The sequence below is a fragment of the Citrobacter sp. Cpo069 genome (assembly GCF_030332785.1).
Taxonomy (GTDB): Bacteria; Pseudomonadota; Gammaproteobacteria; order Enterobacterales; family Enterobacteriaceae; genus Citrobacter; species Citrobacter portucalensis.
Window position 1 is genome coordinate 115,344 of sequence record NZ_JAOWHD010000037.1, and the last position, 57,671, is coordinate 173,014.

The following is a 57,671-nucleotide window of genomic DNA, read 5'->3' on the forward strand; positions in this document are numbered from 1 at the left end:
GACACAGGATCGCTCCCGGCGTGCCATCACGTTGCGGCAGCACCTGCGGCGCATGGCCGGCGCTGGCAACGACCGTGGTGTTGAGAAACGCCAGAATATCGCGGGATTCATTGAGCGTGGCGACGGAATCGTGGTTGCCTGCCAGCACGACCAGATGACAGCCAGTTTGCTGCAAATTGACGACAAAACGGTTATACAGCTCACGGGCGTAGCTTGGCGGTGAGCCGGTATCGAAAATATCGCCCGCCACAATAATGGCATCCACCTGCTGGGATTGTGCCGTTTCCAGCAGCCAGTCGAGAAAGGCCTGATGTTCAGCGGCGCGGCTCTTGCTGTAGAAATTTTGGCCCAGATGCCAGTCAGACGTGTGAAGGATGCGCATAAGAGTTCCATGACGATAAAACAGTGGCGGGGATTATAACCTTTCAAGGACGGTAATATCTTGTCTCCGGGCTGTCATAATTCGTCTGGCTGCGTTAAACCTGGACTATCTTTTCATAAATCTGTCATAAAACTGACGCATAATGGCACCGTATTGATGGCAAACGATTTAATTATAAACAGGGCAAATCATGGCGAGACGTATTCTGGTCGTAGAAGATGAAGCTCCAATTCGTGAAATGGTCTGCTTCGTGCTCGAGCAAAACGGTTTTCAACCCGTAGAAGCCGAAGACTATGACAGTGCTGTGAACCAACTCAATGAACCCTGGCCGGATCTCGTCCTGCTTGACTGGATGCTTCCCGGCGGCTCGGGTCTACAGTTTATTAAGCATCTCAAGCGCGAAGCCATGACGCGGGACATCCCCGTGATGATGCTGACGGCGAGGGGAGAAGAGGAAGATCGCGTCCGGGGTCTGGAAACCGGTGCGGATGACTATATTACCAAGCCGTTTTCTCCCAAGGAGCTGGTGGCGCGTATTAAAGCTGTGCTGCGTCGAATTTCCCCCATGGCGGTGGAAGAGGTTATTGAGATGCAGGGGCTGAGTCTTGATCCCACTTCGCATCGCGTGATGACCGGCGAAGAACCGCTGGATATGGGGCCGACCGAATTCAAACTGTTGCACTTCTTTATGACTCACCCCGAACGCGTATACAGTCGTGAACAACTCCTCAATCATGTCTGGGGAACCAATGTCTACGTAGAAGACCGGACAGTGGATGTGCATATCCGCCGCTTACGTAAAGCGCTGGAGCACAGCGGACACGATCGTATGGTGCAGACAGTTCGCGGGACGGGATATCGTTTTTCGACCCGCTTTTGACTGACAAGAATCAGGGCCTGATGGATTAGGCCGTTTATGGAGTAAGACGTTTGCTAGAACGATTGTCATGGAAAAGGTTGGTACTGGAGCTGATCCTGTGCTGCATACCGGCATTTATCCTTAGCGCTTTTTTCGGTTACCTGCCCTGGTTTTTACTGGCGTCGGTAACGGGCCTGCTTATCTGGCATTTCTGGAATTTATTACGTTTGTCCTGGTGGTTATGGGTAGACAGAAGTATGACGCCGCCGCCGGGGCGAGGCAGTTGGGAGCCGTTGTTATATGGGCTGCATCAAATGCAGCTTCGCAACAAAAAGCGCCGTCGAGAACTGGGTAACCTGATTAAACGTTTTCGCAGCGGGGCGGAATCCCTACCCGACGCGGTGGTGTTGACCACCGAAGAAGGCGGTATCTTCTGGTGTAACGGACTGGCTCAGCAGGTTCTGGGACTGCGCTGGCCGGACGATAGCGGGCAAAATATTCTTAACCTGCTGCGTTACCCGGAATTTACACAATATCTGAAAACGCGCGATTTTAGCCGGCCAATCAATCTGGTGCTCAATACCGGACGGCATCTGGAAATTCGCGTGATGCCCTATACCGATAAGCAATTGTTGATGGTGGCGCGCGACGTTACCCAGATGCACCAACTGGAAGGTTCACGGCGTAACTTTTTCGCCAACGCCAGCCATGAGCTGCGCACACCGCTGACGGTGCTGCAAGGTTACCTGGAAATGATGCAGGAGCATCCGCTGGAAGGGACAACGCGCGAAAAAGCGCTGCATACCATGCGCGAACAAACGTACCGTATGGAAGGCCTGGTGAAGCAGCTGCTGACGCTGTCAAAAATTGAAGCTGCGCCGACGTTGCAGCTGAATGAGAAAGTCGACGTGCCCATGATGCTGCGCGTGATCGAGCACGAAGCGCAAACCCTGAGCCAGCATAAACATACGTTTACCTTTGATGTCGATAACAGCCTGAACGTGCGAGGCAACGAGGAGCAGTTGCGTAGCGCTATCTCGAATCTCGTGTACAACGCGGTGAACCACACACCAGCGGGAACGCACATTACCGTACGCTGGCAGCATGTGGCGTCGGGGGCGGAGTTTTGCGTGGAAGACAACGGTCCGGGCATTGCCCCCGAGCATATACCACGTTTGACCGAGCGTTTTTATCGTGTGGATAAGGCGAGATCGCGACAAACGGGCGGTAGCGGGCTGGGTCTGGCTATTGTGAAACATGCGCTGCATCATCACGACAGCCGTTTGAACATCGAAAGCGAACCAGGCAAAGGGACGCGATTTAGTTTCATGATCCCGGAACGTTTCATTGCCAAAAGTAACGGCTAAGACGTATTCGTAAGATAATCTTTCCAAAAGCCAGCGCAAGCTGGTTTTTTTTATGTGGTCAATAGATGCCTCCTGAATTTCACGACGTTTGATTGTTTTTTGTTCGAACTATTACCCATACCTTTTTCCATGAAATGGTGTTTTGTGCTAACCCTATTTTTCATATCGCTATATTGTTCTGGTTTTTGGATCCCACCTTGCTTTAAAACGTTATAAGCGTTTAAATTGCGCTCCAGGTGCTGTCATACCGACTGCATTTACGCGGTAAATCGAAAAACTATTCTTCGCCGCGCCAGGTCGGGAGTGTTTCCCGCTGGAATTGAGCAAAAATGCCGCTGTATTGTCCCCCAGGGAAAGGCAAAAATTTACTATTTTCAACACCACATCCACAGGCAGTAAGACTTTATGACCCATCAGTTAAAATCGCGCGATATTATCGCTTTGGGATTTATGACATTTGCACTGTTCGTTGGTGCAGGTAACATCATCTTCCCCCCAATGGTTGGTTTGCAGGCAGGTGAACACGTCTGGACTGCGGCTTTTGGCTTTTTGATTACGGCCGTTGGCCTGCCGGTACTTACCGTTGTCGCGCTGGCGAAAGTCGGCGGTGGTGTGGACCGACTGAGCACGCCTATCGGTAAAGTTGCCGGTCTGCTGCTGGCGACCGTTTGCTATCTGGCCGTTGGGCCGTTATTTGCTACCCCGCGTACCGCGACGGTCTCTTTCGAAGTCGGGATTGCACCGCTGACTGGTGACTCTGCGCTGCCGCTGTTTATCTATAGCGTTATCTATTTCGCGATTGTCATTCTGGTTTCGCTTTATCCGGGCAAACTGCTGGATACGGTGGGCAATTTCCTGGCACCGCTGAAAATTCTGGCACTGGTGGTCCTGTCTGTCGCTGCAATCATCTGGCCAGCTGGCCCGATCAGTAATGCGATGGAAGCCTATCAAACTGCGGCGTTTTCTAATGGCTTCGTGAACGGGTATCTGACCATGGATACGCTGGGCGCGATGGTGTTTGGTATTGTTATCGTTAACGCCGCTCGCTCGCGTGGTGTTACTGAAGCGCGTCTGCTGACCCGTTACACCGTTTGGGCGGGTTTAATGGCGGGTGTGGGCTTAACGCTGCTGTATCTCGCGCTGTTCCGTCTGGGTTCAGATAGCGCGATTCTGGTCGATCAGTCTGCTAACGGCGCGGCGATTCTGCATGCGTATGTTCAGCACACCTTTGGCGGTGCAGGAAGCTTCCTGCTGGCGGCGCTGATTTTCATCGCCTGTCTGGTCACCGCGGTTGGCCTGACCTGTGCGTGCGCAGAGTTCTTTGCCCAGTACGTTCCACTGTCTTATCGTACGCTGGTATTTATCCTCGGCGGCTTCTCGATGGTGGTTTCCAACCTGGGTCTGAGCCATCTGATTCAGATCTCTATTCCGGTGCTGACGGCTATCTATCCGCCATGTATCGCACTGGTTGTATTAAGCTTTACCCGCTCATGGTGGCATAATTCTTCCCGCGTCATTGCACCTGCGATGTTTATCAGCCTGATTTTTGGTATCCTTGATGGCATTAAAGCTTCTGCAATTGGCGACGTGTTACCGGCCTGGACCCAGCGTTTACCGCTGGCGGAGCAGGGGCTGGCGTGGTTGATGCCAACAGTCGTGATGGTGGTCCTGGCAGTTATCTGGGATCGCGCCGCGGGTCGACAAGTGACCTCCAGCGCACACTAATATCACTGACAATAAGTTTTAACCACGGGGCTATTAACATGGCCCCGTGGTTTTTTTATTGTGTTAACAGGTTAGGAATCGATGGAAAGTAATAACAAGCTAAAGCGTGGGCTGAGCACCCGGCACATCCGCTTTATGGCATTAGGTTCAGCAATTGGTACCGGGCTGTTTTACGGCTCGGCCGACGCTATCAAAATGGCGGGGCCAAGCGTATTGCTGGCCTATATTATCGGCGGTGTCGCGGCGTACATTATTATGCGTGCGCTGGGCGAAATGTCTGTTCATAACCCGGCAGCCAGCTCCTTCTCGCGCTACGCGCAGGAAAACCTCGGACCGCTGGCAGGCTACATTACCGGCTGGACCTACTGTTTTGAAATCCTGATTGTCGCCATTGCCGACGTGACAGCCTTCGGCATATACATGGGCGTCTGGTTCCCGGCGGTACCGCACTGGATTTGGGTACTCAGCGTGGTGCTGATTATCTGCGCCATCAACCTGATGAGCGTGAAGGTGTTTGGTGAGCTGGAGTTCTGGTTCTCGTTCTTCAAAGTCGCCACCATTATCATCATGATTGTCGCCGGTTTCGGTATCATCATTTGGGGGATTGGCAACGGCGGGCAACCAACCGGTATCCATAACTTATGGAGCAACGGTGGCTTCTTCAGCAACGGCTGGCTCGGCATGGTGATGTCGCTGCAAATGGTGATGTTTGCCTATGGCGGGATTGAGATTATCGGGATTACCGCAGGCGAAGCCAAAGACCCGGAAAAATCTATTCCGCGCGCCATCAACTCCGTACCAATGCGTATCCTGGTATTTTATGTGGGGACGCTGTTCGTCATTATGTCTATCTACCCGTGGAACCAGGTGGGTACCGACGGTAGCCCGTTCGTTATGACGTTCCAGCATATGGGCATTACTTTTGCTGCCGGGATCCTCAACTTTGTGGTTCTGACTGCGTCGCTGTCGGCTATTAACTCTGACGTCTTCGGAGTGGGGCGTATGCTACACGGCATGGCGGAGCAGGGCAGTGCCCCGAAAATGTTCGCCAAGACGTCGCGTCGTGGCGTGCCGTGGGTAACGGTAATGGTGATGACTATCGCGCTGCTGTTTGCGGTGTATCTTAACTACATCATGCCGGAAAACGTCTTCCTGGTGATCGCCTCTTTGGCGACCTTCGCCACGGTATGGGTGTGGATTATGATCCTGTTGTCGCAGATTGCTTTCCGTCGTCGTCTGCCGCCGGATGAGGTCAAAGCGCTGAAATTTAAAGTTCCGGGTGGGGTAACGACGACCGTTGTTGGCCTGATTTTCCTGGTCTTTATCATCGCGCTCATCGGCTATCATCCGGATACCCGCATTTCGCTGTACGTCGGCTTTGCGTGGATTGTCCTGCTGCTGGTCGGATGGGGATTCAAGCGCCGTCGCGAGCGCCAACTGGCTGAAGCACAGTAATATTTTTGCCGGGTAGCTTTGCGTTACCCGGCAATTTTCTCCTCCCCCGAACTCCTCCCCCAATAAACGTTAAGATGATGAGTGATCCTGCACTTCGCTATGGCAAGGTGACGTCATTATCATCAAAGGGGATACGTGATGTTGAACGCCTGGCACCTTCCGGTTGCCCCATTTGTTAAGCAAAACAAAGATCAACTGACGATTACATTATGGTTGGCGGGGGAAAATCCACCCCTGCGGGTGACGCTACGCGCAGAAAACGATAACGAAGAGATTTCGCTGGCTATGCACAAGCAGCGCAGCCAGCCGCAGCCGGGTGTGACCGCGTGGCGAGCGGCGATCGATCTCTCCAGCGGGCAGCCTCGTCGACGCTATAGCTTTAAATTACTTTGGCTCGATCGTCAGCTGTGGTTCACCCCACAGGGATTCAGCCGTTTTCCGCCTGCGCGTCTGGAGCAGTTTGCGGTTGATGTGCCGGATAACGGTCCGCAGTGGGTTGCCGATCAGATTTTCTATCAAATTTTCCCGGACCGTTTTGCCCGCAGCCAGTCGCGTGAAGCGGGCCAGGATAACGTCTATTACCACCACGCCGCCGGACACGACATCGTGCGGCGCGAATGGGACGAACCGCTTACGGCTCAGGCCGGTGGCTCCACGTTTTATGGCGGCGATTTGGACGGCATCAGCGAAAAACTACCGTACCTGAAAACGTTAGGGGTCACGGCGCTGTACCTGAATCCTGTATTTACCGCCCCGAGCGTGCATAAATACGATACCGAAGATTACCGTCATGTTGATCCGCAATTTGGCGGCGACAGGGCGCTACTGCGTCTGCGGCACAACACCCAACGGCAGGGCATGCGTCTGATTCTCGACGGCGTCTTTAACCATAGCGGCGATTCGCACGCCTGGTTTGACCGACATAATCGGGGGACAGACGGGGCGTGCCATAATCCAGAATCCCCCTGGCGCGACTGGTATCATTTCTCAGCCGACGGCGTTGCGCTCGACTGGCTGGGATATTCCAGCTTACCTAAGCTGGACTTTTCCTCGGAAAGCCTGGTGAATGAAATTTATCGTGGTGAAGACAGTATCGTCCGCCACTGGCTGAAAGCGCCGTGGAGTATGGACGGCTGGCGTCTTGATGTGGTGCACATGCTGGGAGAGGCCGGAGGCGCACGTAACAACCTACAACATGTGGCCGGAATTACGCAGGCGGCCAAAGAAACCCAGCCAGAGGCGTATGTGGTGGGTGAGCATTTTGGCGATGCGCGCCAGTGGTTGCAGGCTGATGCAGAAGATGCCGCCATGAACTATCGCGGCTTTACTTTCCCCATCTGGGGATTCCTCGCCAATACCGATATCTCATACGATCCGCAATCCATTGATGCCCAGACCTGTATGGCGTGGATGGATAACTACCGCGCGGGGTTGTCGCATCAGCAACAGCTGCGGATGTTTAATCAGCTCGACAGCCACGATACCGCCCGCTTTAAATCTCTGCTCGGTAAAGACGTCGCACGGTTACCGCTAGCGGTGGTGTGGCTGTTTACCTGGCCTGGCGTGCCCTGTATTTACTACGGTGACGAAGTGGGGCTGGACGGGAACAACGATCCGTTTTGTCGCAAACCGTTCCCGTGGCAGCCTGAAAAACAGGACGCTACTCTGCTGGCGTTGTATCAGCGGCTGGCAAAACTACGCCACCAGAATCAGGCGCTGCGCCACGGTGGTTGCCAGGTGATTTACGCCGAGGATAACGTGGTGGTGTTTGTTCGCGTGCTAAACCGACAGCGCGTACTGGTGGCGATTAACCGTGGCCACGCTTGTGAAGTGGTCCTGCCAGCCTCGCCATTACTGAGCGTGAGTCAATGGCAGCACAAAGAGGGCAACGGCATGCTTGCCGACGATATCCTGACGTTGCCGGCGATTTCCGCCTCGGTATGGATAGGTCATTGATATAAGCGCGCAATCTCCGGGCTTGCCAGCAGCGTTTCCCGCCACCAGCGCTGTGCCAGCCCATCGCGGTTATTGCGCCATGCCATATATGCCACGTCTTTTTGGCGAAATGAGATAACCGTTTTTTCCACCAGCTCGCCCGTGGTAAGCCACGGGCTGGCAATATGGCGGGGGAGAAATCCGCAGCCCATACCGGCTCGTAGTAGCATCACCTTACTGTGGAAGTCATCGACGCGGATTTGCGCCTGTTCCTCCATCAGATTGGTTTGTAACGGATGGCAGAAGCGGGCGCTGTCGCTGATAACAATCGCCCGATGCAGGCATAACTGTTCGTTGGTCAGGCCGTCTGCTGCTGCGGCCAGCGGATGCTCAGGCGCAACGACAAACACATTGTCCAACGTGCCGAGCATTTTATAGGACCAGGCTGCAGACGTTGGCGGTTCATTAATTGCCCCCAGAATAATATCGGCTCCATTATGGGCAGCTCCTCCCAGGAGCCCGCCAGCGTATGGTGGGTAAAACTGAGGCGAGTTTGCTTATTCAGCGCATGAAATTCATCAATAATGGGCAACAGCGCGGAGAAAGGGAAGGAGTCGTCCAGCGCAATTGCCAGCTCTTTTTCCCAGCCTGAACTCAGCTGTACCGCCTGCTTTTCGAGATCTTTTGCCGCATTCAGCAGCAAACGCCCTTTTTCCAGCATCATCTGTCCGGTATCGGTAAATTTTGCCCGGTGCCCGGAACGGTCAAGCAGCTCGATATTCAAATCGCTTTCCAGCTTCTGAATCATATAGCTGAGTGCGGCAGGGGTTTTAAACAGCGACTCGGCTGCTGCGGCAAATGAACCCTGTTTGTCGAGAGCGTCGAGAATAAGCAAAACATCCAGATTAATGCGCATAAGCAGAAAATATCCTGAAAATTAAACCCTTCTGTTGTACCGAATGAAGAAAAACAATGCCAGTGAATAAATTAGATGAGTCATGCGCATTTTTTTGATGTTGTTTAGGATATATCGCAACACAAAATTAATAGTTTCACAGGATGGTAAGTTTTCTTTAATAACTCGTTAGAAATTTCCCGCTATACTCAACAAGCTTTCTGATTCAGGATCCTGCTGCTGACGGCAGATACAGACCGTTGCCTTTTAACTTATTGATTAAGAAGGTGTGCTATGTCTATTCGGGAACTGATTGACCCTCAAAATTCTACGCTTATTTTTATTGATCATCAGCCGCAAATGTCATTCGGTGTGGCAAATATTGATCGCCAGACTTTAAAAAATAATACCGTTGCATTAGCGAAAGCCGGGAAAATATTCAATGTTCCGGTGATTTATACTTCTGTAGAAACCAAAAGTTTTAGCGGATATATCTGGCCGGAATTGTTAGCGGTTCATCCTGATGTCAAACCCATTGAACGCACCTCAATGAACTCCTGGGAAGATGCGGCGTTTGTGAAAGCAGTGGAAGCGACCGGGCGTAAAAAACTGATTATCTCCGCGCTGTGGACCGAAGTATGCCTGACTTTTCCGGCGCTGATGGCACTGGAGGCAGGCTATGAAGTTTATGTGGTAACGGATACCTCCGGCGGCACGTCCGTAGATGCTCATGAGCGTTCTATCGACCGCATGGTACAGGCAGGTGCCGTACCCGTAACCTGGCAACAGGTTCTTCTCGAGTACCAGCGCGACTGGTCCCGCAAAGAAACCTACGACGCCGTAATGGATCTGGTACGCGAGCACAGCGGCGCCTACGGTATGGGCGTGGATTATGCCTATACCATGGTGCATGGCGCGCCGGAACGTAAAGCTTAAATACATGTCATCCTTCATGTTGCATCTTTGTTGGCTTCGCTTGCGTACCCCGGTCACTTACTTATGTAAGCTCCCGGGGATCCACAACCTTGCCGCCTCGATGCACCATGAATGATTTTGTGTATTGCTTTCCTGGCCTAAGCGGCCTGTTTCCTGTCAACAAGGAACCCTTCATGGCGCAGAACAAACATGTGACGTTGGTAATTACTCACACTCTGCTACCTGAGCAGGCGCAGCGGTATGAGCAGTGGCTGGGGAAAATCATGCCTGTAGCGGCTGAATTTCCCGGTCATCTCGGGGCGAACGTGATTCGCCCGGCAGATGGCAACAACCTGTGGAACATCATTATCCGCTTCGACACGCTTGATCATCTGTATAGCTGGACCCAGTCCGATACGCGCCGCGTGTTGGTCGAAGAGATTGCTCCACTGCTGGCTGAAGGTGACAAAACTGAAATTCGCACCGAAGCAGCATTCTGGTTTACGCCGCCCGCGCCCCATGTACGCCAGCCCAAACGCTGGAAACAGTTTCTGATAACCCTGCTGGTGATATTTCCCAGTACCAATCTGGTGCCGTGGTTGACCGGCATTGTGTTGCCTGCAATGAAGGGCTCGTTACTCCTGCATCTCATCAATGATGCCTTTGTGGTTGCGCTAGTGGTCTGGTTCTGGATGCCCATCGTAACCCGTCTGTTTGCCGGATGGCTGAAAAAAGCCTGACCGGTATCTCAGGAGATTGTTATGTCTCAAACTGCCACACTGATTCTGACTCACGGAAAAATTCATACTCTCGACAGGCAAAGTCCGCAGGTCGAGGCGGTGGCGATCGCCAACGGAAAGATCCTGGCGACCGGTAGCCACGAACGGGTAATGAGCTTTGCCGCCGAAGGGACGCAGGTTGTCGATCTGCAAGGATATACGGTGATCCCGGGCCTGAACGATTCGCACCTGCACCTTATTCGTGGTGGACTGAATTACAATCTGGAATTGCGTTGGGAAGGCGTGCCGTCACTGGCGGACGCGCTACGCATGCTCAAAGACCAGGCTGACAGAACGCCGTCGCCACAATGGGTACGCGTGGTGGGCGGCTGGAGTGAATTCCAGTTTGCCGAACGTCGCATGCCAACCCTCGAAGAACTGAATGAAGCCGCTCCGGATACTCCGGTTTTTGTTCTGCATCTCTACGACCGGGCTTTGCTCAACCGCGCCGCGCTGAAAGCGGTTGGCTATACCAAAGCGACGCCGGATCCGGCGGGCGGTGAGATTGTGCGTGATAGCAACGGCAACCCGACCGGAATGCTGATCGCTAAACCGAACGCCATGATCCTTTATTCGACGCTGGCAAAAGGACCAAAACTGCCGCTGGAAATGCAGGTTAACTCGACCCGTCAGTTTATGCGTGAACTGAACCGTCTGGGACTGACCAGCGCCATCGATGCGGGCGGCGGCTTCCAGAACTACCCGGAAGATTACGAGATCATTGAGCAGTTACACGCTAACAAACAGATGACGGTACGTATTGCCTACAATCTGTTTACCCAGCGTCCGAAGCAGGAACTGGAAGACTTTGAACGCTGGACCGATATGCTCAAGCCAGGGCAGGGAACCGACTTCTATCGTGCCAACGGGGCGGGGGAAATGCTGGTCTTTTCTGCAGCGGATTTTGAAGACTTCCTTCAGCCACGTCCGGATCTGCCGGAGGGGATGGAAGATGAGCTGGAGCGCGTGGTTCGTCACCTGGTGGAGCATCGCTGGCCGTTCCGCCTGCACGCCACCTACGATGAATCTATCAGCCGAATGTTGGACGTATTTGAGAAAGTTAATCGTGATATCCCGTTCAATGGCCTGCACTGGTTCTTCGATCACGCCGAAACAATTACTGAACGGAACATTGAGCGTGTAAAAGCACTGGGCGGCGGGATTGCGGTCCAGCACCGTATGGCGTTCCAGGGAGAGTATTTTGTCGATCGCTACGGCAAAGACGCGGTTAAACATACGCCGCCGGTGGCGAAAATGCTGGCGGCTGACGTTCCGGTCGGGCTGGGGACTGACGCCACCCGCGTGGCCAGCTACAACCCGTGGACCGCGCTCTACTGGCTGGTTTCGGGCCGTACCGTTGGCGGGATGGCAATGTACGATGATAACAACCGTCTGCCGCGTGATGTTGCCCTGGAACTGTGGACGGCCGGTAGCGCCTGGTTTTCCAGTGAGCAGGGTAAGAAAGGGCGCATCGAGAAAGATCAACTGGCCGACCTGGTGGTGCTGTCTAAAGATTACTTCAGCGTGCCGGAAGAAGAGATCAAAGGTATTGAGTCGGTGATGACCGTTGTTGATGGCAAAGTGGTTTACGCCGCCGGGCATTTCACCCCGCTGGCACCACCTGCTATTCCGATTGTGCCGGACTGGTCGCCAGTGGTGAAGGTGCCGGGGCACTATCGCTCAGCGCCACCTGCTGCGGCGAAAATTGGCGCAATGGTGCAGATGCACCAGTGCTGCGGTAGCTGCGGTGTACACGGTCACCAGCATGATATTGCGCGGAAATCGGGGATTCCGGTGTCAGATGACCGGGCTTTCTGGGGCGCGCTTGGCTGTTCCTGCTTCGCGTTTTAATCGCTTATCGGATCTGCTAACAATAAAAAAGGCCCGCATTTGCGGGCCTTTTGTTGATTCATGCCAATTACAGGCTGGAAACGTTCTCGGTCAGGTATTTTGCCACGCCGTCCGGAGACGCGTTCATACCTTCTTTACCTTTTTCCCACTGTGCCGGGCAAACGTCGCCGTGCTCTTCGTGGAACTGCAGCGCGTCAACCATGCGCAGCATTTCGTCGATGTTACGACCCAGCGGCAGATCGTTAACCACCTGGTGGCGAACAACGCCGTTAGCGTCGATCAGGAAAGAACCGCGCAGCGCAACGCCCGCTTCCGGGTGCTCGATGCCGTAGGCTTTCTGGATTTCGCGTTTGATGTCAGCAACCATTGCGTATTTCACTGCACCGATGCCGCCTTTGTCGACAGGGGTGTTACGCCATGCGTTGTGGACAAATTCAGAGTCGAAGGAAACGCCAACAACTTCAACGCCGCGCTTCTGGAATTCTTCGTAACGTTTGTCGAATGCGATCAGTTCAGACGGGCAAACGAAGGTGAAGTCCATCGGCCAGAAGAACAGAACGGTGGTTTTACCGTTGGTATGCTGTTTGAAGTTGAAGTTTTCAACGATCTCACCGCTACCCAGTACCGCAGCTGCTGTGAAATCCGGAGCCTGACGAGTTACCAGTACCATATAATTCTCCTGCAAAGTTAAGGGGTTTTTGGAACGCAACGCGGGCCAGTATAGAGAGTGTTCGGGAATAAGACAAAGAGGCGCTGGCAATCAATGAGACAGGTTTTGTCTATCAATCTTTTGCCGGACGGCGGCTACTGCTTATCCGGCGGGGAATGCGGGCTGCGATCAAAGGGTTTTACACCGCGCCTGTTCCATCATTTGCGGATAAAACTGCCAGAATCGTTCTTCTAACGCATCGTAATGCGTATCGAGGTCATACCATGAGTCGCGTAGGGCATCGAGCCGTGGACGGCGGCTGGCCATGCCGTTCAGGACGTTCTGGATAAAATCCATGTCCCGGTAGCGCTCAAGCCATTTCTCTGACCATATATAGTTGTTCAGATTGATAAAGCGCGGAGGCGATTCCGGCAAAATAGTGGTTACCTGGGTACGGGCATAGCGCACAAAGTCCGTCAGCGGGAAGTCAGGGGAGATTTCCGACCAATGGCGCGACAGAAAATGATCCCACATAACGTCCAGCGTAATCGGCGCGACGCGGCGCGTTTCGCTACGAAACCACTCTTTGGCTTCACGCACCTGCGGTAAGTTATCGGTCATCACGTCGATACGACGATGCATGAAGATGCCTGCTACCACATCAGGCGAGTAGTGTGTTTCCGGATTACCCCGGACAAAATCGGCCAGCAGATTGCCGGAAAGCGAGCTATCGGCAAGGTGAGCGAGATGCAAATGTGCAAGAAAATTCATAGTTAAACGTTTATCCAGAGGGGTAAAGGTTGCAGGGAGAACGCCCCGGCACTAGACTACCCGCCTCTTATTTTAGTCTGAGTCAGTGTCATGCGCGTTACCGATTTCACCTTTGAACTACCCGAATCCCTGATTGCCCACTATCCGCAAGCTGAGCGCAGTAGCTGCCGCTTGCTGTCTTTGGACGGGCCGACGGGCGCGCTGACGCACGGTACTTTCACCGATTTGCTCGACAAGCTCAACCCTGGAGACTTGCTGGTCTTTAACAACACCCGCGTCATTCCTGCGCGTCTGTTTGGTCGTAAAGCCAGCGGCGGCAAGATTGAAGTGCTGGTCGAGCGTATGCTGGATGACAAACGTATTCTGGCGCATATTCGTGCCTCGAAAGCGCCGAAACCGGGGGCCGAGCTGCTGCTGGGCGACGACGAAAGTATTAACGCGACGATGGTCGCCCGCCATGACGCGCTGTTTGAAGTTGAGTTTAACGACGAACGCAGCGTGCTGGATATCCTCAACGCCATCGGCCATATGCCGTTGCCGCCGTATATCGACCGTCCGGATGAAGACGCCGACCGCGAGCTGTACCAGACCGTGTACAGCGAAAAACCGGGTGCCGTCGCTGCGCCGACCGCGGGTCTGCATTTTGACGATCCGCTGCTGGCTAAACTGCGCGATAAAGGCATTGAAATGGCGTTCGTCACCCTGCACGTTGGCGCGGGTACTTTCCAGCCGGTACGCGTAGACACCATCGAAGACCACATTATGCATTCCGAATATGCGGAAGTGCCGCAGGATGTAGTGGACGCGGTGCTGGCAGCGAAAGCGCGCGGTAATCGCGTGATTGCGGTAGGTACCACCTCCGTGCGTTCGCTGGAAAGTGCGGCGCAGGCGGCCAAAAACGATCTCATCGAGCCGTTCTTCGGCGATACACAAATCTTTATTTATCCAGGCTATAAATATCAGGTTATTGATGCTCTGGTCACCAACTTTCACCTGCCGGAATCGACGCTGATTATGCTGGTTTCCGCATTTGCTGGTTATAAAAACACCATGCACGCCTATCATGAAGCGGTAAAAGCGGAATATCGCTTTTTTAGTTACGGGGATGCCATGTTTATCACGTACAATCCGCAGGCTATTTCTGAGCGACCGTGAGAAGGCTATCTCACTTGCCATTTTGATGTCGGGCAGTGCTCGCCATCCTCACGTACTGCGTGTACGCTCCGGTGGCTGTGCGCTGGTCGCCCCCAAACTGGCTGCGCCGATTGCGCCTTCGCCAGTGGGTTAATATATTTTTACTCCGTGGAGTGATTCCGTGGGGAAAGTTTAATCATCAGACTGTCTCTCTGATGCAGGAGAAAAAATGAAATTTGAACTGGATACCACAGACGGTCGCGCTCGCCGTGGCCGCCTGGTTTTTGATCGTGGCGTAGTAGAAACGCCTGCTTTTATGCCGGTCGGTACTTACGGCACAGTAAAAGGCATGACGCCGGAAGAAGTTGAAGCGACCGGCGCACAGATTATCCTCGGCAACACTTTCCACCTGTGGCTGCGCCCGGGTCAAGAAATCATGAAACTGCACGGCGATCTGCACGATTTCATGCAGTGGAAAGGGCCGATCCTCACCGACTCCGGCGGCTTCCAGGTGTTCAGCCTGGGCGATATCCGTAAGATAACCGAGCAGGGCGTGCATTTCCGTAACCCGATCAACGGCGATCCGATTTTCCTCGATCCCGAGAAGTCGATGGAGATTCAATACGATCTCGGTTCCGATATCGTGATGATCTTCGATGAATGTACACCGTATCCGGCCGACTGGGACTATGCTAAACGCTCAATGGAGATGTCTTTGCGTTGGGCGAAGCGCAGCCGTGACCGTTTTGATAGCCTCGGCAACAAAAATGCGCTTTTTGGCATCATTCAGGGCAGTGTTTACGAAGATTTACGTGATATCTCCGTCAAAGGTCTGGTAGATATCGGCTTTGATGGCTACGCTGTCGGCGGTTTGGCTGTCGGTGAGCCGAAGGAAGATATGCACCGCATTCTGGAACATGTTTGCCCGCAGATTCCGGCAGATAAACCGCGTTACCTGATGGGCGTCGGCAAACCAGAAGATCTGGTTGAAGGCGTGCGTCGCGGTATCGATATGTTTGACTGCGTGATGCCAACGCGAAATGCCCGTAATGGTCATTTGTTTGTGACTGACGGCGTGGTAAAAATTCGTAACGCGAAACATAAAAGCGACACCAGTCCGCTCGATGCTGAGTGTGATTGTTACACCTGTCGCAATTATTCGCGCGCTTACTTGCATCATCTCGACCGTTGCAACGAAATATTGGGCGCGCGACTCAACACGATTCATAACCTTCGCTACTACCAACGTTTGATGGCGGGTTTACGCAAGGCTATTGAAGAGGGTAAATTAGAGAGCTTCGTGACCGATTTTTACCAACGTCAGGGTAGACCAGTTCCACCTGTGAACGTTGATTAATTTTAATAATGAGGGAATTTGAATGAGCTTTTTTATTTCTGATGCGGTAGCGGCAACAGGTGCTCCGGCCCAGGGCAGCCCGATGTCTCTGATTCTAATGCTGGTGGTGTTTGGTCTGATTTTCTATTTCATGATCCTGCGCCCACAGCAAAAGCGTACCAAAGAACACAAGAACCTGATGAACTCCATTGCGAAAGGCGATGAAGTACTGACTAACGGTGGTCTGGTGGGTCGCGTGACTAAAGTAGCAGAATCTGGCTACATCGCTATCGCGCTGAACGACACCACTGAAGTGGTTATCAAACGTGATTTCGTAGCTGCCGTTCTGCCGAAAGGCACCATGAAGGCGCTGTAATTTATTGTTTTCCCAAAGGGAACTGCCGTGTTAAACCGTTATCCTTTGTGGAAGTATGTCATGCTGATCGTCGTTATTGTCGTCGGTCTGCTCTATGCGCTTCCCAACCTGTATGGTGAGGATCCGGCTGTTCAAATCACTGGCGTGCGCGGTGCCGCCGCCAGTGAGCAAACGCTGATCCAGGTCCAGAAAACGTTACAAGAAGATAAAATCACACCTAAGTCTGTGGCTCTGGAAGAGGGTGCTATTCTCGCGCGCTTCGACTCCACTGATACCCAACTGCGCGCACGTGAAGTATTAATGGGCGTACTGGGCGATCAGTACGTCGTGGCGCTTAACCTTGCTCCGGCAACCCCGCGCTGGCTGGCTGCCATTCACGCAGAACCGATGAAACTCGGTCTTGACCTGCGTGGCGGCGTTCACTTCCTGATGGAAGTGGATATGGACACCGCGCTGAGTAAGTTGCAGGAACAAAATATCGATAGCCTGCGCAGCGATCTGCGTGAAAAAGGCATTCCTTATACTACCGTTCGCAAAGAAGATAACTACGGTCTGAGCATCACTTTCCGTGATAGCAGCGCCCGTGATGAAGCTATCTCTTACCTGAGCAAACGTCACCAGGATCTGGTTATTTCCAGCCAGGGCAGCAATGCTCTGCGTGCGGTAATGACCGATGCGCGCCTGAGCGAAGCCCGTGAATACGCGGTACAGCAGAACATCAACATTCTGCGTAATCGTGTTAACCAACTGGGTGTTGCTGAGCCGGTGGTACAACGTCAGGGTGCTGACCGCATTGTGGTCGAACTGCCGGGTATTCAGGATACCGCGCGTGCGAAAGAAATTCTGGGCGCAACCGCGACGCTGGAATTCCGTCTGGTAAATACCAACGTTGACCAGTCTGCTGCGGCATCCGGGCGTGTACCGGGTGACTCGGAAGTGAAACAATCTCGTGAAGGTCAGCCGGTTGTGCTGTACAAGCGCGTGATCCTGACCGGTGACCATATCACCGACTCCACTTCCAGCCAGGACGAATACAATCAGCCGCAGGTTAACATCTCGCTGGATAGCGCAGGTGGTAACATCATGTCCAACTTCACCAAGGACAACATCGGTAAGCCGATGGCGACCCTGTTCGTGGAGTACAAAGACAGCGGTAAGAAAGATGCCAACGGTCGTGCAGTACTGGTGAAGCAGGAAGAGGTGATTAATATCGCCAATATCCAGTCTCGACTGGGTAACAGCTTCCGTATCACCGGTATCAACAACCCGAACGAAGCACGCCAGCTTTCCCTGCTGTTACGTGCCGGTGCGTTGATTGCGCCGATTCAGATTGTTGAAGAACGTACCATCGGCCCAACCCTGGGTATGCAGAACATTAAACAGGGTCTGGAAGCATGTCTGGCCGGTCTGGTGGTGTCTATCCTGTTCATGATCTTCTTCTATAAGAAGTTCGGTCTGATTGCGACCAGTGCGCTGATTGCTAACCTGGTGCTGATTGTCGGTATTATGTCGTTGCTGCCGGGTGCTACGCTGAGTATGCCGGGGATTGCGGGGATCGTCTTAACCCTTGCCGTCGCGGTCGATGCGAACGTACTGATCAACGAACGTATCAAAGAAGAGTTGAGTAACGGGCGTTCGGTGCAGCAGGCCATCAATGAAGGTTATGCGGGCGCATTTAGCTCCATCTTTGATGCGAACATTACGACGCTGATCAAGGTCATCATCCTGTACGCAGTTGGCACCGGGGCAATTAAAGGGTTCGCGATTACTACCGGTATTGGTGTGGCGACGTCGATGTTTACCGCGATTGTCGGTACACGTGCCATCGTAAACCTGTTGTATGGCGGCAAGCGCGTCAAAAAGCTGTCAATCTGAGGAGTGCGAAGTGGCACAGGAATATACTGTTGAACAATTGAACCACGGCCGTAAAGTCTGGGACTTTATGCGCTGGGACTACTGGGCTTTCGGCATTTCAGGTTTCCTGCTGATTGCGGCCATCGTGGTGATGGGCGTACGCGGGTTTAACTGGGGTCTCGATTTCACCGGTGGTACGGTTATTGAAATCACGCTGGAAAAACCGGCCGATATGGACGTGATGCGCGATGCGCTGGAGAAAGCGGGCTTCGTTGATCCGCTTCTGCAGAACTTCGGCAGCAGCCACGACATTATGGTACGTATGCCGCCAACTGAAGGTGCAGACGGCGGTCAGGTGCTGGGTAGCAAAGTGTTGAGTGTGATTAACGAATCCACCAACCAAAACGCCGCGGTGAAGCGAATTGAATTCGTGGGTCCGAGCGTGGGTGCAGACCTGGCGCAAACCGGTGCGATGGCGCTGATGGCGGCGTTGATCTCCATCCTGGTGTACGTTGGTTTCCGCTTTGAGTGGCGACTGGCGGCAGGGGTAGTTATCGCGCTGGCGCACGACGTTATTATCACACTTGGGATCCTGTCGTTGTTCCATATCGAGATTGACCTGACTATCGTCGCATCACTGATGTCGGTAATCGGTTACTCGCTGAACGACAGTATCGTTGTATCTGACCGTATTCGTGAAAACTTCCGCAAAATTCGTCGCGGTACGCCTTACGAAATCTTTAACGTGTCACTGACTCAAACGCTGCACCGTACGTTGATTACGTCCGGTACAACGTTGATGGTTATTCTGATGCTGTTCCTGTTCGGTGGTCCGGTACTGGAAGGCTTCTCGCTGACCATGCTTATCGGTGTTTCCATCGGTACTGCGTCTTCTATCTACGTGGCATCGGCGCTGGCGCTGAAGCTGGGTATGAAGCGTGAGCACATGCTGCAGCAGAAGGTCGAGAAAGAAGGGGCGGATCAACCGTCGATTCTGCCTTAACCCATCCAGGAGTGAAGATACTGGAATCCCGATCGCAAGGTCGGGATTTTTTTTGCCTGTGAATTAGCGACAGGTAATTATCTTTTCCTGTCGCCACACTACTGACAGTATGCTGTCAGTAGCCCTGTCATATAGTCCTCCTGAGATTACCCACACAGGCAGGAGGAAGTATGAGCAATGTAATTAATTGGTTTGAAATCCCCGTGGCACAAATGGACCGCGCCATCGCTTTTTATGAGCCAGTAATGCAGGTTTCTTTGCGCCGGGAGAACATGGACTGCGCTGAGCTCGCCGTATTTCCGCATCAGGATCCCGCTCCCGGCGGGGCGCTGGCTAAATTTGACGGTATTACGCCTTCAACGCAGGGCGCTATTATTTATCTGCATACGGACGATTTGGCTGCAACGCTTGAACGCGTCGCCACTGCTGGCGGTCAGTGTGTGTTTGGCCCACTCGAACTGGGGCAGGACATTGGTACGATTGCGCTATTTACTGACAGCGAAGGCAATCGTGTTGGTTTACATCAACCCGCGTAATATTTTCAGCACTGAGGATTAAAATGAGCAGACGCGCCGACCGCTTGTTTCAGATTGTGCAAATCCTGCGTGGCAGGCGAGTGACAACGGCGGCGCTGCTGGCAGAGCGTCTTGAGGTTTCTGAACGGACGATTTATCGCGATATCCGCGATCTCTCTTTATCCGGTGTGCCTATTGAAGGCGAAGTGGGCAGCGGATACCGCTTAATGGCCGGGTTTGATCTACCGCCGTTGATGTTAACGCATCACGAATCAGAAGCATTGATGGTAGCGATTCGATTGCTGAAAACATGGGGTGGGGATTCACTCTCACAGGCGTTGGAATCCGCGCAGGAAAAAGTGTTGGCGATATTGCCGCCAGAGAGTCGGCGCAGAGCCGAGCAAACGCGGATTTTCGCGCCAGATTTTGGTAATCAGCCGCATTCACGTAGTGCCTTCGATCTCATACATCGCGCGGTTTCAGCCCAGCAGGTGCTGGCGCTGCATTATCGCGATGAGTCCGGGAACCTCTCCTGGCGCGACGTTCAGCCGCTGGGATTATTTTTCTGGGGCGAGCACTGGCTGCTGGTTGGCTGGTGCGAGAAGCGTGACGATTATCGTTGCTTTCGCGTTGATCGATGTCTGAAGATTACGCCACTCGAAAGGCATTTTCGCGAATCGGCAGATCGCTCGCTAAGTGACTTTTTGCGTAAAGTACGCTGTGAAGACCAGCCATAAAAAAGCCAGCGGTTAAGCTGGCTTATCTGCGAGACATTGTCTGGATTAGAAGTTGTAACCTACGACCAGGTAACCACCCCAACCGGTAGATTTCGCGCTGAAGTCGCCTTCGCCCCAGTTCAGGGTATCTCCACCTTTCCACTGACCGCCGTTATGGAAGTAACGCGCTACGACGGAGTAGTGCCAGTGATCGTAGTTCAGCGCCAGGACGTGGCTGGACGCGATAGAGTTGCTGGTGCGGTTCGGATCATCACCCAAATCTGAGCCCCAGTCGAAGTTGGTGAAGCCGATGTAGGTCAACTGGCCGCCCCAAACCTGGGTGATCGGCACAAAGTATTTCACTTTGAAACGGTAGCCATCCCACTCGTTTTCGTTGGATGCGCCATAGTTCTGCCACTGGTATTTAGCATACACGTTCAGGGACAGACCCATCGGCAGACCGGTATCGATATCGGTACCCAGACCCATATACCAGGTGCTCTGGCGGCTGGCTTTGTTATCACCCATATCGTAGATGTAGTTGTTGGCGAAATACCATTCTTTGAACGGACCAAAGCTCAGGTCAGCACCGGTCAGTTTGTCGATGGAGAAACGCGGTTCGATTTCCATAAACAGCGGGGAACCGTCAGACCAAATACCTTTATCGTTGCCGTTACCCCAGTCGAAGGTTTTCGGAATATCGATGTAGCCATAGAAGTCAAACCAGTCTTTTTTGGCAAACGCTTCGTATTCCAGATACACGTCGTTGTTCAGTTTCGGGGAGAAACGGGTGTGATAGCTACCCACCACGTTGACACTCTGGTGCCACCAGTCGGACAGATATTGCGGTTTGTCATTTTCTGCTGCGTTGGCAGTAAAAGACGAGGAGAGCGCCAGCACTGCACCGGCTGCAAGTAATGTTTTTTTCATATGTATGCCACTGTTTGAAATCCCTTTCGGGAGTGAAAAATGCGCAATTTGCGTTTCTAAATATTTCGTAATTCTTCGGAGCCTATTATAAAAATCATTGTTCACAAAAATATGTCTTGTTTCACAGTTCTATCATTTACGTAATCGATTGCGTTCACGTTTGCGTACTTTAGGCGGCGAATTGTACTGGCTCCCATGAATGTTGCCAAGTTTTACCAGAAATATCGGTTATGTCAGGGGAGTAACAAAAAGAAGCAGAGTGATGTTGCGGAACGCACAAAACGTTCCGCAAAAAAGTTTATTGGCTAACAGGCTGGACGTCGTGGATGCGCACAAATCCTAACTGATCTGGAGTGAGGCCATTTATCTGTAACGGAATGTCTACGTCGCTGGGAGCAAGAATACTCGCCGGAGCGTTGACCAATTGGTTATGAACGTTCACTTCCTGATAGTTGTCCGTGGTGCCCTGAATTTGCCCGTATTCGACGGTGGCGCTAAAGGCGGGTAAAGGCGTGTTGGATTCACCCTGAATTCGTAGCGTCAGGCGCGTACCATCGGCGTTCGGCGCAATGTTCACCAGCGACATGCGTAAGGTGCCAATCTGGCTGTCCAGTCGTGCCGGGGTTTTGGAGCCCGGCAGCAGATAGGCGCCGCTGGTTGATTTTGCATTCAACATATTTTGTTGCGTAATTTTTACCGTTTCCTGATTAAGCTGCGTCATCTCTTTATTCAACGTGCTAACGCTTTGATGCATCTGGCGTACTTCGCTTTGCTGTGCGCAGGCACTAAGACTAAAGAGACTTCCCACTAGGAGAATTCTTAGGTAACGTCTTGTCATTGTGATTACTTCCTTCATTGTCGCGATAGCATAATGGTAGTGTGCACTGAGCACGAAGGCATCGATCCTTTGTCTCAAAAGCGCAGCGCCTTTGTTGTCACGGCAGTTCAGGGTAAAATAGATTCTGTTAACCACTGAGGTACAGGACGCCGTATGCATTGCCCATTCTGTTTCGCCGTAGACACTAAGGTAATTGACTCTCGTCTTGTAGGCGAGGGCTCCTCGGTACGCCGCCGTCGGCAGTGTCTGGTCTGTAACGAACGTTTCACCACTTTTGAAGTGGCTGAACTTGTTATGCCGCGCGTTGTGAAAAGCAACGATGTGCGTGAACCCTTTAATGAAGAAAAGCTGCGCAGCGGCATGCTCAGAGCGCTTGAGAAACGGCCTGTCAGCGCAGATGACGTCGAAATGGCGTTAAACCATATCAAATCACAGCTGCGTGCGACGGGCGAGCGTGAGGTGCCGAGCAAGATGATTGGCAACCTGGTGATGGAGCAGTTGAAAAAGCTCGATAAAGTCGCTTACATCCGCTTTGCCTCTGTCTACCGGAGTTTCGAAGATATCAAAGAATTTGGCGAAGAGATTGCTCGCCTACAGGACTAAGCCATGCAGGATGAATTGTACATGGCGCGCGCGCTAAAGCTTGCTGCGCGCGGACGTTTTACCACTCACCCCAACCCCAACGTGGGCTGCGTGATTGTGAAAGATGGGGAGATCGTCGGTGAGGGATATCATCACCGCGCGGGCGAACCGCATGCCGAAGTTCATGCTCTGCGGATGGCTGGAGAAAAAGCGCAGGGGGCAACTGCCTACGTGACGCTTGAACCCTGTAGTCATCATGGTCGTACGCCGCCGTGTTGCGATGCGCTGATTGCGGCGGGGGTGTCGCGTGTGGTTGCGGCGATGCAGGATCCCAATCCGCAGGTCGCAGGACGTGGGCTCTACCGTTTGCAGCAGGCGGGTATCGACGTCAGCCACGGGCTGATGATGAGCGAAGTTGAGCAACTGAATAAAGGTTTCCTCAAGCGCATGCGTACGGGATTCCCGTATCTTCAGCTTAAGCTTGGCGCGTCGCTTGATGGCCGTACTGCGATGGCCAGCGGTGAAAGCCAGTGGATCACCTCGCCACAGGCGCGCCGCGATGTGCAACGCTTGCGCGCGCAAAGCCATGCCATTTTAACCAGCAGTGCTACGGTGCTGGCAGACGACCCTCAGCTTACCGTGCGTTGGTCGGAGCTTGGGGAGTCAACTCAGGCGAGTTACCCGCAGGAAGAGCTGCGTCAGCCAATCCGCATTGTTCTTGATAGCCAGAATCAGGTCACACCGGCGCACCGAATTGTGCAACAGCCTGGAGAAACCTGGATTGTCCGGACTGAAGACGACCCTCGTAGCTGGCCGGAGACGGTGCGCAGCCTGAAGGTGCCGGAACATAACGGGCATCTGGATCTGGTGGTGCTAATGATGCAACTGGGCAAACAGCAAATTAACAGCATTTGGGTTGAAGCAGGCCCAACGCTCGCCGGGGCATTATTACAGGCCGGTTTGGTCGATGAGCTAATCGTGTATGTTGCGCCTAAACTGTTAGGCAGCGATGCGAGAGGATTATGTGTGCTTCCAGGCCTTGAGAAACTGGCTGACGCACCCCATTTCAAATTCAATGAGATACGCCAAGTGGGCCCGGACGTTTGCCTGCATTTAACGACTGCGTGAGGCTTTCTGATTTAGAGGAAGCAGCGCACAGAATATTATGATAAAATCCGCCCCCCTTACGGGGCCATAAATCGAACCCGAAGGAAGAATATGAACATTATTGAAGCTAACGTTGCTACCCCGGACGCTCGCGTCGCCATCACCATTGCGCGTTTCAACAACTTTATCAATGACAGCCTGCTGGAAGGTGCTATCGACGCCCTGAAACGTATTGGCCAGGTTAAAGATGAAAACATTACCGTTGTTTGGGTTCCTGGTGCATATGAGCTGCCACTGGCGGCTGACGCACTGGCAAAAACCGGTAAATACGACGCGGTGATTGCGCTCGGTACGGTGATCCGTGGCGGTACCGCGCACTTCGAATATGTGGCTGGCGGTGCAAGCAATGGCCTGGCGCATGTCGCTCAGGACAGTGGCATTCCGGTAGCCTTCGGTGTTCTGACCACCGAAAGTATTGAACAAGCCATCGAACGTGCTGGCACTAAAGCCGGTAACAAAGGCGCAGAAGCTGCACTGACTGCGCTTGAAATGATTAATGTATTGAAAGCCATCAAGGCCTGATTTTTGTAAGGGGAAATCCGTGAAACCTGCTGCTCGTCGCCGCGCCCGTGAGTGTGCCGTCCAGGCGCTCTACTCCTGGCAGTTGTCCCAGAACGACATCGCTGATGTTGAATACCAGTTCCTGGCGGAACAGGACGTTAAAGATGTCGACGTTCTGTATTTCCGTGAACTGCTGTCCGGGGTGGCGACTAACAGCGCGTACCTGGATGGATTAATGAAGCCTTACCTGTCTCGTCTGTTGGAAGAGCTGGGTCAGGTAGAAAAAGCCGTACTGCGTATTGCGCTGTTTGAATTGTCTAAACGTAGTGATGTGCCGTACAAAGTGGCCATCAACGAAGCGATTGAACTGGCAAAAACCTTCGGCGCTGAAGATAGCCACAAATTCGTGAACGGCGTACTGGATAAAGCAGCACCTGTGATTCGCCCCAACAAAAAGTAATCCCGAGGCCGGCTGGATGGTGGAACCTGTTTCCGCTGTCCCCGGCTTTTTCTTTTTTTTCTGCTGAGGCATAACGTATGGCATGTGGCGAGTTTTCCCTGATTGCCCGTTATTTTGACCGCGTAAGAACTTCTCGTCTTGATGTCGAAACCGGTATTGGTGACGACTGCGCACTTCTGAACATCCCTGAAAAACAAACGCTGGCGATCAGTACCGATACGCTGGTGGCAGGCAACCACTTTCTCCCCGACATTGATCCGACCGATCTCGCCTGGAAAGCACTGGCGGTGAATTTGAGCGATCTGGCGGCGATGGGGGCGGATCCTGCGTGGCTGACGCTGGCGCTCACGTTACCTGACGTCGATGAAGCCTGGCTGGAAGCCTTCAGCGATGGCCTGTTTGAACTCCTCAATTACTATGATATGCAGCTGATTGGCGGTGACACCACGCGTGGGCCGCTGTCGATGACGCTGGGTATTCATGGCTACGTCCCCGTTGGGCGGGCCTTAAAACGCTCTGGCGCGAAACCGGGTGACTGGATTTATGTTACCGGCACGCCGGGCGACAGTGCGGCCGGGCTGGCGATTTTGCAGAACCGATTGCAGGTTGCAGATGAAACAGACGCGGACTATCTTCTGCAACGCCATCTGCGTCCCACGCCGCGTATTTTGCAGGGACAAGCCCTGCGCGATCTGGCCAGTGCGGCTATCGATCTCTCCGATGGCCTGATTTCCGATTTGGGACACATCGTTAATGCCAGCGGCTGTGGCGCGCGGGTTAATGTTGAGGCGCTGCCATACTCCACGGCATTGTCACAGCACGTTGAGCCGGAACAGGCCCTGCGCTGGGCGCTCGCGGGTGGCGAAGATTATGAGTTATGCTTTACCGTACCGGAAATTAATCGTGGTGCGCTGGACGTGGCGCTAGGAAATCTCGGCGCAGCGTTTACCTGCATTGGGCAGATGAGCGCCGATGTGGAAGGCATTCACTTCACGCGCGATGGAAAACCCGTCACGTTTGACTGGAAAGGATATGACCATTTTGCCGCGCCTTAAAAAAGATGTCGCCAAAAGCCGTTTGAACATGCGCAATCCGTGGCACCTGTTAGCCACCGGCTTTGGCAGTGGGCTAAGCCCAATTGTTCCTGGCACGATGGGATCGCTGGCGGCGATCCCTTTTTGGTATTTAATGACCTTTCTGCCGTGGCAGCTGTATTCGCTGGTGGTGATGTTATCTATCTGTATCGGCGTTTATCTGTGCCATCAAACGGCGAAAGATATGGGCGTGCACGATCACGGTAGCATTGTCTGGGACGAGTTTGTCGGGATGTGGATTACCCTGATGGCGCTGCCGACCAACGACTGGCAGTGGGTTGCCGCCGGATTTGTGATTTTCCGTATTCTGGATATGTGGAAGCCGTGGCCGATTCGTTGGTTCGATCGCAACGTGCATGGCGGGACGGGGATCATGATCGACGATATTGTGGCCGGGATACTCTCTGCCGGAATTTTGTATTTTATCGGTCATCACTGGCCGGTAGGTATCATTTAACCCTTTTCAGCGGCTATTGTAGGCCCGATAAGCGCCGCGACATCGGGCGATCAGTGCCGGATGCGCTATGCTTATCCGGCCTACAATCTACAACCTCGCTTATTTAAATCCCACCACCGGATGCTGTTTGTACGGCGTTTCCAGCTCGGCAATCTGCTCCGGCTTCAACGTTAAATCTACCGCGTTGAGCAACTCATCCAGCTGTTCCTCACGTGAAGAACCAATAATTGGCGCTGCCACGCCGGGTTTGCTCAGCAGCCAGGCCAGCGCAACCTGTGCCCGCGTTACACCCAACTCCTCACTGACACCGGTCAGTCGTGCGGCGATTTGCGCGTCGTTTTCATCGCTCTCGTTGTACAAATTTTTACCGACTTCATCGGAAACCAGACGTGCGGTCGTTTCTCCCCAGGGACGCGTCAGGCGACCGCGCGCCAGCGGGCTCCATGGGATAACGGCCACGCCTTCCTGATAGCAAAGCGGCAGCATTTCGCGTTCTTCTTCGCGGTAGATTAGGTTGTAGTGATCCTGCATGCTGACGAACTGCGCCCAGCCGTGTTGCTTCTGTAAGGCCAGAGCCTGGGCAAACTGCGAAGCGTGCATGGATGAGGCGCCAATATAGCGAGCTTTACCGGCTTTCACGATGTCGTTTAGAGCCTCCAGCGTTTCTTCGATTGGCGTGTTGTAATCCCAGCGGTGAATTTGCAGGATGTCCACATAGTCCATACCCAGGCGTCTGAGGCTATCGTCGATTGAGCGCAGAATTTGTGCGCGGGATAATCCTTCCGCTAAATCATCAACCTGGTGAAAAACCTTGGTAGCGACCACGACATCTTCGCGGCGGGCGAAATCACGCAGCGCGCGGCCGACAATCTCTTCGCTGCTGCCAGCGGAGTAGCTGTTGGCGGTATCGAAAAAGTTAATGCCACCCTCAAGGGCGTGTTTGATTATCGGGCGGCTGCTTTCTTCAGGTAGCGTCCAGGCGTGATTGCCGCGATTGGGTTCGCCAAATGTCATGCAACCCAGGCAAAGGCGGGAGACCCGTAGGTCGGTTTTTCCTAAGATGTTGTATTTCATCAATCCACTCCTGCTTAGCTCGTGATGAATTAAGCATAGCAGGAGCGGGGAGGGGATTATGCCAGCCAGGCCTTGATTTTGGTCTCAATTCCGGCGGCATTCAAACCCAGATCGGCACGGGCTTCATCCTGAGTTCCCTGCGGGATGAAGAAGTCTGGTAGGCCAATGTTCAGCACCGGGACGGGCTTACGATGGGCCATCAGCACTTCGTTTACGCCGCTGCCAGCACCACCCATAATGGCGTTCTCTTCAATGGTAACCAGCACCTCGTGTTGGGCAGCCATTTCAAGGATCAACGTTTCATCCAGTGGTTTTACAAAGCGCATATCGACCAGCGTGGCGTTCAGCGACTCTGCGACCTGAGCGGCTTCCGGCATCAGGGTGCCGAAGTTGAGAATCGCCACTTTTTCCCCGTGACGTTTCACGATGCCTTTACCAATTGGCAGTTGTTCCAGCGGGGTCAGCTCAACGCCTACCGCGTTACCGCGTGGGTAGCGCACGACCGTTGGACCATCGTTGTAGTGATAGCCGGTGAACAGCATCTGGCGGCATTCGTTTTCATCACTCGGGGTCATGATGACCATTTCCGGGATGCAGCGCAGGAAGGAGAGATCGAACGCCCCCTGGTGGGTTTGTCCATCTGCGCCAACAATCCCTGCCCGGTCAACGGCAAACAGGACCGGCAGTTTCTGGATGGCTACATCGTGCAGCACCTGATCGTAGGCGCGTTGCAGGAAGGTCGAGTAAATGGCTACCACCGGCTTGTAGCCGCCAATCGCCAGACCGGCAGCAAACGTCACTGCGTGCTGCTCGGCAATCGCCACATCGAAATAGCGATCCGGGAACTTACGTGAAAACTCCACCATTCCGGAACCTTCGCGCATCGCCGGGGTGATTGCCATCAGCTTATTGTCTTTCGCTGCGGTCTCGCACAGCCAGTCACCGAAAATTTTTGAATAGCTCGGCAGACCGCCGCTGCTTTTCGGCAGGCATCCGCTGGACGGATCGAATTTGGGTACCGCGTGGAACGTAATCGGATCTTTTTCCGCAGGCTCATAGCCACGACCCTTTTTGGTCATGATGTGCAGGAACTGCGGGCCTTTCAGATCGCGCATGTTTTTGAGCGTAGTAATAAGCCCCAGCACGTCGTGACCGTCCACCGGACCGATATAGTTAAAGCCCAGTTCTTCAAACAGAGTCCCCGGCACAACCATACCTTTAATGTGTTCTTCGGTACGTTTGAGCAGTTCTTTAATCGGCGGCACGCCGGAGAAGACTTTCTTCCCGCCTTCGCGCAGCGAGGAGTAGAGTTTGCCAGAGAGCAGCTGTGCCAGATGATTGTTCAGCGCGCCAACGTTCTCTGAAATCGACATTTCGTTGTCGTTGAGGATAACCAGCATGTCGGGCCTAATATCGCCCGCGTGGTTCATCGCTTCAAACGCCATCCCTGCGGTGATGGCACCATCACCAATCACACACACGGTACGGCGCTCTTTACCTTCTTTCTCGGCGGCAACGGCAATACCGATACCTGCGCTGATGGAGGTAGAAGAGTGCCCAACGCTCAGTACGTCATACTCGCTTTCACCGCGCCATGGGAACGGATGCAGGCCGCCTTTCTGACGAATGGTGCCGATTTTATCGCGGCGACCGGTCAGAATTTTGTGCGGATAAGCCTGATGTCCCACATCCCAGATTAACTGGTCAAACGGGGTGTTGTAGACATAGTGCAGCGCGACGGTGAGTTCCACCGTGCCCAGACCAGAGGCGAAGTGCCCGCTGGAACGGCTTACGCTGTCGAGCAAATAGCGGCGCAGTTCGTCGCAAAGCTTTGGCAGGCTCTCTTTTGGCAGCAGACGTAACTCCTGGGTGGAGTCGACCAGCGCCAGGGTCGGGTATTTGGCTATATCAAAACTCATCGCAAGCTCATGGGATATGTTGGTTTATTTATCACGCTGGATTATGTAGTCCGCTAGCGCTTCCAGTGCCGAGGTATCGAGTGACTGTGCGGCCAGCAGACTTAGTGACTGGCGGGCATCCTCGATTAAATCCCGGGCTTTATTCTGGGCTTGCTCAAGACCCAGAAGTGCAGGATAGGTACTTTTGCCAAGCTGCTGGTCAGCACCCTGACGTTTACCCAATGTTGCAGTATCGCCTACCACATCCAGGATGTCATCCTGAACCTGGAAAGCCAGACCGATGCTTTCTGCGTATTTGTCGAGTATTGGCAGGCATTCTCGCCCTTTATCGCCAGCACTTAACGCCCCCAAACGCACGGCGGCGCGAATCAATGCTCCGGTTTTATGGCGGTGAATCCGCTCTAGTGCATCCAGCTCAACCTGATGACCTTCAGCTTCCAGATCCAGTGCCTGGCCGCCGCACATACCGGCGATGCCGCTGGCCTGAGCCAGTTCAGAGATCATCGCGATGCGGTCACGGTCAGTGACTTCCGGCATTGGGGCGTCGCTGATAATGGAGAATGCCAGCGTTTGTAGCGCATCTCCGGCCAGGATCGCATTTGCCTCGCCAAATTTTACGTGGCAAGTCGGCAGACCGCGTCGCAGGTCATCGTCATCCATCGCGGGCAAATCATCGTGCATCAGCGAATAGGCATGAATGCATTCGACGGCGGCAGCGGGAGCATCAAGCGTACTCAGGCTGACACCAAACATCTGACCAGTCGCATACACCAGGAACGGGCGCAGACGTTTACCGCCTAATAATGCGCCATATTGCATGGTTTCGACCACGGGAGTGTTCTGAAAGGGCAGTGGCGCGATAAAACGGCTCAGTGCCTGGTTTGCCTGCTCAACGCAAGCCTGTAGCTGCTGCGTAAAATCCATTTACTCATTATCCGGTGTAAAAGGCGTAAGGGCGGCGTCTTCAGTATCTGACAGCAGGATTTGTACGCGCTGTTCAGCCTGTTGCAATTTGACCTGTCCCTGACGCGCTAACTGTACGCCACGTTCGAATTCGTTCAACGCTTCTTCTAACGGCAGGTCGCCGCCTTCCAGACGGGTAACAATTTGTTCCAGCTCGCTCAGCGCGGTTTCAAAACTGGCGGGCGCTTCATTTTTCTTCGGCATAATGAATGTCTGACTCTCTGTATTGGCAGCACAAGACTATGGTAACGGACTCGCACTGATAAGCAAATAACGCGCAATGTGCACAGTAGCCGCGTGATGGTGATATACTTGCGCGCCTGGATGCAGTCGCGGGTATGGGCTGCTGTATTTTTTTCCATTACAAGTCATTCAGACTTGCCTAAGAACCATTGCCGCCATGAAGTTTATCATTAAATTGTTCCCAGAAATCACCATCAAAAGCCAATCTGTGCGTTTGCGCTTTATAAAAATTCTGACAGGGAACATTCGTAACGTTTTAAAGCACTATGATGAAGACCTTGCCGTTGTTCGTCACTGGGATCACGTTGAGGTTCGCGCTAAAGATGAAAGCCAGCGCCTGGATATTCGCGACGCGCTGACCCGTATTCCGGGTATCCACCACATTCTCGAAGTAGAAGACGTGCCGTTTACCGATATGCACGATATTTTCGAGAAAGCACTGGTTCAGTATCGCGATCAACTGGAAGGTAAAACCTTCTGTGTTCGCGTGAAGCGTCGTGGGAAGCATGAGTTTAGCTCCATTGAGGTGGAACGTTATGTTGGCGGTGGACTGAACCAACATATTGAATCTGCACGCGTGAAGCTGACGAAGCCGGATGTGACCGTTAATCTTGAAATCGAAAACGACCGTCTGCTGCTGGTTAAAGGCCGCTATGAAGGTATTGGTGGTTTCCCGATTGGGACGCAGGAAGACGTACTGTCGCTGATTTCCGGCGGTTTCGACTCTGGTGTATCCAGCTACATGCTGATGCGTCGCGGCTGCCGTGTACACTATTGCTTCTTTAACCTTGGCGGCGCAGCGCATGAAATCGGCGTTCGCCAGGTGGCGCATTACCTGTGGAATCGCTTCGGTAGTTCGCATCGCGTGCGTTTTGTTGCTATCAACTTTGAACCGGTGGTCGGTGAGATCCTGGAGAAAGTTGATGACGGCCAGATGGGCGTGGTTCTCAAACGTATGATGGTTCGCGCGGCGTCGAAAGTCGCTGAGCGCTACGGCGTACAGGCGCTGGTAACCGGTGAAGCACTGGGCCAGGTGTCCAGCCAGACGCTGACCAACCTGCGTCTGATCGATAACGTTTCTGACACCCTGATCCTGCGCCCGCTTATCTCCCATGATAAAGAGCACATCATCAATCTGGCGCGTGAAATTGGCACCGAAGACTTTGCCCGTACCATGCCGGAATACTGCGGTGTAATTTCAAAAAGCCCGACGGTGAAAGCGATCAAAGCGAAGATTGAGGCCGAAGAAGAAAACTTCGATTTCTCTATCCTCGATAAAGTGGTTGAAGAAGCGAACAATATCGATATTCGCGATATCGCCCAGCAGACGCAGCAGACCGTGGTAGAAGTGGAAACCGTGAGCGGTTTCGGCCCGAATGACGTAATCCTTGATATCCGTTCTGTGGATGAACAGGATGATAAACCGCTGAAGGTTGAAGGTGTGGACGTCGTTTCTCTGCCATTCTACAAGCTGAGCACTAAATTCGGCGATCTGGACCAGAGTAAAACCTGGCTGCTGTGGTGTGAACGCGGGGTGATGAGCCGTCTGCAGGCGCTTTATCTGCGCGAGCAGGGCTTTGAGAACGTGAAGGTGTATCGCCCGTAATTGAGTAAACATCGTGTTGTAGGCCGGATAAGGCGGTTACGCCGCCATCCGGCAATATAACGATATTATTCAAAACGAACGGGAAGCGTCTTCCCGTTCGACTCCCAGACCCCCTGATAGACACCGTCTTTTAACTCCAGCGTTATCTTCTCTTGCGATTGTTCAGCCGCAGATGTCTTCAGTTCATAATGTTGATTGTCGTCTGTGTCGCATTTGCCGGTCAATTCAATCGGTGCGCCAAATTTTTGGTAAAAGTAAGCCCCTTCAAAAAAATCACCGTATTTGCAGTCCACCTTCAATACAATACGCATGCTTTTTCCCAGCGTGCCGTACATGACTTTGCCGTCAATGCCGGGCGCTGGCGAAACTGGTGTTGTACTCTTTGCGGTAGTCAGATATTGGCCGTACGGTGTGAGTCGATTTTGCAGTTCCGTGGTTGGGATTTTCGTTGTGAAATCACCCAACTCGTCGAGCGCACGGCTGGCGTGGTTGCTACAGCGTCCGTTCAGGAAAGCCAGATGGTCTTTTTGCAGGGAGAATTTGTCGATGTAGTACAAACCGTCGGTGTAGGTTGCGCACGATGCGTAGAATTCGGCATAGTTAAAATCTTCACCTTTCTCTTCTTTTATTTGTTCTGGTGTTTGCGAATTATGCGCCGTAACAAAGGTATCGATTTGGCCGCGGATATCTTTTCTGGTGCGGGTGTTTAATTCGGCGATTGTAGCCCGGGAAAAGAGATCGTTAAGGGTAATTGCCGCACCGCTGGCTAAATCGAAGCTGATCGGCACATTGTACGACTCGCAATACGCCCCGCAACCTTCGATAAACATATTCATGGTCAGGATTTTTGCGTCGCGATACTCAACCGTGTAGTCAAGGTTTGCGGTGGGATTCATGGCTGATTTCGCAAACTGATTTACTGTGGCCTGTGGAGTATTGCCCGGTAGCTGATTGATAAAGCTTGCGAAAATATAATCGTTAATGCGTTTTGCAACTTTGGGGTTATCCGTCGAGGAAAACCATGGCAAGCGATACTGCATTTCAGTGCTTCCGGGATAGCGATATTCAATACTCTTTATTTCGAGTTGCGTCGCTGTGGCATAACCGGAAAGGAGCAGTAAAGCCACTCCACTCAGATATCCTTTCATTATGATTCCTTATAAGGGAGTGGCTCGAAGATTTACTCGTAGTAGTTATAGATTCCCGCGGCCATCACCAGTTGTGACGCCACCTCGTGAGCTTTTTCGCGACTCACCAGAAGATCAATGATTTTCAAACCGAAATCAATGGAAGTCCCCGGTCCCTGGCTGGTTAACAGGTTGACGCGAGGATCCCATACGACGCGCTTGTCCTGCCACTGGTCAGCGGGAATTTGGTCTTTCAGCGCCGGAAAACCGGTCATGTTACCGATGGGGAAAATATCGTGTGGGACGAGTACGGTGGCGGCCGCGGCGCAAATTGCCGCGACAATGCGCCCGGAACGATGAAACTGTTTCACGGTTTCGATAAGCAGCGGGCTGTCGCGAAAACACTCGGCGCCTTTAATACCGCCCGGCAGCACGATAATGTCGAAATCGCCGTCAGCAACTTCGACTAATGGCGCATCCGCTAGCAGCTTCACTCCGCGTGAGCACACGATCGCCAGGTCGCCATCGCTGGCGACGCTGGCGGTCGTGACCTTAATTCCGCCGCGCACCAGCAGATCGATAGTGGTGACCGCTTCGGTCTCTTCACTACCAGGGGCGAGACATACCAGTGCTTGAGCGCTCATACTCACTTTCCTTTCTCTTTACCATTTCAAACAGTTGGGCGTTTTCCGGGACGGCGATGCCGTGCGCGCGGGCGCGTTTTAACAAATATCCGGTAATGTAGTCGATCTCTGTATGACGCAGGGCACGAATGTCTTGCAGCATTGATGAGATATTTTCCGCCGTACTGTCAATCACTTGCTCGACATAATAGCGTAAATCATCCACAGATGTGTGGTGGCCTTCGCGTTCAATGACCGCGGCCACTTCCTCGCAGATGAGTGCTATTTTTTCAGGATGATGGCGTAACTCGCCGTTTGGGCAATCCCATAATGCGGTCAGCGGGTTAATGACGCAGTTGACGGCCAGCTTTCGCCACAGCTCGGCGCGAATAGTGTCGTGCCAGGCGACGTCCGGTAGCACCTCTTGCAGGACTTCAGCCAGATAACTGAAATCACCGTCTTGTTCACGCGCAGGACCAATGCGCGTTGTTCCCTGAGCGACATGAATGATGACGTTGCCGTCACGGCGTGCCGCGTGGGTGGTGGTGCCTATCAGCAGAGGTTGCTTAATGTTATGCAGCTCTTCAATTGTCCCCATGCCGTTGTGAATCAGCAGAATGGGAGTAGTTTCAGGCAGAATTGCGGCCAGGCCTTTTACCGCATCAGAAACCTGCCAGGCTTTCAGGGTGACCAGTAGCAGGTCGCTTTTTGCCAAAAAGTCGGGGTCGTTTGCCGTCAGGGATTCATTAAAAACTGACCCATCCGTGTCGATCAGGTTTACGCTGCAATAGGGTTGCGGTACGCGTAGCCACCCTTGCACCTCATGTCCATGTTTGCATAGCGCGGTAAGCCAAAGCTGTCCTAGCGCTCCACATCCCAGTACGGTAATTTTCATTCTTCCTCCTCACCTGCAACAGCACCAGGTGTTAATCCATATCGGCCGTACCCCATTATTGTTCGCAGGTATCAGTACCACGTACAATTAAAGGATACAGCCTAGTATAGCGCTGTCTGTTGGGTAACTTTGCAGGTATTATGCTTCGCATCAAAAATGAAGGGAGAGGAAAAGATGCCATCTTTCGATATTGTCTCTGAAGTTGATCTTCAGGAAGCCCGTAACGCGGTAGATAACGCCAGCCGCGAAGTGGAGTCACGCTTTGATTTTCGTGGCGTTGAAGCGACTTTTGAGCTGAATGAGTCAAATAAGACGATTAAGGTGCTGAGCGAGTCTGATTTCCAGGTCAATCAGTTGCTGGATATTCTGCGTGCCAAGCTGCTCAAACGCGGTATTGAAGGCACGTCGCTGGACGTACCAGAAACCTTCGTGCACAGCGGTAAAACCTGGTTTGTTGAAGCTAAGCTGAAACAAGGCATTGAAAGCGCAGTGCAAAAGAAAATCGTTAAGCTGATCAAAGACAGCAAACTGAAGGTGCAGGCGCAGATTCAGGGCGAAGAAATCCGTGTAACCGGCAAGGCGCGTGACGACCTGCAATCCGTCATGGCACTGGTTCGCGGCGGCGACCTCGGTCAACCGTTCCAGTTCAAGAACTTCCGCGATTAAGTCGTTATGTCAGATGGCGTAAGCCGCCATCTGACAAATCTCATCTTCACGCCTGGCTGATGGCCTGCTCAACCTCAAATCGATTGGTGACTTTGCTGTCGATTTTCACGTAGGCCGAATGTTCTTTCGCGACAATTAACACTTCGCTTATCCCTTCTTTAGCCAGCAGACGCTGCTTCAGGGTGTCATCCGCAGCAATTTCAGGTGGGATTTCCACCCGCAGGCTGCTGACATACGGCGGCTCTTTCATTGTACTCGCCACCAATAACCACACTGCCGCCAGAAGCGCACCGGCCAGGAATACGGCCTGACCATCAAACATTTCAACCACCCAACCGCCGAGCGAACCGCCAATCGCCACGCCAAGAAACTGGCTGGTGGAGTAAACGCCCATTGCCGTGCCTTTATAGCCAGCCGGAGACTCTTTACTGATAAGCGAGGGGAGGAGGGCTTCCATCAGGTTGAAGGCGAGGAAGAATATCTGCACGCCCGCAATCAACCCCCAGAAACGCACGTTAGCGCTCCACAATACAATCTCTGCAATAAGTATCAGTAACACGCAGGCGAGGAACACGCGTTTCATGCGGCGCTTCACTTCGGCGTAAATGATGAACGGCACTACGGAAACAAAGGACAGCAGCATCGTCACCAGATAAATTTTCCAGTGCTCTGCGGCGGGGAAGCCTGCTTTCGCCAGTTGACCTGGTAAGGCGACGAAGGTGGACATCAGCAATATGTGCAGACACATGATGCCAAAGTTGAGCTTCAGCAGTTTGGGCTCTGCCAGCACTTTGCTGAAGCTGCCTTTTACCATGCCCGACTCGCGGTTCAGCACGTGGGTAGTGCTATTGGGAACGACCCAAATGGTCAGCACGATACCCGTGGTAGCAAGGGCTGCAATCATCCAGAACAACGCGTGTAGCCCCAGCGCATGGGTAACGATTGGTCCCAGCACCATCGCAATGGCGAAGGTGATACCAAAGCTGACGCCGATAAACGCCATTGCTTTGGTACGGTTTTGCTCACGGGTTAAGTCGGAAAGTAGCGCCATTACGGCAGCAGCAATCGCGCCAGAGCCTTGTAAAGCCCGACCAAGAATAATGCCCCAGATTGAATCGGAGAGAGCAGCAATTATGCTGCCGAGAACGAATACCGCCAGCCCGCCGACGATAAGTGGCTTACGACCAATGCGGTCAGAGAGCAGGCCAAAGGGGATCTGGAAGACGGCTTGAGCCAGACCATATATGCCGATGGCAAGGCCTATCAGCGCTTCGCTGGCACCCTGTAGCGCCATACCGTAAGTGGTCAGAACCGGCAGGACCATAAACATGCCAAGCATGCGCAACGAGAATACGGTCCCTAAACCCCAGGTGGCGCGCAACTCACCGGGCGTCATTTTGTAATCGTTCATTCCCACCTCTGTATTAATTTCGCGCCTAGTGTAAAGCGCTAAGCAGGCTGGGTAAATATGCGCTTTATTAACAAATGTTGGGGTTGTGAGGGGCGTCGGCTGGAGACGAAAATGCCGGATAGCGATCTGAACGTAACTTATCCGGCCTACAAGCTATGTGCTTTTTTGTAGGCCGGATAAGGCGTCAGCCGCCATCCGGCATAGAAGGTATGACGATTAACTTACCAGACGTAAGTCAGCAGGTTCTGCGAGTTTGGCACCATAAAGTCGACGGACATCATTACGCTGAGCGCGGTAATGGCAATGATGGAGAAACCGAACAGCTTGCGCGCCCAGACTCTGTCATCTTCCACTTTATAACCACGCAGCGCCATGCCCAACCACCAGACGCTCACCGCCGCTGCAACAATCAGGTATTTATAACCTGCATAGCCGCCCAGGGTTAGCATCAGCGTGGCGATAGCAAACGCCACGATGTACAGCGTGATATGGTTCTTCGCGACCGAAATACCTTTCACCACCGGCAGTACCGGGATGTTGGCAGCCTGATAATCCTTGAAGCGGAAAATCGCAATCGCGTAAGAGTGCGGCATCTGCCACAGGCTGAAAATAGCCAGCAGAATCAGCGCACCGCTATCGAACTCACCGGTTACGGCACAGTAGCCAATCACCGGCGGCGCAGCGCCGGAGAGTGAGCCAATCAGCGTGCCATAAACGGAATGGCGCTTCATGTACAGGCTATAAACGCCCACATAGACCACGAAGCCCATTACCCCCAGCCAGCAGGCCAGAGGGTTCGCGCCAAACCACAGCAGCATAAAGCCAGCAATACCCAGCAGGGTGGCGTATACCAGCGAGACCGCAGGGGAAATCAGACCTTTAACCAGCACGCGGTTTTTGGTCCTCTCCATCTTCCTGTCGATATCCCTGTCGATGTAGTTGTTAAATACACAACCCGACGCCACAACCAGTGACACCCCAACCAGCGTGTAGATAAACAGGGGATAATCAATGCTGCCTTTCGAGGCCAGCAGGAATCCCCCAATCACCGAGATCAGGTTGCCAAAGATGATGCCTGGTTTCGTTACTTGCAGGTATTGCTTAAACATCATAATCGCCGCTCTTAGTGCATCATCATGTTGTAGTTAAGGTTCCACATAATCCAGATGGAGCCCACAACCAGGATGGCGATGATTAGCACAGTAAAGACAAAGGCCGTCATGTTCCAACCTTCATCAGATTTGCTATTCATGTGCAGGAAGCACACCAGGTGCACCAGAATCTGTACCACTGCCATTGCCAGAATAGTTCCCAGAATGACGGCCGGTGAGGCAGAACCTGTCATCACCATCCAAAACGGAATGACCGTCAGGATGATCGACAGGATAAAACCTGTCATGTAGGTTTTTACGCTGCCATGGGATGCGCCGCCGCTCTCGTTAGAATGACTCATTACATCGCCCCCATCAGATAAACAACAGTGAACACACAGATCCACACCACATCCAGGAAGTGCCAGAACAGGCTCAGGCACATGATGCGGGTACGGTTAGTACTGGTCAGACCGCGACGAGCAACTTGCACCATCAGCACCGCCATCCAGATAAGACCGGAGGTGACGTGCAGACCGTGCGTACCGACCAGCGCGAAGAACGCAGACAGGAAGCCGCTGCGATCCGGGCCCATACCGTTAACAATCAGGTGATGGAATTCATAGAGTTCCATCCCGATGAATCCGGCACCGAACAAGAAGGTCAACGCCAGCCAGGAGATAACCTGGCTCTTGTTGTTCTTGTACATGGCAATCGCTGCCATGCCGTAAGTAATGGAGCTGAATAACAGCAGGAATGTTTCAACCAGAACGAACGGCAGTTCAAAAATGTCCTTACCTGTCGGGCCACCTGCGGTGCCGTTCACCAGAACGGCATAGGTTGCAAACAGAATAGAGAACAGAATGCAGTCGCTCATCAGGTAGACCCAGAATCCGAAGATCTTGGTCTGGCCTGCATCGTGGTGCCCGTGTTCGTGCGCGTGGGCAGTCGCGTGCGTTAAAGTATCAGTTGCCATTTTTCAGCCCTGCCTTAGTAATCTCATCGAAATGCTGGTTTTCCAGTTTTTCGACTTCCGGGACCGGCACGTAGTAATCCACGTCTTCATCAAAGCTTTTCACAATCCAGCTGATGATCATGCCTGCGAAGCTTGCAATCGCCAGCCACCAGATATGCCAGATCATGGCGAAACCAAACAGTGTTGCGAAGGCGGTAATGACGATACCGGCACCGCTGTTCTTCGGCATATGAATTTCTTCATAGTGCGCAGGCTGCTTGTACGCTTCACCTTTTTCTTTCATTTCCCAGAAGGCATCACGCTCGTGAACGTGCGGCACAACGGCAAAGTTATAGAACGGAGGCGGGGAAGAGGTTGCCCACTCCAGCGTACGACCACCCCATGGGTCACCGGTCAGGTCACGGTTCTGCTCGCGGTCGCGAATAGAAACGAAGATCTGAATCAGCTGGCACAGGATACCCAGTGCAATCAGCGCGGCGCCGCAGGCGGCAACGACCAGCATCGGATGGAACTGTGGATCAATCTGCTGGCTGAGGCGACGGGTCATACCCATGAAGCCCAGCACGTACAGTGGCATAAATGCTACGAAGAAGCCGATGATCCAGAACCAGAATGCGCGTTTACCCCAGGTTTCGTTCAGCGTGAAGCCAAACGCTTTTGGCCACCAGTAGGTCATACCAGCGAAGCATCCAAATACGACGCCGCCGATGATAACGTTATGGAAGTGCGCAATCAGGAACAGACTGTTGTGCAGAACGAAGTCCGCACCCGGCACCGCCAGCAGTACACCGGTCATGCCGCCGACTGAGAAGGTGACGATAAAGCCAATCGTCCACAGCATTGCTGAGTGGAATACGATACGGCCCTGATACATGGTGAACAGCCAGTTGAAGATCTTCACCCCGGTCGGGATGGCGATAATCATGGTGGTGATACCGAAGAAGGCGTTTACGTTAGCGCCTGCACCCATGGTGAAGAAGTGGTGCAGCCAAACAACGAACGACAGAACGGTGATACACACGGTTGCCCACACCAGCGAGGTGTAACCAAACAGACGTTTACGTGAGAAGGTTGCCGCGATTTCGGAGAACACACCGAAGACTGGCAGAACCAGAATGTACACTTCCGGATGGCCCCAGGCCCAAATCAGGTTGATGTACATCATCATGTTGCCGCCCATATCGTTGGTAAAGAAATGGGTGCCCAGATAGCGATCCAGGGTCAGCAACGCGACGGTAACCGTCAGGATTGGGAAAGAAGCGATAATCAGGATGTTTGCACACAGAGATGCCCAGCTAAACACTGGCATCTTGAACATGGTCATTCCTGGTGCACGCATCTTAATGATGGTCACAAAGAAGTTGATACCGGTCAGAGTTGTACCAATACCGGACAACTGGACTGCCCATATCCAATAGTCGACCCCGACGCTTGGACTGTACTCTATTCCCGAAAGTGGCGGATACGCCAGCCAACCGGTCTGCGCGAATTCACCCACGCCCAGAGAAAGGTTAACCAGGATTACGCCGACAACGGTGAACCAGAAGCTCAGGTTGTTCAGGAACGGGAATGCAACGTCACGTGCGCCGATCTGCAGCGGAACCACCAGGTTCATCAGACCGATAACAAATGGCATTGCCACGAAGAAGATCATAATCACGCCGTGAGCCGTGAAGATCTGGTCGTAGTGGTGAGGTGGCAGGAAGCCCGCTTCACCTGCAGAAGCCAGCGCTTGCTGACTACGCATCATGATGGCGTCGGCAAAGCCACGAATCAACATGACGATTGCGACGATGACATACATGATGCCAAGGCGTTTGTGGTCAACAGAAGTCAGCCACTCTTTCCACAGGTAGGTCCACTTACCGAAGTAAGTGATAAGGCCCAGTAAGGCCGCACCACCGATGATAATGGCAGCAATCGTAACCATGACAATAGGTTCATGGAACGGAACTGCATCCAGCGTCAATTTTCCGAACATCGTATTCTTCCTCGGCCCCTTAGTGAGCGGATTCCGCGTGGCTCATGTCCATGCCTTCCATTCCTTCGTGTGCGCTGTGCTCACCTTCGGGTTGGGTCATGTCCATGCTCTTACCGTGAGCCATAAATTTGTTAATAACGTCTTTAAACAAATCCGGTTTCACGTTGGAGAAGTATTCCACCTGGTTGTATTCGCTTGGCGCAGCCACTTTCTCGAACGCTGCCATGTCGCTCATGGTGTTCGTGGACTGTTTAGCTTTAGCAACCCATTGGTCGAATTCGGCGCGGTCCTTTGTTGCGATAGCCTTGAACTTCATACCGGAGAAGCCTGGTCCGCTATAACTTGCGGAGATACCATCATAAGTACCGACTTCGTTGGCGATCAGATGCAGTCGAGTCTGCATACCTGCCATGGCATAAATCTGGCTACCCAGACGCGGGATAAAGAAGGAGTTCATCACGGAGTTGGAAGTCACTTTGAATTCAACCGGAGTATTCGCCGGGAAGGCGATTTCATTCACGGTAGCGATACCCTGTTCCGGATAGATGAAGAACCATTTCCAGTCCATGGAAACCACTTCGATGGTAATGGGCTTCTCGTCATGCGCCAGCGGTTTGCTTGGCTCAAGAGCGTGAGTGGTTTTCCAGGTCAGAACGGCAAGGAAAATGATGATTAAGATCGGCACCGTCCAGACCACAGCTTCCACTTTATTGGAGTGTGACCAGTTCGGGCTGTACTTCGCATCTTTATTGCTTGCACGATACTTCCAGGCAAAACCAACAGCCATCAAGATGGCGGGAATAACGACAATCAACATCAGGCCAAATGCCGTCAGTATCAATGACCGTTGTTCCAGTCCAATCTGTCCTTTAGGGTCAAGCAGCGCAGAATTACAGCCACTGAGTAATGCAGTGCCTGCAATTAATGACAACCATCCCAAACTTTTATTGTATTTCCTGAGTCTCATTTAACGACCTCAATTCCACGGGACCGGGTGGCGTTTAAAGTGTGAGGGCATTTTACGGGAAGGTTACATTACTGTAAACATCTCTAGATCTGTGTTACTGGGTTCTGCCGTGCATGTCACATATGTTGCAATATATGTCGCTTTGGCTTTAAGAACCTGTTGCAACATCACGTTATAACGAAAGCGGGCAGGTGGGGGGCGTACTGAGGGCAATTGGTATAACCAATACGAAAATAAAACAATTGCTTAACAATTGATTATCAATAAACGGACAATTGAGGAACAAAAAATAAATCTTTCGTGGCTGAATCGAGTAAGGAAAATAGTATATATAAAAGGCGTCAATAATTTCCAAATTCTTTGGCGCACAAAATAACAAATATTATTTTTAGCAGTTGTTGCTTATTTCGCCGTTATAATTACGCAGGGTGATTACAACGACCAAATATGCTCGTCATACTTCAAGCTACGGGTGTGTTGGCTTTCCTCGCTCACCCCAGTCACTTACTTATGTAAGCTCCTGGGGATTTGCTGCGTCGCCGCGTGATTCGGCCTCTCGGCCTCTCCCCTACGGGGCCAGCGCAAGCGCTGTTCAAAACGCTCACGCCTTTTGTCCCGTAACTCGAATTATTTAGAGCATAAATATGCAACATCATGCCAGACGGGTTTTGCGCAATGCCAGATAATCAAGCAATCCACCAAAAACGACCCCGCAGACCGCGACCACCACTGAGACTTCAAGCAGTTCCGGCAGGAAGGAGAAGTTGGTGTAATCCAGCGCGTTCATGGTTAACAGCAGCAGCCAAACCAGCAGCAGGCAGCAGCCCGCAACTAGCGTCATTAATGCCAGACTGTATGCTCCACGAAATTCCGTGCGCGGAATGAAGCTTTCATTTTGCCAGCTATGTTCCAGGGTCTGGCGACATACCAGCAGCAGTATCAGACCGGGGATCGCGGCAAACACGGAGAACAGATAAAACGTCGGCCAGCCGTGTGCTTCGACAAACCAACCCGCTACCGGGCCAACGTAAACGCGACCAACGGCTGAAAGCGCGGAGAGCAGGGCGAACTGGGTCGCTGAGAAGGACTTATTGCACAGCGTCATTAATAAAGCGACAAATGCCGCCGTGCCCATTCCGCCGCACAGGTTTTCAAAGAAGACGGCCGCCGCCATGCTGAACATGTGTTTGTCAGTGATGGACAGTAGCCAGTAGCCCGCATTCGACGCCCCTTGCAGGATGCCGAAAATAAGCAATGCGCGGAACAGAGAAAGGCGCTGCATCAGGATCCCACCGTACAGCGCGCCAACAATGGTGGCCAGTAGCCCCAGTGTCTTATTCACCACGCCAACTTCACCCGCATCAAACCCAACGCCGCGGATTAAAAAGGTGGTGGTCAGGCTCATGGCGAAAGCATCCCCGAGCTTATACAGCACAATAAGCAGCAGAATCAGCCATGCGTTGTTACGACCAAAGAAGTCTCGCAGCGGAGCCGCAACCGCCTGTTCCAGCGTTTTAGGCACTGGAATGGTGTCAGTCGGTTCAGGTGCTAACAGGGTGGCGATGATACAGGGAATCAACAGCGCAGCCATCAGCCAGTACATCCCTTGCCAGCCCAGCCAGCGATCGGCCATCCACAAGGCCAATCCGCCTGAAACCAGCATCCCTAGTCGATAGCCCAGCACGCTGATAGCTGCGCCGGTGCCGCGGTCTTCTGCGGGCAATACGTCGGTTTTCCAGGCATCAAAGACGATATCCTGCGATGCCGAGCAAAAAGCGATCACTACTGCGAGTGCGGCCATCCAGCGTAACTGTGTGCCAGGCTCCAGAAAGCCCATCGCGGCGATAGAAATTAACAACAGCACCTGGGTCGCCAGCAGCCAGCCGCGACGTCGACCTAAAAACGGTGGCGTGTAACGGTCCATCAACGGGGACCAGAGAAATTTAAATACGTAGGCCTGACCGACCAGGGAAAAGAAACCGATGGTTTTAAGATCGATATTCTCGACTGTCATCCACGCCTGAAGCGTACCGGAGGTGAGTGCGAGCGGTAAACCGGAGGCGAACCCCAGAATGAGCAGGATAGCTGAACGTGGTTGCTGAAAAATACGTAAGTATTGACTGGACATGGGCTTCTATAGGCCCGACGAGCGCCGGGCCATATGGGCAGAAATTAACGAGCGTTCTGCTTGATGAAATCGTGAACGCTGGTGTCCTGAGACATATCAGCGATGGTGTCGGTCAGTACGCTGTTAACGGCGTTAGCAATATTTTTGTTAGAGGCCTGCAGGGCACCTTCAACAGAATAGCTTGCGCGGTAGTTTTTGGTCATCTTGTTGCCGTTGGCGGCGGTCGCGATGATGGCGATGTCTGCTTTGGTTGCGATGTTATAGCGCACGCTACCCTGAGACACGTCAGCATACAGCTGGTTAACAATGATTTGCAGGTTGACTGCACCGTTTGGTCCAATCATATAACCACGTGCGGTCATCTGTTTTTCCAGCACTTCTTGTAGCAGGAAACGCAGATCGCGGGACGCGGTCAGGGTTACCAGCTGGTTGTCACGGGTGACTTTTGCCAGCGCTTGATCCTGGCGCTGGTCGGCACCGTTGATGCTAACGGTCACACCCATCAGGCTCGGATCCTGCTGCGGCAGGGTAATTTTCGGGGAGACTTCAATAGTAGTCGGCGGCGTTGCGCATCCAGCTAACATAAACAGTGCGACAAACGGGACGAGGATTTTTTTAAACATGCCAGGGCTCTCAGCGAATCTAAATTGTATGGTTAGAGAAAATTCCCGCCATCATAACATCGCCAACGATGAGGGGAAGTGGGTAACGCATGTAAATTCATTGTGTTGTCCGTTTTATGACTTTGTGGAGACTATAAACGGACTTTTTGCAATAAATTGGAGTGAGGAATCAGTGAACTTCATCCGTTTGAATGAGAAAATCAGACAAGCGCTAATTTTTTGTTGCTAAGGTGTAATGAAAACGGTAAAAGCGGCTAGTATTTAAAGGGATGGGTGACATCTCAGCGTTGTCGGAGGAAAAATTTCATGATGATTCGTGAGCAAATAGAAGAAAAATTAAGGGCAGCGTTCGAACCCGTGTTCCTCGAAGTTGTGGATGAAAGCTATCGTCACAATGTCCCGGCTGGTTCTGAAAGCCACTTTAAGGTTGTACTGGTTAGCGATCGCTTTACAGGTGAACGTTTTCTTAATCGTCATCGGATGATTTACAGCACGTTAACGGCGGAGCTTTCCACAACCGTTCATGCGCTTGCCCTGCATACCTACACTATTAAGGAGTGGGAAGCGTTGCAGGATACGATTTTTGCATCGCCTCCGTGTCGTGGGGCGGGAAGCATCGCGTAAAAACGGATTTGCAACAACCGACGCTTTTCCAGTATGTTGCTACAGATTATGTGAAAACGGCCTGCGGGCCGTTTTGTTTTGTCTGAATTCTGGGGCAGTCGTACAGTATTCAGACAAAAATTAGCCGGGAATTGTGAAAAAAGCCGCAGCAACGCGCGATAACCGTTCTCGACTCATAAAAGTGATGCCGCTATAATGCGCGTCTTATTTTTCGGAATGTCTTCGGGATGATTCTGACGACAGGGAATGTGATTGCTTATGAGAACATCCCAGTTCCGCGAAGCCAACAACCTGTGCTTGCGGAGAAGAGTTGACCGAGCACTGTGATTTTTTGAGGTAACAAGATGCAAGTTTCAGTTGAAACCACTCAAGGCCTTGGCCGCCGTGTAACGATTACTATCGCTGCTGACAGCATCGAGACCGCTGTGAAAAGCGAGCTGGTCAACGTAGCGAAGAAAGTGCGTATTGACGGTTTCCGCAAAGGAAAAGTACCGATGAATGTTGTTGCTCAGCGTTATGGCGCGTCTGTTCGCCAGGACGTTCTGGGTGACCTGATGAGCCGCAACTTCGTTGACGCGATCATCAAAGAAAAAATCAATCCGGCTGGCGCACCGAACTACGTTCCGGGCGAATACAAACTGGGTGAAGATTTTACTTACGCGGTAGAGTTTGAAGTTTACCCGGAAGTTGAGCTGACTGGCCTGGAAGCAATCGAAGTTGAAAAACCGGTTGTTGAAGTTACCGACGCTGACGTTGACGTAATGCTGGACACCCTGCGCAAGCAGCAGGCTACCTGGAAAGACAAAGACGGCGCTGCTGATGCAGAAGACCGTGTAACCATCGACTTCACCGGTTCTGTAGACGGCGAAGAATTCGAAGGCGGCAAAGCGTCTGACTTCGTGCTGGCTATGGGCCAGGGTCGTATGATCCCGGGCTTTGAAGAAGGCGTTAAAGGCCACAAAGCTGGCGAAGAGTTCACTATCGACGTGACCTTCCCGGAAGAGTACCACGCTGAAAACCTGAAAGGTAAAGCTGCGAAGTTCGTTATCAACCTGAAGAAAGTTGAAGAACGCGAACTGCCAGAACTGACTGAAGAATTCATCAAACGTTTCGGCGTTGAAGATGGTTCCGTAGCAGGTCTGCGCGCTGAAGTCCGTAAAAACATGGAACGCGAGCTGAAAGGCGCTGTGCGTAACCGCGTTAAGTCTCAGGCGATCGAAGGTCTGGTAAAAGCTAACGACATCGACGTTCCGGCTGCTCTGATCGACAGCGAAATCGACGTTCTGCGTCGTCAGGCTGCACAGCGTTTCGGCGGCAACGAGAAACAAGCTCTGGAACTGCCGCGTGAACTGTTCGAAGAACAGGCTAAGCGTCGCGTAGTTGTTGGTCTGCTGCTGGGCGAAGTGATTCGTACCAACGAACTGAAAGCTGACGAAGATCGCGTTAAAGGCCTGATCGAAGAGATGGCTTCTGCTTACGAAGATCCGAAAGAAGTTGTTGAGTTCTACAGCAAAAACAAAGAGCTGATGGACAACATGCGTAACGTCGCTCTGGAAGAGCAGGCTGTTGAAGCCGTTCTGGCGAAAGCGAAAGTGACTGAAAAAGCCACTTCCTTCAACGAACTGATGAACCAGCAGGCGTAATTCGTCGCTTTTTTAGCTCGAATTTCGTACGCAAGCCCGTCACCTTTTGGTGGCGGGTTTTTTTTTGTCACGCATTTTGCATGGGAAGAGTGCGAAAACAGCGTTTCAGTGTTAGCGTTACAACAAAAGATTGTTATGCTTGAATTATGGCGATGTCGTACCCATTACTGAGGGACTAGCTGATAATCCGTCCATAAGGTTACAATCAGCACAGCAGGTTTTTTCAAATTTTATCCAGGAGACGGAAATGTCATACAGCGGCGAACGAGATAACTTTGCACCCCATATGGCGCTGGTGCCGATGGTCATTGAACAGACCTCACGTGGTGAGCGCTCTTTTGATATCTATTCTCGTCTACTTAAGGAACGCGTCATTTTTCTGACCGGCCAGGTCGAAGACCATATGGCTAACCTGATCGTGGCGCAGATGCTGTTCCTGGAAGCAGAAAACCCAGAAAAAGATATCTACCTGTACATCAACTCCCCTGGTGGAGTGATCACTGCCGGGATGTCTATCTATGACACCATGCAGTTTATTAAGCCGGACGTCAGCACCATTTGTATGGGCCAGGCGGCCTCAATGGGTGCGTTCCTGCTGACCGCCGGGGCGAAAGGCAAACGTTTTTGCCTGCCTAACTCTCGCGTCATGATCCACCAGCCTCTGGGCGGTTACCAGGGCCAGGCAACGGATATTGAAATTCATGCCCGTGAAATCCTGAAGGTAAAAGGGCGCATGAACGAACTTATGGCGCATCATACGGGTCAATCTCTTGAGCAGATTGAACGTGATACCGAGCGCGATCGCTTCCTCTCCGCTTCTGAAGCGGTAGAGTACGGTCTGGTCGACTCGATTTTGACCCATCGTAATTAATGCCCAGTGCGCAGGTGTGCCGCTATAATTACCTGGAGCGGCACAACGCTGACTAGCGTCTTGCGCCTGAGAATGGCATTTGCGTCGTCGTGTGCGGCACAAAGAACAAAGAAGAGGTTTTGACCCATGACAGATAAACGCAAAGATGGCTCGGGCAAATTGTTGTACTGCTCTTTTTGCGGCAAAAGCCAGCATGAAGTGCGTAAGCTGATTGCCGGTCCATCCGTGTATATCTGCGACGAATGTGTTGATTTATGCAACGACATCATTCGCGAAGAGATTAAGGAAGTAGCACCGCACCGTGAACGCAGTGCGCTGCCGACGCCACATGAAATTCGCAACCACCTGGACGATTACGTTATCGGTCAGGAGCAGGCGAAGAAAGTGCTGGCGGTCGCGGTATACAACCATTACAAACGTCTGCGCAATGGCGACACCAGCAATGGCGTCGAGTTGGGCAAAAGTAACATCCTGCTGATTGGCCCGACGGGTTCCGGTAAAACGCTGCTGGCTGAAACGCTGGCGCGCCTGCTGGACGTTCCGTTCACCATGGCTGATGCCACCACGCTGACCGAAGCCGGTTATGTGGGTGAAGATGTTGAAAATATTATTCAGAAGCTGTTGCAGAAGTGCGATTACGACGTGCAGAAAGCACAGCGTGGGATCGTCTATATCGATGAAATCGACAAGATTTCTCGTAAGTCTGATAACCCATCTATTACCCGTGACGTTTCCGGCGAAGGCGTACAGCAGGCGCTGTTGAAACTGATCGAAGGGACGGTTGCTGCCGTTCCGCCACAGGGTGGTCGTAAACATCCTCAGCAGGAATTCCTGCAGGTTGATACCTCCAAGATCCTGTTTATCTGCGGTGGTGCATTTGCCGGTCTGGATAAAGTCATTGCTAACCGTGTTGAAACCGGCTCCGGCATTGGTTTTGGCGCAACGGTAAAAGCACAGTCTGATAAAGCCAGCGAAGGTGAACTGCTGTCGCAGGTTGAACCGGAAGATCTGATCAAATTTGGTCTGATCCCTGAGTTCATCGGTCGTCTGCCGGTTGTGGCAACGCTGAGCGAGCTGAGCGAAGAAGCGTTGATCCAGATCCTCAAAGAGCCGAAAAATGCCCTGACCAAGCAGTACCAGGCGCTGTTCAATCTTGAAGGTGTCGATCTGGAATTCCGTGAGGAAGCGCTGGATGCGATCGCTAAGAAAGCGATGGCGCGTAAAACCGGTGCTCGTGGTCTGCGTTCTATCGTCGAAGCCGCGCTGCTCGACACCATGTACGATCTGCCTTCTATGGAAGACGTCGAAAAAGTGGTGATCGATGAGTCGGTGATTGGCGGTCAGAGCAAGCCATTGCTGATTTACGGTAAGCCGGAAGCGCAGCAGGCATCTGGCGAATAATTCATCAATTCATACAGACATTTAATTAAAAAGGGGGGATTTTATCTCCCCTTTTATTTTTCCGTAAACATGGCGTTGAATGTGTGGGAAACATCCCCATATACTGACATACATGTTAAAGGTGGTGTGAAGCACAGTCGTACCACCTGATTACCTGGCGGAAACTAAACTAAGAGAGAGCTCTATGAATCCTGAGCGTTCTGAACGCATTGAAATCCCCGTATTGCCGTTGCGCGATGTGGTGGTTTATCCGCACATGGTCATACCCTTATTTGTAGGGCGGGAAAAATCTATCCGTTGTCTGGAAGCGGCTATGGACCATGATAAAAAAATCATGCTGGTCGCACAGAAAGAAGCGTCAACGGATGAGCCGGGTGTAAACGATCTTTTCACCGTCGGGACCGTGGCCTCTATTTTGCAGATGCTGAAACTGCCTGACGGCACCGTAAAAGTGCTGGTCGAGGGGTTACAGCGTGCGCGTATTTCTGCGCTGTCTGACAACGGCGAGCATTTCTCTGCGAAAGCAGAGTACCTTGACTCGCCTGCTATTGATGAGCGCGAACAGGAAGTGCTGGTGCGTACCGCTATCAGCCAGTTCGAAGGCTATATCAAGCTGAACAAGAAAATCCCACCAGAAGTGCTGACGTCGCTGAACAGCATTGACGATCCTGCACGTCTGGCGGATACCATCGCTGCACACATGCCGCTGAAGCTAGCTGACAAGCAGTCCGTGCTGGAGATGTCCGACGTTAACGAACGTCTGGAATATCTGATGGCGATGATGGAATCTGAAATCGATCTGCTGCAGGTTGAGAAACGCATTCGCAACCGTGTGAAAAAGCAGATGGAAAAATCTCAGCGTGAGTACTATCTGAACGAGCAGATGAAAGCTATTCAGAAAGAACTCGGTGAGATGGACGATGCACCGGACGAAAACGAAGCGTTGAAGCGTAAAATCGACGCGGCGAAAATGCCGAAAGAGGCAAAAGAGAAAGCGGAAGCAGAACTGCAGAAGCTGAAAATGATGTCTCCTATGTCGGCGGAAGCGACCGTGGTGCGTGGCTACATCGACTGGATGGTACAGGTGCCGTGGAATGCGCGTAGCAAGGTCAAAAAAGACCTACGTCAGGCGCAGGAAATCCTCGATACCGACCATTATGGTCTGGAGCGCGTCAAAGATCGTATCCTTGAGTACCTCGCGGTTCAAAGCCGTGTAAATAAAATCAAGGGGCCGATCCTGTGTCTGGTTGGACCGCCGGGGGTAGGTAAAACCTCTCTGGGGCAGTCCATCGCGAAGGCAACTGGGCGTAAATACATCCGTATGGCGCTGGGCGGCGTGCGTGATGAAGCCGAAATTCGTGGTCACCGCCGGACCTATATCGGTTCTATGCCGGGTAAACTGATCCAGAAAATGGCCAAAGTGGGCGTTAAAAACCCGCTGTTCCTGCTTGATGAGATCGACAAAATGTCTTCCGACATGCGTGGCGATCCGGCTTCCGCACTGCTTGAAGTGCTGGATCCAGAGCAGAACGTGGCGTTCAGCGATCACTACCTGGAAGTGGACTACGATCTCAGCGACGTGATGTTTGTTGCGACCTCTAACTCCATGAATATTCCAGCACCGTTGCTGGATCGTATGGAAGTGATCCGTCTGTCCGGTTATACCGAAGACGAAAAGCTGAACATTGCCAAACGTCACCTGTTGCCGAAACAGATTGAGCGTAATGCGCTGAAAAAAGGTGAGCTGACGGTCGACGATAGCGCCATTGTGGGCATTATTCGTTACTACACCCGTGAAGCAGGCGTGCGTAGTCTGGAACGTGAAATCTCTAAACTGTGCCGTAAAGCGGTGAAACAGCTGCTGCTGGATAAATCGCTGAAACATATTGAGATCAATGGCGACAACCTGCACGACTATCTGGGTGTACAGCGCTTTGACTATGGCCGCGCGGACAACGAAAACCGCGTTGGTCAGGTGACGGGTCTGGCGTGGACGGAAGTGGGCGGCGATCTGCTGACTATAGAAACCGCCTGCGTACCGGGTAAAGGTAAGTTGACCTACACCGGTTCTCTGGGTGAAGTCATGCAGGAGTCGATTCAGGCTGCGCTGACCGTGGTGCGTGCGCGTGCGGAAAAACTGGGTATTAACCCGGACTTTTACGAAAAACGCGACATCCACGTTCACGTACCTGAAGGAGCTACGCCGAAAGACGGTCCAAGTGCGGGTATTGCTATGTGTACAGCGCTGGTTTCTTGTCTTACCGGTAACCCAGTTCGCGCCGACGTGGCGATGACGGGTGAGATCACCCTGCGTGGTCAGGTTCTGCCTATCGGTGGTTTGAAAGAAAAACTGCTGGCGGCACACCGTGGCGGCATTAAGACGGTCTTAATTCCCGATGAGAACAAACGTGACCTGGAAGAGATTCCGGACAACGTAATTGCCGATCTTAATATTCACCCGGTGAAACGTATTGAGGAAGTTCTGACTCTTGCGTTGCAAAATGAACCCTCTGGAATGCAGGTTGTGACGGCAAAATAGTGACCTCGCGCAAAGAGCATTAATAAAAACAGGGCTGGCAGGCCATTTCGGGCTTGCCAGCCTTTTTTTGTATAGCTAATTTAGATAACGGATTAGGCTTGCCATCATTAACGGGTGTTGTAAGGGCATGGCAGGCCTGATATAACTGCTGCGCGGTCGCACTTTGAAGGATTCAGGTGCGATATAAATTATAAAGAGGAAGAGAAGAGTGAATAAATCTCAACTGATCGACAAAATTGCTGCAGGGGCTGATATCTCTAAAGCTGCGGCTGGACGTGCGTTAGATGCAATTATTGCTTCTGTTACCGAATCTCTGAAAGAAGGTGATGACGTAGCGCTGGTAGGTTTTGGTACTTTTGCCGTTAAAGAGCGTGCTGCCCGTACTGGTCGCAACCCGCAAACAGGTAAAGAGATCACCATCGCCGCGGCTAAAGTACCGGGCTTCCGTGCAGGTAAAGCACTGAAAGACGCGGTAAACTAAGTGATTTCCCCTTTGGGGATGTGACGAAGTACAAGGGCGCATCGACTGATGTGCCTTTTTTATTTGTAATTCCGGTACTTTCTACGCGTTGTGGGCTGACAATTGCCCCTGTTTCTTGTCACAATAGACCTTTGTGCGCAGCGTTCAGGAAACGCTATGCTGCGTGAAGCATATATACTCAAAATCCTTGTTGCCGTTGTTGTCATCAACGCGGGGGCAGCAGAGAGGATAACGCGTATAGTCATCTACAGCGGAGTGTGGTTACACCATGATGGACAGCTTACGCACGGCTGCTAACAGTCTCGTGCTCAAGATTATTTTCGGTATCATTATCGTGTCGTTCATTTTGACCGGCGTGAGTGGTTACCTGATTGGCGGGGGCAATAACTTCGCCGCCAAAGTGAATGGCCAGGAGATCAGCCGCGGGCAGTTCGAGAATGCGTTCAACAGTGAACGTAACCGCATGCAGCAACAGCTGGGCGATCAATACTCCGAGCTGGCCGCGAACGAAGGTTATATGAAAACGCTGCGTCAGCAGGTGCTGAATCGTCTTGTTGACGAAGCGCTGCTGGATCAGTATTCCCGCGAGCTTAAGCTCAACATCAGCGACGATCAGGTTAAACAGGCCATTTTCGCCACGCCTGCGTTCCAGGTGGACGGCAAGTTTGATAACAACCGCTACAACGCGATTGTCAATCAAATGGGAATGACTGCAGACCAGTACGCTCAGGCATTACGTAATCAGCTTACGACACAGCAGCTGATTAACGGTGTTGCCGGTACGGACTTCATGTTGAAAGGCGAAACGGACGAACTGGCGGCGCTGGTCGCACAGCAGCGTATCGTGCGCGAGGCGACGATTGACGTTAACGCACTGGCCGCGAAGCAGTCTGTTACCGAGCAGGAAGTTGCCAGCTACTACGAGCAGAATAAAAACAACTTTATGACGCCGGAACAGTTCCGCGTGAGCTACATCAAGCTGGACGCTGCTGCAATGCAGGAGACGGCCAGCGATGCTGATATTCAGTCTTACTATGACCAGCATCAGGATCAGTTCACTCAGCCGCAGCGTAACCGCTACAGCATCATTCAGACCAAAACGGAAGATGAAGCCAAAGCGGTACTGGACGAGCTGAACAAAGGCGGTGATTTTGCTGCGCTGGCGAAAGAAAAATCTGCCGATATCATCTCTGCCCGTAAAGGCGGCGATATGGGATGGCTGGAAGATTCCACCACCCCGGATGAGCTGAAAAATGCTGGTCTGAAAGAAAAAGGCCAACTGTCTGGCGTAATTAAGTCTTCCGTTGGTTTCCTCGTTGCGCGTCTTGACGACGTACAGCCTGCGCAAGTTAAACCGCTGAGCGAAGCCCGTGACGAGATTGCGGCAAAAGTGAAGCAGGAAAAAGCGCTGGATGCGTACTATGCGCTGCAGCAGAAAGTCAGCGACGCGGCCAGCAATGATAACGAATCTCTGGCGGGTGCAGAGCAGGCTGCGGGTATGAAAGCGGTTGAAACGGGCTGGTTTAGCCGTGACAGCCTGCCGGAAGAACTGAATTTCAAACCAGTCGCTGACATCATTTTCAATGGTGGTCTGGTTGGTGAGAACGGTACGCCTGGCAGTAACTCCGATATCATCACCGTGGACGGCGATCGTGCGTTCGTGCTGCGTATTGCAGAGCACAAAGCTGAAGCTGTGAAGCCACTGGCTGAAGTGAAAGAGCAGGTAACTGCGCTCGTTAAGCACAATAAAGCAGAGCAGCAGGCGAAGCTTGATGCCGATAAACTGCTGGCGGATCTGAAAGCCGGTAAAGGTGATGAAGCGATGAAAGCGGCGGGTCTGAGCTTTGGCGAGGCGAAAACGCTGAGCCGTACGGGTCAGGATCCGCTGAGCCAGGCTGCCTTTGGTCTGAGCCTGCCGGCGAAAGACAAACCGAGCTACGGCGTCGCGAACGACATGCAGGGTAACGTTGTTCTGTTGGCGTTGGACGAGGTGAAAGCCGGTTCTATGCCTGAAGCGCAGAAGAAAGCGATGGTTCAGGGGATCACTCAGAACAACGCGCAGATTGTCTTCGAAGCGCTGATGAGCAACCTGCGTAAAGCCGCAAAAATTAAAATCGGTGATGCGCTGGAACAGCAGCAATAACCGAGGCAGTTCGCAAAAAATTGCAAAAAGTTGTATCTACCAAAGGCCGCTTTCGCGGCCTTTTCCATTTCTGATATTTGCCGTTTGTCTGCCGTTCTGCACCTCGCTATCGTGATTCCACTGTTAACAAACAAGGAGAAAACAGTATGAAACATGGAATCAAAGCTCTGCTTATCACTCTTTCATTGACCTGCGCTGGTATGGCCCAAACCGCATTGGCGGCTGAGCCTGTCGCCAAAAGCCAGGCGACTCAAACCAAAGCGGAAAACTCAGGGGCGGCACACAGCAAAGCCACACTGCCCGCTAAAGCAAGCGACGATGAAGGCACCAGGGTAAGCATCAACAGCGCTTCTGCTGAGGATTTAGCGCGAGTCATGAATGGCGTGGGTCTAAAGAAAGCGCAGGCGATTGTGAGCTATCGTGAGGAGTACGGGCCGTTTAAAACGGTGGACGATTTAAAACAGGTGCCGGGCATGGGTAGTTCGCTGGTTGAGCGTAATCTGGCAGTTTTAACACTTTAATAACTTGCAGAGCGCTGAAAGTTTGCCAGACTGTAGAGGTCATACCAGTTATGACCTCTTTACCCTAAAGTCTGTTCCTATAAAAACAACGTAAGGCTCCTGCGCTATGCAAACACAAATCAAAGTTCGTGGTTTTCATCTTGATGTCTATCAGCACGTTAACAATGCCCGCTATCTGGAGTTTCTGGAAGAGGCCCGCTGGGATGGTCTGGAAAACAGCGACAGCTTTCAGTGGATGACCGCACACAACATCGCTTTTGTGGTCGTGAATATTAATATCAACTATCGCCGTCCTGCGGTGCTGAGCGACCTGCTGACTATCACCAGTCAGGTTCAACAGTTAAATGGCAAAAGTGGTGTGTTAAATCAGACCATTACCCTGGAGCCGGAAGGGCAGGTGGTGGCTGATGCGCTGATTACGTTCGTCTGCATTGATTTGAAGACGCAAAAAGCGCTGCCGCTGGAAGGGGAGTTGCGCGAAAAACTGGAGCAGATGGTGCAGTAGTGGCTGCGACTGCCGGAAGGCGATGCTCAAGCGTCTTATCCGGCCTACAAGAGTTGCTGCAACTGCATGTAGGCCGGATACGCAAAGCGCCATCCGGCAATACAATCACTTTAACCCGGTTTTCTGTTTCATTGCCGCCATCACTGCAGGTTTATCCGCCAGATAATGGTTCAGGCCGTTGGCCCGCAGATTACACGCCGCACAGTGACCGCAACCGTCACCTTTGATGCCGTTATAGCAGGTCAGCGTTTCTTCGCGTACCAGGTCCAGCTTGCCCCAGTAATCGGCCAGTGCCCAGGTTTCGGCTTTATCGATCCACATCAGTGGGGTTTCAAAGCGAATATCTTTCGCCATCCCCAGGCTTACAGCATGGTTCAGGGCTTTAACGAACTCATCGCGACAGTCCGGATAGCCGGAGAAATCGGTCTCACAAACGCCGGTAATGACCGCCTCTGCCTGCACCTGGTACGCGTAAATTGCTGCCAGCGTTAAGAACAGAATATTGCGTCCTGGCACAAAGGTATTGGGAATGCCGTTCGCATCCGGTTCGTAATCGGGTACCGGAATGTTATCGCGGGTCAGGCTGCTGACAGCCAGTTCACTGAGCAATGTGACATCAAGTACTTTGTGCGCGCGCGCGCCAAGTTTTAAGGCCAGGTCACGTGCGACATCAATCTCAGCGCGATGGCGCTGACCATAATCAAAGGTCACGCAGTGCACTTCATCATACTGATGCAGCGCTTGCGCCAGACAAGTCGTGGAGTCCTGACCTCCACTGAATACAACAACGGCACGTTTCATGGCTTTTCCTGACAAAATAACGAAGCCCTTATGGTAGCGCCTGGGCGTGCCGTCGACCAGCTTCTTCACGCTGAAGGAGGTGGCAGCCAGGCTTCGGTAAACTCGAACCAGCCACGAGGATTCAGGCGTACGCCGTTCACGCCCGGTGGCGCGCTGATGCGATAGTGATAATTGAACAGTGGCGTCAGGGTAGCGTCATGCATTAGCGTGGCGAAAACTTGCTGTAAAGCCGCGTGGCGATCGTCCTCATCGGCCTGGATTTGAAGGGCATCCAGGGTCGTTTGCAAATGTGTGTATGCTGGCGCATTCAATACATGTGACCAGAGCTGATCGCAGCGCAACCACTGTTCGAGAGTATATTCAGGTGCCTCACCAATCAGCCTGTCGCCCATCATCAGGTCGGCCTGGGCTAAGGGATGATCGCCATCCCAGTTTTTAGCATTATGAAAAATAAGCGTTAATTCACAGCCGAGCAGCGCCAACGCCTGGCGAAGCTGTTCAGCCATAGCGTGAAGTTCTACCGGCAGATGATAAGCCAGCGTCAGCTTTTCCGGCAGCGCTACCTCGTCGAGTTCATCCCATTGCGGGATAGTCCATCCTGGGAGCAGTGCATTGCTTGGCGTGATCAGATTTTCATCCACTTCAAGCGTTTGTAGCAGGGAAGAACGGTGGATGATATTGATCAGTCTACGGGCTTGCTGCGTATTCAGGCGCGCGCTTTTTCTGAGCGTGAGATAGCAAAAACCAAGACTGATCCCGCTGCTTACCTGGCTTAGCATAGGCAACTCTTCGGGTTTACCAATCGCAATTTGCACCGGATGGCGACAGCTGGTGCCCAAATCCTGGGAGAAGAGCTGCGGGGTTATCCAGTATTCAATGGCTTTTAGCAGCGGATGACTCAGATGGTAGTGATCGTGACTCTCGATACGCACCAGCTCAGGAGTAAACAGCGTCAACCGGAACGGGCCGGTACCCACAAACGGGTGCTCAGGATGCGCCAGGTGACTGCTGTAGCTTGCCAGACGGTGCGCCAGCCAGAAGTCGGGACGATGCAGAATAAAGGTCAGACACTGGGGATGCGTCACCTCAATGCGCTTTACGCTGATAAACAGCTTATTCAGCGCGGGGAGTTCTAACAGCTTCAGCAACTGCTGATGTAGCTGTGTGCTGCTGACCGCATCGCCGTTATGCCAGTACAGGGTGGAACGAATATAGAAATCCCAGCGCAGGCCGTCAGCGGAGATATTCCAGTGGTGGGCTAAGTCTCCACAGGGACGTTGCGTAGTGCTGTCAAACCGGGTCA

General features: G+C 52.6%; 54 protein-coding genes and 1 pseudogene (2 of these 55 cut by a window edge). 32 read left to right on the top strand and 23 right to left on the bottom strand.

Translation table 11 applies throughout. The features are described 5' to 3' along the window. Positions 1–382: the beginning of an exonuclease subunit SbcD gene (gene sbcD / locus OGY08_RS03135; protein WP_032942519.1), read on the bottom strand. 821 nt of this gene lie to the left of the window's left edge; 382 of the gene's 1,203 nt are visible here — the first part of the coding sequence; it begins with the start codon at positions 380–382; the stop codon falls past the left edge of the window. A 190-nt stretch (positions 383–572) separates the two neighbouring features. On the opposite strand from sbcD, the gene phoB reads away from it, so the two are divergent. The 5 genes from phoB to malZ all read left to right on the top strand — a co-directional run bounded on the left by phoB (position 573) and on the right by malZ (position 7,744). After that, a complete protein-coding gene (gene phoB, locus OGY08_RS03140; RefSeq protein WP_003830970.1) occupies positions 573–1,262 on the top strand; it encodes a phosphate response regulator transcription factor PhoB in 690 nt (229 codons plus the stop codon). A gap of 50 nt (positions 1,263–1,312) precedes the next feature. Then, positions 1,313–2,608, top strand: a complete 1,296-nt coding sequence (phoR, locus tag OGY08_RS03145) for a phosphate regulon sensor histidine kinase PhoR (protein WP_003830971.1) — start codon at positions 1,313–1,315, stop codon at positions 2,606–2,608. A 405-nt stretch (positions 2,609–3,013) separates the two neighbouring features. Next, entirely contained in the window at positions 3,014–4,333 is a 1,320-nt protein-coding gene (brnQ, locus tag OGY08_RS03150; RefSeq protein ID WP_048226310.1) for a branched-chain amino acid transporter carrier protein BrnQ, read from the top strand. Between the two features lie 81 nt (positions 4,334–4,414). After that, on the top strand, positions 4,415–5,788 hold the full coding sequence (gene proY, locus OGY08_RS03155; RefSeq protein WP_008783922.1) for a proline-specific permease ProY: 1,374 nt from the start codon (positions 4,415–4,417) through the stop codon (positions 5,786–5,788). 138 nt (positions 5,789–5,926) lie between these two features. After that, positions 5,927–7,744, top strand: a complete 1,818-nt coding sequence (gene malZ / locus OGY08_RS03160; RefSeq protein ID WP_125362843.1) for a maltodextrin glucosidase — start codon at positions 5,927–5,929, stop codon at positions 7,742–7,744. On the opposite strand, the pseudogene OGY08_RS03165 reads toward malZ, so the two are convergent. Then, positions 7,738–8,639, bottom strand: a pseudogene (locus OGY08_RS03165) (LysR family transcriptional regulator). The gene malZ and the pseudogene OGY08_RS03165 overlap by 7 nt on opposite strands. Before the next feature lie 273 nt (positions 8,640–8,912). On the opposite strand from OGY08_RS03165, the gene OGY08_RS03170 reads away from it, so the two are divergent. The 3 genes from OGY08_RS03170 to OGY08_RS03180 all read left to right on the top strand — a co-directional run bounded on the left by OGY08_RS03170 (position 8,913) and on the right by OGY08_RS03180 (position 12,163). Further along, positions 8,913–9,554 carry a hydrolase gene (locus tag OGY08_RS03170; RefSeq protein WP_003021513.1) on the top strand — a complete coding sequence of 214 codons (642 nt, stop codon included), beginning with the start codon at positions 8,913–8,915 and terminating at the stop codon, positions 9,552–9,554. Positions 9,555–9,727: 173 nt separating this feature from the next. Further along, a complete protein-coding gene (locus OGY08_RS03175) occupies positions 9,728–10,273 on the top strand; it encodes an antibiotic biosynthesis monooxygenase (RefSeq protein WP_125362844.1) in 546 nt (181 codons plus the stop codon). A gap of 21 nt (positions 10,274–10,294) precedes the next feature. Beyond that, positions 10,295–12,163 (top strand): amidohydrolase, encoded by a 1,869-nt coding sequence (locus OGY08_RS03180; RefSeq protein WP_125362845.1) that lies wholly within the window; start codon positions 10,295–10,297, stop codon positions 12,161–12,163. Positions 12,164–12,230: 67 nt separating this feature from the next. On the opposite strand, the gene OGY08_RS03185 is transcribed toward OGY08_RS03180, so the two are convergent. Both OGY08_RS03185 and acpH read right to left on the bottom strand, forming a co-directional pair. Then, positions 12,231–12,833, bottom strand: coding sequence for a peroxiredoxin (locus tag OGY08_RS03185; protein WP_003021524.1), 603 nt, complete (start codon positions 12,831–12,833; stop codon positions 12,231–12,233). 168 nt (positions 12,834–13,001) lie between these two features. Continuing rightward, positions 13,002–13,583: an ACP phosphodiesterase gene (gene acpH / locus OGY08_RS03190; protein ID WP_003830978.1), complete on the bottom strand. Its 582-nt coding sequence runs from the start codon at positions 13,581–13,583 to the stop codon at positions 13,002–13,004. Between the two features lie 90 nt (positions 13,584–13,673). Between acpH and queA the strand changes: the two genes are divergently transcribed. From queA to OGY08_RS03225, 7 genes are all read left to right on the top strand, one after another. After that, positions 13,674–14,738 (top strand): tRNA preQ1(34) S-adenosylmethionine ribosyltransferase-isomerase QueA, encoded by a 1,065-nt coding sequence (gene queA, locus OGY08_RS03195; protein WP_043015380.1) that lies wholly within the window; start codon positions 13,674–13,676, stop codon positions 14,736–14,738. Positions 14,739–14,946: 208 nt separating this feature from the next. Next, the gene (gene tgt / locus OGY08_RS03200; protein ID WP_003021535.1) at positions 14,947–16,074 is read left to right on the top strand and encodes a tRNA guanosine(34) transglycosylase Tgt; all 1,128 of its coding nucleotides are present in this window, start codon (positions 14,947–14,949) and stop codon (positions 16,072–16,074) included. Between the two features lie 22 nt (positions 16,075–16,096). Further along, complete coding sequence (yajC, locus tag OGY08_RS03205) at positions 16,097–16,429, top strand: preprotein translocase subunit YajC (RefSeq protein ID WP_003021544.1); 333 nt, start codon at positions 16,097–16,099, stop codon at positions 16,427–16,429. Between the two features lie 27 nt (positions 16,430–16,456). Further along, entirely contained in the window at positions 16,457–18,304 is a 1,848-nt protein-coding gene (gene secD / locus OGY08_RS03210; RefSeq protein ID WP_003021547.1) for a protein translocase subunit SecD, read from the top strand. 10 nt (positions 18,305–18,314) lie between these two features. Further along, complete coding sequence (secF, locus tag OGY08_RS03215) at positions 18,315–19,286, top strand: protein translocase subunit SecF (RefSeq protein ID WP_003021550.1); 972 nt, start codon at positions 18,315–18,317, stop codon at positions 19,284–19,286. A gap of 170 nt (positions 19,287–19,456) precedes the next feature. Then, a complete protein-coding gene (locus OGY08_RS03220) occupies positions 19,457–19,822 on the top strand; it encodes a VOC family protein (protein WP_008783926.1) in 366 nt (121 codons plus the stop codon). Between the two features lie 23 nt (positions 19,823–19,845). Continuing rightward, positions 19,846–20,538 (top strand): helix-turn-helix transcriptional regulator, encoded by a 693-nt coding sequence (locus OGY08_RS03225; RefSeq protein ID WP_057067578.1) that lies wholly within the window; start codon positions 19,846–19,848, stop codon positions 20,536–20,538. A 45-nt stretch (positions 20,539–20,583) separates the two neighbouring features. On the opposite strand, the gene OGY08_RS03230 is transcribed toward OGY08_RS03225, so the two are convergent. Both OGY08_RS03230 and OGY08_RS03235 read right to left on the bottom strand, forming a co-directional pair. Then, positions 20,584–21,447, bottom strand: coding sequence for a nucleoside-specific channel-forming protein Tsx (locus tag OGY08_RS03230; protein ID WP_003021561.1), 864 nt, complete (start codon positions 21,445–21,447; stop codon positions 20,584–20,586). Between the two features lie 298 nt (positions 21,448–21,745). Next, positions 21,746–22,285, bottom strand: coding sequence for a SadB/YajI family lipoprotein (locus OGY08_RS03235; protein ID WP_020996578.1), 540 nt, complete (start codon positions 22,283–22,285; stop codon positions 21,746–21,748). 153 nt (positions 22,286–22,438) lie between these two features. On the opposite strand from OGY08_RS03235, the gene nrdR reads away from it, so the two are divergent. The 6 genes from nrdR (at position 22,439) to pgpA (ending at position 26,546) form a co-directional block, all read left to right on the top strand. Beyond that, on the top strand, positions 22,439–22,888 hold the full coding sequence (gene nrdR, locus OGY08_RS03240) for a transcriptional regulator NrdR (RefSeq protein WP_003021571.1): 450 nt from the start codon (positions 22,439–22,441) through the stop codon (positions 22,886–22,888). 3 nt (positions 22,889–22,891) lie between these two features. Beyond that, complete coding sequence (gene ribD / locus OGY08_RS03245; protein ID WP_008783929.1) at positions 22,892–23,995, top strand: bifunctional diaminohydroxyphosphoribosylaminopyrimidine deaminase/5-amino-6-(5-phosphoribosylamino)uracil reductase RibD; 1,104 nt, start codon at positions 22,892–22,894, stop codon at positions 23,993–23,995. Positions 23,996–24,085: 90 nt separating this feature from the next. After that, on the top strand, positions 24,086–24,556 hold the full coding sequence (ribH, locus tag OGY08_RS03250; protein WP_003021575.1) for a 6,7-dimethyl-8-ribityllumazine synthase: 471 nt from the start codon (positions 24,086–24,088) through the stop codon (positions 24,554–24,556). A gap of 19 nt (positions 24,557–24,575) precedes the next feature. Next, entirely contained in the window at positions 24,576–24,995 is a 420-nt protein-coding gene (gene nusB, locus OGY08_RS03255) for a transcription antitermination factor NusB (protein ID WP_000801129.1), read from the top strand. A 77-nt stretch (positions 24,996–25,072) separates the two neighbouring features. Beyond that, entirely contained in the window at positions 25,073–26,050 is a 978-nt protein-coding gene (thiL, locus tag OGY08_RS03260; RefSeq protein ID WP_125362846.1) for a thiamine-phosphate kinase, read from the top strand. Next, entirely contained in the window at positions 26,028–26,546 is a 519-nt protein-coding gene (pgpA, locus tag OGY08_RS03265; RefSeq protein ID WP_003830993.1) for a phosphatidylglycerophosphatase A, read from the top strand. Before thiL ends, pgpA begins: the two co-directional genes overlap by 23 nt. 99 nt (positions 26,547–26,645) lie before the next feature. On the opposite strand, the gene yajO is transcribed toward pgpA, so the two are convergent. Genes yajO through xseB form a run of 4 tightly spaced genes read right to left on the bottom strand, consistent with a single transcriptional unit; the run spans position 26,646 to position 30,706 of the window. Beyond that, positions 26,646–27,620, bottom strand: a complete 975-nt coding sequence (gene yajO / locus OGY08_RS03270) for a 1-deoxyxylulose-5-phosphate synthase YajO (RefSeq protein WP_125362847.1) — start codon at positions 27,618–27,620, stop codon at positions 26,646–26,648. A gap of 56 nt (positions 27,621–27,676) precedes the next feature. Continuing rightward, positions 27,677–29,539 (bottom strand): 1-deoxy-D-xylulose-5-phosphate synthase, encoded by a 1,863-nt coding sequence (gene dxs, locus OGY08_RS03275; RefSeq protein WP_003830996.1) that lies wholly within the window; start codon positions 29,537–29,539, stop codon positions 27,677–27,679. Between the two features lie 24 nt (positions 29,540–29,563). Continuing rightward, positions 29,564–30,463, bottom strand: coding sequence for a (2E,6E)-farnesyl diphosphate synthase (ispA, locus tag OGY08_RS03280; RefSeq protein WP_008783932.1), 900 nt, complete (start codon positions 30,461–30,463; stop codon positions 29,564–29,566). Further along, positions 30,464–30,706 carry an exodeoxyribonuclease VII small subunit gene (xseB, locus tag OGY08_RS03285; protein ID WP_003021586.1) on the bottom strand — a complete coding sequence of 81 codons (243 nt, stop codon included), beginning with the start codon at positions 30,704–30,706 and terminating at the stop codon, positions 30,464–30,466. Positions 30,707–30,902: 196 nt separating this feature from the next. Between xseB and thiI the strand changes: the two genes are divergently transcribed. Continuing rightward, positions 30,903–32,351 (top strand): tRNA uracil 4-sulfurtransferase ThiI, encoded by a 1,449-nt coding sequence (thiI, locus tag OGY08_RS03290; protein ID WP_008783933.1) that lies wholly within the window; start codon positions 30,903–30,905, stop codon positions 32,349–32,351. A 65-nt stretch (positions 32,352–32,416) separates the two neighbouring features. On the opposite strand, the gene OGY08_RS03295 is transcribed toward thiI, so the two are convergent. Genes OGY08_RS03295 through panE form a run of 3 tightly spaced genes read right to left on the bottom strand, consistent with a single transcriptional unit; the run spans position 32,417 to position 34,996 of the window. Beyond that, the gene (locus OGY08_RS03295; protein ID WP_032942529.1) at positions 32,417–33,499 is read right to left on the bottom strand and encodes a hypothetical protein; all 1,083 of its coding nucleotides are present in this window, start codon (positions 33,497–33,499) and stop codon (positions 32,417–32,419) included. A 32-nt stretch (positions 33,500–33,531) separates the two neighbouring features. After that, entirely contained in the window at positions 33,532–34,122 is a 591-nt protein-coding gene (gene yajL / locus OGY08_RS03300) for a protein deglycase YajL (RefSeq protein WP_032942530.1), read from the bottom strand. Next, positions 34,085–34,996 carry a 2-dehydropantoate 2-reductase gene (panE, locus tag OGY08_RS03305; protein ID WP_032942532.1) on the bottom strand — a complete coding sequence of 304 codons (912 nt, stop codon included), beginning with the start codon at positions 34,994–34,996 and terminating at the stop codon, positions 34,085–34,087. Before panE ends, yajL begins: the two co-directional genes overlap by 38 nt. 174 nt (positions 34,997–35,170) lie before the next feature. Here panE and OGY08_RS03310 point away from each other — a divergent pair, with 174 nt between their 5' ends. Beyond that, a complete protein-coding gene (locus tag OGY08_RS03310) occupies positions 35,171–35,662 on the top strand; it encodes a YajQ family cyclic di-GMP-binding protein (RefSeq protein WP_003831002.1) in 492 nt (163 codons plus the stop codon). Positions 35,663–35,708: 46 nt separating this feature from the next. Here OGY08_RS03310 and OGY08_RS03315 read toward each other — a convergent pair whose 3' ends face one another. The 8 genes from OGY08_RS03315 to OGY08_RS03350 form a co-directional block, all read right to left on the bottom strand. Then, positions 35,709–37,073 carry an MFS transporter gene (locus tag OGY08_RS03315; RefSeq protein ID WP_071445875.1) on the bottom strand — a complete coding sequence of 455 codons (1,365 nt, stop codon included), beginning with the start codon at positions 37,071–37,073 and terminating at the stop codon, positions 35,709–35,711. A gap of 221 nt (positions 37,074–37,294) precedes the next feature. Further along, positions 37,295–38,185 (bottom strand): heme o synthase, encoded by an 891-nt coding sequence (cyoE, locus tag OGY08_RS03320; RefSeq protein ID WP_003831005.1) that lies wholly within the window; start codon positions 38,183–38,185, stop codon positions 37,295–37,297. A gap of 11 nt (positions 38,186–38,196) precedes the next feature. Next, positions 38,197–38,526, bottom strand: coding sequence for a cytochrome o ubiquinol oxidase subunit IV (locus OGY08_RS03325; RefSeq protein WP_003831006.1), 330 nt, complete (start codon positions 38,524–38,526; stop codon positions 38,197–38,199). Further along, positions 38,526–39,140 carry a cytochrome o ubiquinol oxidase subunit III gene (locus tag OGY08_RS03330; RefSeq protein ID WP_003831007.1) on the bottom strand — a complete coding sequence of 205 codons (615 nt, stop codon included), beginning with the start codon at positions 39,138–39,140 and terminating at the stop codon, positions 38,526–38,528. Before OGY08_RS03330 ends, OGY08_RS03325 begins: the two co-directional genes overlap by 1 nt. Beyond that, positions 39,130–41,121 (bottom strand): cytochrome o ubiquinol oxidase subunit I, encoded by a 1,992-nt coding sequence (gene cyoB, locus OGY08_RS03335; RefSeq protein ID WP_003831008.1) that lies wholly within the window; start codon positions 41,119–41,121, stop codon positions 39,130–39,132. The genes OGY08_RS03330 and cyoB overlap by 11 nt, the downstream gene beginning before the upstream one ends. A gap of 19 nt (positions 41,122–41,140) precedes the next feature. Beyond that, positions 41,141–42,088: a cytochrome o ubiquinol oxidase subunit II gene (gene cyoA, locus OGY08_RS03340; RefSeq protein ID WP_032942534.1), complete on the bottom strand. Its 948-nt coding sequence runs from the start codon at positions 42,086–42,088 to the stop codon at positions 41,141–41,143. A 652-nt stretch (positions 42,089–42,740) separates the two neighbouring features. Continuing rightward, entirely contained in the window at positions 42,741–44,216 is a 1,476-nt protein-coding gene (gene ampG / locus OGY08_RS03345; RefSeq protein WP_048214791.1) for a muropeptide MFS transporter AmpG, read from the bottom strand. Between the two features lie 44 nt (positions 44,217–44,260). Then, complete coding sequence (locus OGY08_RS03350) at positions 44,261–44,839, bottom strand: lipoprotein (protein ID WP_032941838.1); 579 nt, start codon at positions 44,837–44,839, stop codon at positions 44,261–44,263. Between the two features lie 306 nt (positions 44,840–45,145). Between OGY08_RS03350 and bolA the strand changes: the two genes are divergently transcribed. The 9 genes from bolA (at position 45,146) to fadM (ending at position 55,567) form a co-directional block, all read left to right on the top strand. Next, positions 45,146–45,463, top strand: coding sequence for a transcriptional regulator BolA (bolA, locus tag OGY08_RS03355; protein WP_003021619.1), 318 nt, complete (start codon positions 45,146–45,148; stop codon positions 45,461–45,463). Positions 45,464–45,807: 344 nt separating this feature from the next. Then, positions 45,808–47,106 (top strand): trigger factor, encoded by a 1,299-nt coding sequence (tig, locus tag OGY08_RS03360; RefSeq protein WP_003021622.1) that lies wholly within the window; start codon positions 45,808–45,810, stop codon positions 47,104–47,106. A gap of 247 nt (positions 47,107–47,353) precedes the next feature. Continuing rightward, a complete protein-coding gene (gene clpP, locus OGY08_RS03365; RefSeq protein WP_003021624.1) occupies positions 47,354–47,977 on the top strand; it encodes an ATP-dependent Clp endopeptidase proteolytic subunit ClpP in 624 nt (207 codons plus the stop codon). Positions 47,978–48,103: 126 nt separating this feature from the next. After that, positions 48,104–49,378: an ATP-dependent protease ATP-binding subunit ClpX gene (gene clpX, locus OGY08_RS03370; RefSeq protein WP_003831013.1), complete on the top strand. Its 1,275-nt coding sequence runs from the start codon at positions 48,104–48,106 to the stop codon at positions 49,376–49,378. A gap of 184 nt (positions 49,379–49,562) precedes the next feature. Continuing rightward, positions 49,563–51,917, top strand: a complete 2,355-nt coding sequence (lon, locus tag OGY08_RS03375) for an endopeptidase La (RefSeq protein WP_003831014.1) — start codon at positions 49,563–49,565, stop codon at positions 51,915–51,917. Between the two features lie 190 nt (positions 51,918–52,107). Further along, positions 52,108–52,398, top strand: a complete 291-nt coding sequence (gene hupB, locus OGY08_RS03380) for a nucleoid-associated protein HU-beta (RefSeq protein WP_219352570.1) — start codon at positions 52,108–52,110, stop codon at positions 52,396–52,398. 268 nt (positions 52,399–52,666) lie between these two features. Next, positions 52,667–54,541 carry a peptidylprolyl isomerase gene (ppiD, locus tag OGY08_RS03385; protein ID WP_003831016.1) on the top strand — a complete coding sequence of 625 codons (1,875 nt, stop codon included), beginning with the start codon at positions 52,667–52,669 and terminating at the stop codon, positions 54,539–54,541. Positions 54,542–54,687: 146 nt separating this feature from the next. Further along, positions 54,688–55,062 (top strand): helix-hairpin-helix domain-containing protein, encoded by a 375-nt coding sequence (locus OGY08_RS03390; RefSeq protein ID WP_048214790.1) that lies wholly within the window; start codon positions 54,688–54,690, stop codon positions 55,060–55,062. Positions 55,063–55,168: 106 nt separating this feature from the next. Continuing rightward, complete coding sequence (gene fadM / locus OGY08_RS03395; RefSeq protein ID WP_003021636.1) at positions 55,169–55,567, top strand: long-chain acyl-CoA thioesterase FadM; 399 nt, start codon at positions 55,169–55,171, stop codon at positions 55,565–55,567. A gap of 105 nt (positions 55,568–55,672) precedes the next feature. On the opposite strand, the gene queC is transcribed toward fadM, so the two are convergent. Together queC and OGY08_RS03405 are read right to left on the bottom strand one after the other, a co-directional pair. Next, positions 55,673–56,368: a 7-cyano-7-deazaguanine synthase QueC gene (queC, locus tag OGY08_RS03400; RefSeq protein WP_003021638.1), complete on the bottom strand. Its 696-nt coding sequence runs from the start codon at positions 56,366–56,368 to the stop codon at positions 55,673–55,675. 65 nt (positions 56,369–56,433) lie between these two features. Continuing rightward, on the bottom strand, positions 56,434–57,671 hold the 3' portion of the coding sequence (locus OGY08_RS03405) for an SgrR family transcriptional regulator (protein WP_048214789.1). The gene runs 463 nt beyond the window's last position; the window shows 1,238 of its 1,701 coding nt (coding positions 464–1,701); its start codon lies off the right edge, out of view; it ends in the stop codon at positions 56,434–56,436.

What these genes read in the sequence shown, in the direction of transcription:
- OGY08_RS03180 (WP_125362845.1), top strand. Translation starts at nt 10,295, where the DNA reads ATGTCTCAAACTGCCACACTGATTCTGACTCACGGAAAAATTCATACT.
- thiL (WP_125362846.1), top strand. Translation starts at nt 25,073, where the DNA reads ATGGCATGTGGCGAGTTTTCCCTGATTGCCCGTTATTTTGACCGCGTA.
- clpP (WP_003021624.1), top strand. Translation starts at nt 47,354, where the DNA reads ATGTCATACAGCGGCGAACGAGATAACTTTGCACCCCATATGGCGCTG.
- pgpA (WP_003830993.1), top strand. Translation starts at nt 26,028, where the DNA reads ATGACCATTTTGCCGCGCCTTAAAAAAGATGTCGCCAAAAGCCGTTTG.
- OGY08_RS03185 (WP_003021524.1), bottom strand. Translation starts at nt 12,833, where the DNA reads ATGGTACTGGTAACTCGTCAGGCTCCGGATTTCACAGCAGCTGCGGTA.
- tgt (WP_003021535.1), top strand. Translation starts at nt 14,947, where the DNA reads ATGAAATTTGAACTGGATACCACAGACGGTCGCGCTCGCCGTGGCCGC.
- OGY08_RS03295 (WP_032942529.1), bottom strand. Translation starts at nt 33,499, where the DNA reads ATGAAAGGATATCTGAGTGGAGTGGCTTTACTGCTCCTTTCCGGTTAT.
- xseB (WP_003021586.1), bottom strand. Translation starts at nt 30,706, where the DNA reads ATGCCGAAGAAAAATGAAGCGCCCGCCAGTTTTGAAACCGCGCTGAGC.
- OGY08_RS03225 (WP_057067578.1), top strand. Translation starts at nt 19,846, where the DNA reads ATGAGCAGACGCGCCGACCGCTTGTTTCAGATTGTGCAAATCCTGCGT.
- thiI (WP_008783933.1), top strand. Translation starts at nt 30,903, where the DNA reads ATGAAGTTTATCATTAAATTGTTCCCAGAAATCACCATCAAAAGCCAA.
- clpX (WP_003831013.1), top strand. Translation starts at nt 48,104, where the DNA reads ATGACAGATAAACGCAAAGATGGCTCGGGCAAATTGTTGTACTGCTCT.
- queC (WP_003021638.1), bottom strand. Translation starts at nt 56,368, where the DNA reads ATGAAACGTGCCGTTGTTGTATTCAGTGGAGGTCAGGACTCCACGACT.
- phoB (WP_003830970.1), top strand. Translation starts at nt 573, where the DNA reads ATGGCGAGACGTATTCTGGTCGTAGAAGATGAAGCTCCAATTCGTGAA.
- queA (WP_043015380.1), top strand. Translation starts at nt 13,674, where the DNA reads ATGCGCGTTACCGATTTCACCTTTGAACTACCCGAATCCCTGATTGCC.
- OGY08_RS03170 (WP_003021513.1), top strand. Translation starts at nt 8,913, where the DNA reads ATGTCTATTCGGGAACTGATTGACCCTCAAAATTCTACGCTTATTTTT.
- cyoA (WP_032942534.1), bottom strand. Translation starts at nt 42,088, where the DNA reads ATGAGACTCAGGAAATACAATAAAAGTTTGGGATGGTTGTCATTAATT.
- proY (WP_008783922.1), top strand. Translation starts at nt 4,415, where the DNA reads ATGGAAAGTAATAACAAGCTAAAGCGTGGGCTGAGCACCCGGCACATC.
- cyoE (WP_003831005.1), bottom strand. Translation starts at nt 38,185, where the DNA reads ATGATGTTTAAGCAATACCTGCAAGTAACGAAACCAGGCATCATCTTT.
- dxs (WP_003830996.1), bottom strand. Translation starts at nt 29,539, where the DNA reads ATGAGTTTTGATATAGCCAAATACCCGACCCTGGCGCTGGTCGACTCC.
- yajL (WP_032942530.1), bottom strand. Translation starts at nt 34,122, where the DNA reads ATGAGCGCTCAAGCACTGGTATGTCTCGCCCCTGGTAGTGAAGAGACC.
- ppiD (WP_003831016.1), top strand. Translation starts at nt 52,667, where the DNA reads ATGATGGACAGCTTACGCACGGCTGCTAACAGTCTCGTGCTCAAGATT.
- OGY08_RS03230 (WP_003021561.1), bottom strand. Translation starts at nt 21,447, where the DNA reads ATGAAAAAAACATTACTTGCAGCCGGTGCAGTGCTGGCGCTCTCCTCG.
- OGY08_RS03310 (WP_003831002.1), top strand. Translation starts at nt 35,171, where the DNA reads ATGCCATCTTTCGATATTGTCTCTGAAGTTGATCTTCAGGAAGCCCGT.
- OGY08_RS03350 (WP_032941838.1), bottom strand. Translation starts at nt 44,839, where the DNA reads ATGTTTAAAAAAATCCTCGTCCCGTTTGTCGCACTGTTTATGTTAGCT.
- malZ (WP_125362843.1), top strand. Translation starts at nt 5,927, where the DNA reads ATGTTGAACGCCTGGCACCTTCCGGTTGCCCCATTTGTTAAGCAAAAC.
- nrdR (WP_003021571.1), top strand. Translation starts at nt 22,439, where the DNA reads ATGCATTGCCCATTCTGTTTCGCCGTAGACACTAAGGTAATTGACTCT.
- OGY08_RS03175 (WP_125362844.1), top strand. Translation starts at nt 9,728, where the DNA reads ATGGCGCAGAACAAACATGTGACGTTGGTAATTACTCACACTCTGCTA.
- yajO (WP_125362847.1), bottom strand. Translation starts at nt 27,620, where the DNA reads ATGAAATACAACATCTTAGGAAAAACCGACCTACGGGTCTCCCGCCTT.
- fadM (WP_003021636.1), top strand. Translation starts at nt 55,169, where the DNA reads ATGCAAACACAAATCAAAGTTCGTGGTTTTCATCTTGATGTCTATCAG.
- panE (WP_032942532.1), bottom strand. Translation starts at nt 34,996, where the DNA reads ATGAAAATTACCGTACTGGGATGTGGAGCGCTAGGACAGCTTTGGCTT.
- tig (WP_003021622.1), top strand. Translation starts at nt 45,808, where the DNA reads ATGCAAGTTTCAGTTGAAACCACTCAAGGCCTTGGCCGCCGTGTAACG.
- yajC (WP_003021544.1), top strand. Translation starts at nt 16,097, where the DNA reads ATGAGCTTTTTTATTTCTGATGCGGTAGCGGCAACAGGTGCTCCGGCC.
- bolA (WP_003021619.1), top strand. Translation starts at nt 45,146, where the DNA reads ATGATGATTCGTGAGCAAATAGAAGAAAAATTAAGGGCAGCGTTCGAA.
- OGY08_RS03325 (WP_003831006.1), bottom strand. Translation starts at nt 38,526, where the DNA reads ATGAGTCATTCTAACGAGAGCGGCGGCGCATCCCATGGCAGCGTAAAA.
- ribH (WP_003021575.1), top strand. Translation starts at nt 24,086, where the DNA reads ATGAACATTATTGAAGCTAACGTTGCTACCCCGGACGCTCGCGTCGCC.
- OGY08_RS03235 (WP_020996578.1), bottom strand. Translation starts at nt 22,285, where the DNA reads ATGACAAGACGTTACCTAAGAATTCTCCTAGTGGGAAGTCTCTTTAGT.
- OGY08_RS03330 (WP_003831007.1), bottom strand. Translation starts at nt 39,140, where the DNA reads ATGGCAACTGATACTTTAACGCACGCGACTGCCCACGCGCACGAACAC.
- OGY08_RS03315 (WP_071445875.1), bottom strand. Translation starts at nt 37,073, where the DNA reads ATGAACGATTACAAAATGACGCCCGGTGAGTTGCGCGCCACCTGGGGT.
- OGY08_RS03390 (WP_048214790.1), top strand. Translation starts at nt 54,688, where the DNA reads ATGAAACATGGAATCAAAGCTCTGCTTATCACTCTTTCATTGACCTGC.
- acpH (WP_003830978.1), bottom strand. Translation starts at nt 13,583, where the DNA reads ATGAATTTTCTTGCACATTTGCATCTCGCTCACCTTGCCGATAGCTCG.
- brnQ (WP_048226310.1), top strand. Translation starts at nt 3,014, where the DNA reads ATGACCCATCAGTTAAAATCGCGCGATATTATCGCTTTGGGATTTATG.
- cyoB (WP_003831008.1), bottom strand. Translation starts at nt 41,121, where the DNA reads ATGTTCGGAAAATTGACGCTGGATGCAGTTCCGTTCCATGAACCTATT.
- ispA (WP_008783932.1), bottom strand. Translation starts at nt 30,463, where the DNA reads ATGGATTTTACGCAGCAGCTACAGGCTTGCGTTGAGCAGGCAAACCAG.
- ampG (WP_048214791.1), bottom strand. Translation starts at nt 44,216, where the DNA reads ATGTCCAGTCAATACTTACGTATTTTTCAGCAACCACGTTCAGCTATC.
- OGY08_RS03220 (WP_008783926.1), top strand. Translation starts at nt 19,457, where the DNA reads ATGAGCAATGTAATTAATTGGTTTGAAATCCCCGTGGCACAAATGGAC.
- lon (WP_003831014.1), top strand. Translation starts at nt 49,563, where the DNA reads ATGAATCCTGAGCGTTCTGAACGCATTGAAATCCCCGTATTGCCGTTG.
- ribD (WP_008783929.1), top strand. Translation starts at nt 22,892, where the DNA reads ATGCAGGATGAATTGTACATGGCGCGCGCGCTAAAGCTTGCTGCGCGC.